The organism is Acidaminococcus nyctereutis (genome assembly GCF_052216985.1).
GTDB lineage: Bacteria > Bacillota > Negativicutes > Acidaminococcales > Acidaminococcaceae > Acidaminococcus > Acidaminococcus fermentans_A.
In genome coordinates this window covers 1-53,294 of sequence record NZ_JBQOUY010000016.1, presented here as the reverse complement: position 1 = coordinate 53,294, position 53,294 = coordinate 1, and the positions used below count along the sequence as shown (strand labels likewise).

At 56.3% G+C, this 53,294-nt stretch carries 50 protein-coding genes and 1 pseudogene; 5 read left to right on the top strand and 46 right to left on the bottom strand.

Annotated features, from left to right (window positions below; genetic code table 11):
• Positions 1–148 precede the first annotated feature (148 nt).
• The 16 genes and pseudogenes from ttdB to ACTUHY_RS08680 form a co-directional block, all read right to left on the bottom strand.
• Positions 149–769 carry a L(+)-tartrate dehydratase subunit beta gene (ttdB, locus tag ACTUHY_RS08755; RefSeq protein ID WP_022487833.1) on the bottom strand — a complete coding sequence of 207 codons (621 nt, stop codon included), beginning with the start codon at positions 767–769 and terminating at the stop codon, positions 149–151.
• Complete coding sequence (gene ttdA, locus ACTUHY_RS08750) at positions 769–1,668, bottom strand: L(+)-tartrate dehydratase subunit alpha (protein ID WP_012938694.1); 900 nt, start codon at positions 1,666–1,668, stop codon at positions 769–771. Before ttdA ends, ttdB begins: the two co-directional genes overlap by 1 nt.
• A gap of 60 nt (positions 1,669–1,728) precedes the next feature.
• A complete protein-coding gene (locus ACTUHY_RS08745; RefSeq protein ID WP_278674458.1) occupies positions 1,729–2,997 on the bottom strand; it encodes an SLC13 family permease in 1,269 nt (422 codons plus the stop codon).
• Between the two features lie 442 nt (positions 2,998–3,439).
• Positions 3,440–4,129: a GntR family transcriptional regulator gene (locus ACTUHY_RS08740; protein WP_442827433.1), complete on the bottom strand. Its 690-nt coding sequence runs from the start codon at positions 4,127–4,129 to the stop codon at positions 3,440–3,442.
• A gap of 123 nt (positions 4,130–4,252) precedes the next feature.
• Positions 4,253–4,438: pseudogene (locus ACTUHY_RS08735) on the bottom strand (GntR family transcriptional regulator); the annotation flags it as partial.
• A gap of 20 nt (positions 4,439–4,458) precedes the next feature.
• The gene (gene lepA / locus ACTUHY_RS08730; protein ID WP_442827431.1) at positions 4,459–6,264 is read right to left on the bottom strand and encodes a translation elongation factor 4; all 1,806 of its coding nucleotides are present in this window, start codon (positions 6,262–6,264) and stop codon (positions 4,459–4,461) included.
• A gap of 141 nt (positions 6,265–6,405) precedes the next feature.
• Complete coding sequence (gene rpsT, locus ACTUHY_RS08725; RefSeq protein ID WP_012938698.1) at positions 6,406–6,669, bottom strand: 30S ribosomal protein S20; 264 nt, start codon at positions 6,667–6,669, stop codon at positions 6,406–6,408.
• A 75-nt stretch (positions 6,670–6,744) separates the two neighbouring features.
• A complete protein-coding gene (gene ribF, locus ACTUHY_RS08720; RefSeq protein ID WP_442827430.1) occupies positions 6,745–7,701 on the bottom strand; it encodes a riboflavin biosynthesis protein RibF in 957 nt (318 codons plus the stop codon).
• The gene (truB, locus tag ACTUHY_RS08715) at positions 7,698–8,591 is read right to left on the bottom strand and encodes a tRNA pseudouridine(55) synthase TruB (RefSeq protein ID WP_442827429.1); all 894 of its coding nucleotides are present in this window, start codon (positions 8,589–8,591) and stop codon (positions 7,698–7,700) included. Before truB ends, ribF begins: the two co-directional genes overlap by 4 nt.
• On the bottom strand, positions 8,591–9,547 hold the full coding sequence (locus ACTUHY_RS08710; RefSeq protein ID WP_442827428.1) for a DHH family phosphoesterase: 957 nt from the start codon (positions 9,545–9,547) through the stop codon (positions 8,591–8,593). Before ACTUHY_RS08710 ends, truB begins: the two co-directional genes overlap by 1 nt.
• Positions 9,540–9,896: a 30S ribosome-binding factor RbfA gene (rbfA, locus tag ACTUHY_RS08705; RefSeq protein WP_278674875.1), complete on the bottom strand. Its 357-nt coding sequence runs from the start codon at positions 9,894–9,896 to the stop codon at positions 9,540–9,542. The genes ACTUHY_RS08710 and rbfA overlap by 8 nt, the downstream gene beginning before the upstream one ends.
• Positions 9,897–9,905: 9 nt before the next feature.
• The gene (gene infB, locus ACTUHY_RS08700; protein WP_442827427.1) at positions 9,906–12,494 is read right to left on the bottom strand and encodes a translation initiation factor IF-2; all 2,589 of its coding nucleotides are present in this window, start codon (positions 12,492–12,494) and stop codon (positions 9,906–9,908) included.
• 16 nt (positions 12,495–12,510) lie between these two features.
• Complete coding sequence (locus ACTUHY_RS08695; RefSeq protein WP_278674873.1) at positions 12,511–12,807, bottom strand: L7Ae/L30e/S12e/Gadd45 family ribosomal protein; 297 nt, start codon at positions 12,805–12,807, stop codon at positions 12,511–12,513.
• Complete coding sequence (gene rnpM, locus ACTUHY_RS08690; protein WP_442827426.1) at positions 12,794–13,066, bottom strand: RNase P modulator RnpM; 273 nt, start codon at positions 13,064–13,066, stop codon at positions 12,794–12,796. The genes ACTUHY_RS08695 and rnpM overlap by 14 nt, the downstream gene beginning before the upstream one ends.
• Positions 13,063–14,145, bottom strand: a complete 1,083-nt coding sequence (gene nusA / locus ACTUHY_RS08685) for a transcription termination factor NusA (RefSeq protein WP_442827425.1) — start codon at positions 14,143–14,145, stop codon at positions 13,063–13,065. The genes rnpM and nusA overlap by 4 nt, the downstream gene beginning before the upstream one ends.
• A 33-nt stretch (positions 14,146–14,178) precedes the next feature.
• Positions 14,179–14,640, bottom strand: a complete 462-nt coding sequence (locus ACTUHY_RS08680; protein ID WP_442827424.1) for a ribosome maturation factor RimP — start codon at positions 14,638–14,640, stop codon at positions 14,179–14,181.
• Positions 14,641–14,898: 258 nt separating this feature from the next.
• Between ACTUHY_RS08680 and ACTUHY_RS08675 the strand changes: the two genes are divergently transcribed.
• Entirely contained in the window at positions 14,899–16,953 is a 2,055-nt protein-coding gene (locus ACTUHY_RS08675; protein ID WP_442827423.1) for a transglycosylase domain-containing protein, read from the top strand.
• 185 nt (positions 16,954–17,138) lie between these two features.
• On the opposite strand, the gene ACTUHY_RS08670 is transcribed toward ACTUHY_RS08675, so the two are convergent.
• The 23 genes from ACTUHY_RS08670 to ACTUHY_RS08560 form a co-directional block, all read right to left on the bottom strand.
• Complete coding sequence (locus ACTUHY_RS08670; protein ID WP_442827422.1) at positions 17,139–18,515, bottom strand: pyruvate carboxylase subunit B; 1,377 nt, start codon at positions 18,513–18,515, stop codon at positions 17,139–17,141.
• Between the two features lie 144 nt (positions 18,516–18,659).
• Positions 18,660–19,229 carry a hypothetical protein gene (locus ACTUHY_RS08665; protein ID WP_442827421.1) on the bottom strand — a complete coding sequence of 190 codons (570 nt, stop codon included), beginning with the start codon at positions 19,227–19,229 and terminating at the stop codon, positions 18,660–18,662.
• Complete coding sequence (gene mmuM / locus ACTUHY_RS08660; protein WP_442827420.1) at positions 19,219–20,181, bottom strand: homocysteine S-methyltransferase; 963 nt, start codon at positions 20,179–20,181, stop codon at positions 19,219–19,221. The genes ACTUHY_RS08665 and mmuM overlap by 11 nt, the downstream gene beginning before the upstream one ends.
• Before the next feature lie 62 nt (positions 20,182–20,243).
• Complete coding sequence (locus ACTUHY_RS08655) at positions 20,244–21,620, bottom strand: alanine/glycine:cation symporter family protein (protein ID WP_442827432.1); 1,377 nt, start codon at positions 21,618–21,620, stop codon at positions 20,244–20,246.
• 206 nt (positions 21,621–21,826) lie between these two features.
• Positions 21,827–23,017, bottom strand: coding sequence for a Zn-dependent hydrolase (locus ACTUHY_RS08650; protein ID WP_442827419.1), 1,191 nt, complete (start codon positions 23,015–23,017; stop codon positions 21,827–21,829).
• Between the two features lie 88 nt (positions 23,018–23,105).
• Positions 23,106–24,590 (bottom strand): DUF2828 family protein, encoded by a 1,485-nt coding sequence (locus tag ACTUHY_RS08645; RefSeq protein ID WP_442827418.1) that lies wholly within the window; start codon positions 24,588–24,590, stop codon positions 23,106–23,108.
• Positions 24,591–24,661: 71 nt separating this feature from the next.
• Entirely contained in the window at positions 24,662–24,904 is a 243-nt protein-coding gene (locus ACTUHY_RS08640) for a hypothetical protein (RefSeq protein ID WP_442827417.1), read from the bottom strand.
• 26 nt (positions 24,905–24,930) lie between these two features.
• Positions 24,931–25,830, bottom strand: coding sequence for a WYL domain-containing protein (locus ACTUHY_RS08635; protein ID WP_442827416.1), 900 nt, complete (start codon positions 25,828–25,830; stop codon positions 24,931–24,933).
• Between the two features lie 2 nt (positions 25,831–25,832).
• Complete coding sequence (locus tag ACTUHY_RS08630; RefSeq protein ID WP_442827415.1) at positions 25,833–27,068, bottom strand: WYL domain-containing protein; 1,236 nt, start codon at positions 27,066–27,068, stop codon at positions 25,833–25,835.
• Between the two features lie 27 nt (positions 27,069–27,095).
• Complete coding sequence (locus ACTUHY_RS08625; protein ID WP_442827414.1) at positions 27,096–28,460, bottom strand: MATE family efflux transporter; 1,365 nt, start codon at positions 28,458–28,460, stop codon at positions 27,096–27,098.
• Positions 28,461–28,732: 272 nt separating this feature from the next.
• Positions 28,733–30,736 (bottom strand): lysine--tRNA ligase, encoded by a 2,004-nt coding sequence (gene lysS, locus ACTUHY_RS08620; protein WP_442827413.1) that lies wholly within the window; start codon positions 30,734–30,736, stop codon positions 28,733–28,735.
• Positions 30,737–30,763: 27 nt separating this feature from the next.
• The gene (gene greA / locus ACTUHY_RS08615; RefSeq protein WP_442827412.1) at positions 30,764–31,282 is read right to left on the bottom strand and encodes a transcription elongation factor GreA; all 519 of its coding nucleotides are present in this window, start codon (positions 31,280–31,282) and stop codon (positions 30,764–30,766) included.
• 324 nt (positions 31,283–31,606) lie between these two features.
• Complete coding sequence (locus ACTUHY_RS08610; RefSeq protein WP_442827411.1) at positions 31,607–32,731, bottom strand: SLC13 family permease; 1,125 nt, start codon at positions 32,729–32,731, stop codon at positions 31,607–31,609.
• Between the two features lie 66 nt (positions 32,732–32,797).
• Positions 32,798–33,307 (bottom strand): thiol peroxidase, encoded by a 510-nt coding sequence (gene tpx / locus ACTUHY_RS08605; RefSeq protein WP_442827410.1) that lies wholly within the window; start codon positions 33,305–33,307, stop codon positions 32,798–32,800.
• 383 nt (positions 33,308–33,690) lie between these two features.
• Positions 33,691–35,322 (bottom strand): chaperonin GroEL, encoded by a 1,632-nt coding sequence (gene groL, locus ACTUHY_RS08600; RefSeq protein ID WP_278675583.1) that lies wholly within the window; start codon positions 35,320–35,322, stop codon positions 33,691–33,693.
• A gap of 73 nt (positions 35,323–35,395) precedes the next feature.
• A complete protein-coding gene (gene groES / locus ACTUHY_RS08595) occupies positions 35,396–35,686 on the bottom strand; it encodes a co-chaperone GroES (RefSeq protein WP_278675581.1) in 291 nt (96 codons plus the stop codon).
• Positions 35,687–35,810: 124 nt separating this feature from the next.
• Complete coding sequence (locus ACTUHY_RS08590; RefSeq protein ID WP_442827409.1) at positions 35,811–36,071, bottom strand: cysteine-rich small domain-containing protein; 261 nt, start codon at positions 36,069–36,071, stop codon at positions 35,811–35,813.
• Positions 36,068–36,922, bottom strand: coding sequence for a 16S rRNA (adenine(1518)-N(6)/adenine(1519)-N(6))-dimethyltransferase RsmA (gene rsmA, locus ACTUHY_RS08585; protein WP_442827408.1), 855 nt, complete (start codon positions 36,920–36,922; stop codon positions 36,068–36,070). Before rsmA ends, ACTUHY_RS08590 begins: the two co-directional genes overlap by 4 nt.
• A gap of 3 nt (positions 36,923–36,925) precedes the next feature.
• Complete coding sequence (gene rnmV / locus ACTUHY_RS08580; protein ID WP_442827407.1) at positions 36,926–37,471, bottom strand: ribonuclease M5; 546 nt, start codon at positions 37,469–37,471, stop codon at positions 36,926–36,928.
• A 16-nt stretch (positions 37,472–37,487) separates the two neighbouring features.
• Entirely contained in the window at positions 37,488–38,474 is a 987-nt protein-coding gene (locus tag ACTUHY_RS08575) for a 3D domain-containing protein (protein WP_442827406.1), read from the bottom strand.
• Positions 38,475–38,609: 135 nt separating this feature from the next.
• A complete protein-coding gene (locus tag ACTUHY_RS08570; RefSeq protein WP_442827405.1) occupies positions 38,610–39,395 on the bottom strand; it encodes a TatD family hydrolase in 786 nt (261 codons plus the stop codon).
• A gap of 1 nt (position 39,396) precedes the next feature.
• Entirely contained in the window at positions 39,397–41,349 is a 1,953-nt protein-coding gene (metG, locus tag ACTUHY_RS08565) for a methionine--tRNA ligase (protein ID WP_442827404.1), read from the bottom strand.
• A 111-nt stretch (positions 41,350–41,460) separates the two neighbouring features.
• Positions 41,461–42,480 carry a YeiH family protein gene (locus tag ACTUHY_RS08560; protein ID WP_442827403.1) on the bottom strand — a complete coding sequence of 340 codons (1,020 nt, stop codon included), beginning with the start codon at positions 42,478–42,480 and terminating at the stop codon, positions 41,461–41,463.
• 112 nt (positions 42,481–42,592) lie between these two features.
• On the opposite strand from ACTUHY_RS08560, the gene ACTUHY_RS08555 reads away from it, so the two are divergent.
• Entirely contained in the window at positions 42,593–43,468 is an 876-nt protein-coding gene (locus tag ACTUHY_RS08555; RefSeq protein WP_442827402.1) for a LysR substrate-binding domain-containing protein, read from the top strand.
• A 75-nt stretch (positions 43,469–43,543) separates the two neighbouring features.
• On the opposite strand, the gene rsmI is transcribed toward ACTUHY_RS08555, so the two are convergent.
• From rsmI to ACTUHY_RS08525, 6 genes are read right to left on the bottom strand one after another with little or no spacing between them, the layout of a single operon-like run.
• Positions 43,544–44,374: a 16S rRNA (cytidine(1402)-2'-O)-methyltransferase gene (gene rsmI, locus ACTUHY_RS08550; RefSeq protein ID WP_442827401.1), complete on the bottom strand. Its 831-nt coding sequence runs from the start codon at positions 44,372–44,374 to the stop codon at positions 43,544–43,546.
• Positions 44,364–45,098 carry a tRNA1(Val) (adenine(37)-N6)-methyltransferase gene (locus tag ACTUHY_RS08545; RefSeq protein WP_442827400.1) on the bottom strand — a complete coding sequence of 245 codons (735 nt, stop codon included), beginning with the start codon at positions 45,096–45,098 and terminating at the stop codon, positions 44,364–44,366. Before ACTUHY_RS08545 ends, rsmI begins: the two co-directional genes overlap by 11 nt.
• Positions 45,098–45,940: a PSP1 domain-containing protein gene (locus tag ACTUHY_RS08540; protein WP_347567798.1), complete on the bottom strand. Its 843-nt coding sequence runs from the start codon at positions 45,938–45,940 to the stop codon at positions 45,098–45,100. The genes ACTUHY_RS08545 and ACTUHY_RS08540 overlap by 1 nt, the downstream gene beginning before the upstream one ends.
• A 2-nt stretch (positions 45,941–45,942) precedes the next feature.
• Positions 45,943–46,989, bottom strand: a complete 1,047-nt coding sequence (locus tag ACTUHY_RS08535; RefSeq protein WP_442827399.1) for a DNA polymerase III subunit — start codon at positions 46,987–46,989, stop codon at positions 45,943–45,945.
• Positions 46,990–47,019: 30 nt separating this feature from the next.
• A complete protein-coding gene (tmk, locus tag ACTUHY_RS08530) occupies positions 47,020–47,643 on the bottom strand; it encodes a dTMP kinase (RefSeq protein WP_442827398.1) in 624 nt (207 codons plus the stop codon).
• On the bottom strand, positions 47,640–49,085 hold the full coding sequence (locus ACTUHY_RS08525) for an aminotransferase class I/II-fold pyridoxal phosphate-dependent enzyme (RefSeq protein ID WP_442827397.1): 1,446 nt from the start codon (positions 49,083–49,085) through the stop codon (positions 47,640–47,642). Before ACTUHY_RS08525 ends, tmk begins: the two co-directional genes overlap by 4 nt.
• A 240-nt stretch (positions 49,086–49,325) precedes the next feature.
• Here ACTUHY_RS08525 and ACTUHY_RS08520 point away from each other — a divergent pair, with 240 nt between their 5' ends.
• Positions 49,326–50,114 carry an HAD-IIA family hydrolase gene (locus ACTUHY_RS08520; protein ID WP_442827396.1) on the top strand — a complete coding sequence of 263 codons (789 nt, stop codon included), beginning with the start codon at positions 49,326–49,328 and terminating at the stop codon, positions 50,112–50,114.
• A gap of 517 nt (positions 50,115–50,631) precedes the next feature.
• Here the strand turns inward: ACTUHY_RS08520 and ACTUHY_RS08515 are convergent.
• A complete protein-coding gene (locus tag ACTUHY_RS08515) occupies positions 50,632–51,201 on the bottom strand; it encodes a recombinase family protein (RefSeq protein WP_442827395.1) in 570 nt (189 codons plus the stop codon).
• A 272-nt stretch (positions 51,202–51,473) separates the two neighbouring features.
• Here ACTUHY_RS08515 and ACTUHY_RS08510 point away from each other — a divergent pair, with 272 nt between their 5' ends.
• Complete coding sequence (locus tag ACTUHY_RS08510) at positions 51,474–52,058, top strand: hypothetical protein (RefSeq protein ID WP_442827394.1); 585 nt, start codon at positions 51,474–51,476, stop codon at positions 52,056–52,058.
• A gap of 151 nt (positions 52,059–52,209) precedes the next feature.
• On the top strand, positions 52,210–53,187 hold the full coding sequence (locus ACTUHY_RS08505; protein WP_442827393.1) for a DEAD/DEAH box helicase: 978 nt from the start codon (positions 52,210–52,212) through the stop codon (positions 53,185–53,187).
• Positions 53,188–53,294: the final 107 nt, after the last annotated feature.

The following is a 53,294-nucleotide window of genomic DNA, read 5'->3' as shown; positions in this document are numbered from 1 at the left end:
GTTTGGGAGTACCATAATACACAGTTAGGTTTTTCATAGCAGTTAAATTCTAACACGAAAAAGGACTTTCGATTCACAAGAATCGAAAGTCCCTTTCGTTTTCATGGAGCTATTATTTCACAGCCCCATTTTTTTCTTACATTTTTCCTTATTTAATGAACCGGACGTTGGGGATGATTTCCTCGTATACTTCTTCGGCCCGTTTCTTGTAGGTCTTCTTGTTTTCTTCGAACAGGTTGCCGCCTTTGGTGTCCACGGCCACGATCAGGGGCCCCAGTTCTTCCACTTCGCTGGTCCACAGGGTTTCCGGCATCCCCAGATCCTTCCACTGAGCATCGATGATCTTCTTGAAATGCACCGCGGAAACCACGGCACAGCCGGCAGGGAACACGCAGAAGATGGTCTTGTATTTCTGGCAGGCATCCATGGTGTCCTGGCCCATGCCCCCCTTGCCCACGATCAGCTTCACGCCGGTCTGGGGAATGAAATCCTTTTCGAATTTTTCCATCCGCATGGAGGTGGTAGGTCCGATGGAGACCATTTCATAGGCGTTTTCCTGGCCTTCGATGGGACGGACGATGGGGCCTGCATGGAAGATAGCGCCCCCTTCCAGGTCCACCGGCAGCTTCCGGCCTTCTTCGATGAGACGGCGGTGAGCCACGTCCCGGCAGGTGGTGATCTTGCCGGTCAGATAGACGATATCCCCGATTTTCAGGTTCTCGATGTCTTCGGATTTAATGGGTGTATGCAGCACAACTTTGTTAGCCATTATAATTCAGCCCCCTTATGAGAAGTGATGGTGTAATGCAGGTCTTTGTCGAAAATGATGTGGCCCCGGCGGTGGTTCCAGCAGCCGATGTTCACAGCCACCCCGATGGCGGACGGATGACGGGCGGTGTTCTCGATGTGGACGCCCAGGACGGAAGCACTGCCGGTCATGCCCTGGGGCCCCAGACCGATCTTGTTGATGCCTTCTTCCAGGAGTTTTTCCATTTCCGCAGCCCGGGGATTGGGATTGTGGGTCCCCAGGGGACGCATCAGAGCTTTTTTGGAGAGTACGGCGGCGGTTTCCACGGAGGTGGCCACCCCTACCCCCACCAGGAAGGGCGGGCAGGCGTTGGGTCCATAGGTGTACATCCGTTCCAGGACGAATTTGGTGACCCCTTCATACCCTTCCCCGGGCATCAGCACCATGGCATGGCCCGGCAGGGTGCAGCCGCCCCCGGCCATATAGGTGTCGATTTCGCAGGTATCGGAATCCGGTACGATTTCCCAGAACACGGTGGGAGTGCCTTTCCCCACGTTCTTGCCGGTGTTGTATTCATCGAAGGTTTCCACGCTGTTGTGGCGCAGGGGAGTGGCGAAGGTGGCCTGGACGGTGGCTTCCTTCAGCAGCCCTTCCAGTTCCCCGATCAGGGGGAAGTTGGTGCCGCATTTCACGAAATACTGGAGCACCCCGGTATCCTGGCAGGAAGGACGGTTCAGTTCCTTGGCCAGCTTCTGGTTTTTGGCATAGGTTTCATACAGCAGCTTGGCAATGGGCACGGTTTCCTTTTCGGCCAGTTCCTTCAGTTTGGCGGCCACGTCATCGGGCAGCACCTTGGCGGTGTATCCCACGAACTTGGCCATGATGTCGGTCATTTGTTTCACTTGGGCTTCTTTGGACATTTTCATTTCCTCCTTATACTTGAACACACAGGAATTTTTTATGTACAGGTTCCGGTTCCATCAGGGATAGAAAGGGAACAGGATGGGCAGCAGGATGAGAGAGACGATGTAGCCGATGATCACCATGGGAATGCCGGCCTTCACGTAATCGTTGAAGGTGTATCCCCCGGGGGCGAACACCATCATGTTGGCAGGCATGCCAATGGGGGTGGCAAAAGCCAGGGAAGCGCCGATGACCGTGGCTACGATCACCGCCTTGGGGTCCGCCCCCATGGCTTCGGAAATATTCACGGAAATGGGGATCAGCAGGGCCGCCGTACCGAAGTTGCTCATGAAGTTGGTCATGACGCAGCTGAGCAGCAGAATCACCGCCAAAAGCAGCAGCGGGGAAGCGTTGGATCCCAGGAGACCGATCACCCCGTCGGCCACCGCCTTGCCGGCGCCGGTTTTGGCCAGAGCCTTGGCCAGGGCCAGGGTGCCACCGTACACGAACAGGGTCTGGAGGTCGATGGACTGGTACGCCTGTTTTTCACTGATGACACCCAGGGTGACCAGCACAAGGGCACCGATGCAGCCGGACAGGTAGAATTTGATGCCGATCTGTTTTTCAAAGATCATGGCGATGATGGTGAGCACCATGACGATCAGGGAAACTTTCTGTTTCCAGGCGGGGACCTGGGAGAAATCCGGTGCCTTGTCGTAGATGCTTTCCCCGGTCTTCCCCTGCCGTTCCGGCAGGAACCGGTAACCTACCGTGGCGAAGAAGGCAGTGCCGATCAGCAGGATGGGAAAGCCCACGAAACCGTATTCAAAGAAGCTGAGGTCCTGGCCGATGGCTTCCAGGGCGCTTTTCCCCAGCAGGTTCCCGGGAGCCCCGATGATGGACAGGTTCCCGCCCATGGCGGCGGCGAAGATCAGGGGCAACAGGAGCCGGGACCGGGCAAAGCCGGATTTGGAAGCGATGCCGATGACCACCGGGATCAGGATGGCGGCAGTGCCCGTGTTGGACAGGATGCCGCTCATGATGCCGGTGACCAGCATCACTGCCACAATCAGCTGCCGTTCGGAGCTGGCGAACCGGGTAACGATGCCCCCCACCTTGTTGGCCATGCCCGTTTCAAAAAAGGCACCGCCGATGATGAACATGGCCACGAACAGGATCAGGTTGTTGTCCACAAAGCCGGCAAAGGCATCCTTGGGACTCAGCACGCCGGTGAGCACCAGCACCATCAGGGCCAGCATGGACGTGACGGCCAGGGGAAGTTTTTCGGTGACGAACAGGATAATGACACAGACCAGAAGGGTCAGAGTAATGGCAATGGGTGACATTATGGATTTCTCCTCCTTTGTTTTCATCAATCCCGCGCGCTTTTGGATTAATCTTTAATATTTGATAATGTATCCATTTGTTGGTTATACTATACCCCCATCGACAGAAAGAGTCAATGGGATTTATGAATTATCTGATTTTTGACTACAAATTGGATTGTTTATCATAAATACAAAGTGGCTGTTGCTTCGGCAACAGCCACTTTTGGGGTCTCGGGTCTCTGGTCTCGAGTCTCGAGCCGTTGGAAAGGACCCGTCCTGCGGCCAGGTCCTTTTGAAAATACAGAACCAGAGTCGTGCTGGATATCGAAGTAAATATCTTATCGTTAGCAGATCAGGGTTTGTCTATTCAAAAATTTGCCTGCAAATTTTAACATTCGGCTCGAGACCCGAGACTCGAGACCGAGCCGCTGTGCGGCTCTACTGCTAAGGGAGGGGGTGCTCACGCACCCCCTCCCTTCCCCACCTGTTCCCGGTAGTTGGTGAGGATGTTTTCCATGCTCCGCTTCATGTGTTCGTCCATGAGCTTCCGGGCCCGGTCCGGGTCGTGGGCCCGGAGGGCTTCCATCAGCTGCTCATGTTCGAAGAAAGATATCTTGGCATAATCAGTCTCCGTTACCAGAAAGCCTAGGGAAAGGCCGTTCCACAGGCTGGCCAGGATCTGGGTCAGCTTCGGGTTGTCCGCCGCTTCCCACAGGGCCATATGAAAACTTTCATTATAATGCTTGTAGTCCCCGTACCGGTGTTCTTCCAGGCATTTTTCCATCCCGGCGTACACCCGCTCCACTTCTGTCAGATCGCTGCCAGGCCGGGCGGCCAGGGCCGCGGCTTCTCCTTCCAAGATCTTCCGGACGGCAAAATGGTCCCGGATGGATTTTTCGTCCATCCCCAGCACCAAAGCCCCCTTATTGGGCCGCAGCTTCACCAGGCCCTGGCTGGCCAGCAGCTGGAGGGCTTCCCGGACGGGAGTGGCGGAGACCCCCATATGCCTGGCCGTCTCTTCCAGGGTCAGCACGCTGCCTTCCGGGATCTCCCGGCGGAGGATAGCCTTCCGCAGATAGGAGGCCACCTGTTCCCGGGCGGGCAGGAGATGGATCTTCCCCACGTTCTTGACCGGTATGTCCCCGGCCATCCGGTATACCGGAGCCTGGGACGCCGGTGGTTCTGGTTCCGCAGGATCCGGGTCCTGTCCGGCCTTCTGGTTCCGGAGCCGCTCTTGGGCCGAAGCGGCCACCACCATGTGCCGATTGCTGAGCCGGGTCACCAGTCCTTCCAGCTGCAAGCTCTGGAGGGCTTCCCGGATGGGCATCCGGGATACTCCGTAGGTCTTGGCCAGTTCCACCTGCTTCAGTTCCGTCCCCGGTTCCAGGTCGCCGGAAGCGATCCGGTCCCGCAGGGACTGGCAGATCAGTTCCTGGGTGGATTTCTGCAGGGTCACCATGGACCTTCCTCCTTTCCCTGTTATTTGTCGTCCATCTTCAAAATGGCCATGAAGGCTTCCTGGGGCAGTTCCACGCTTCCCACCTGCTTCATGCGCTTTTTCCCGGCCTTCTGCTTTTCCAGCAGCTTCCTTTTCCGGGTGATATCTCCCCCATAGCACTTGGCCAGCACATCCTTCCGCAGGGCACTGACATTTTCCCGAGCGATGATCTTGCTGCCGATGGCGGCCTGGATGGGAATCTCAAAGAGCTGACGGGGAATCAATTTCCGCAGCTTTTCCACCAGGGCACGGCCCCAGTACTGGGCCCGGTCCCGATGGACGATGGCACTGAGAGCATCCACCGGGTCCCCGTTCAGGAGGATATCCACCTTCACCATATCGGAAGCCCGGTAGCCGCTGAGCTCATAGTCCAAGGACGCATACCCTCGGGAAACGCTTTTCAGCCGATCGAAGTAATCGAAGATGATTTCCGACAAAGGCAGGGCGTAATGGATCATCACTCGGTTTTCGTCCAGGTAGGTCATATTCTGATACTCTCCCCGTTTTTCCTGGGACAGTTCCATGATGGGCCCTACGAAATCCTTGGGCACGATGATGGTGGCATTCACAAAAGGTTCTTCCACATGCTCGATCACTGTGGGATTGGGGAACTGGGAAGGATTGTCCACCATTTCGATTTCCCCATTGGTCTTCACCACTTCATAGATGACGTTGGGAGCGGTGGTGATCAGGGTCAGGTTGTATTCCCGTTCCAGCCGTTCCTTGATCACGTCCATATGGAGCAGCCCCAAAAAGCCGCAGCGGAATCCGAAGCCCAGGGCGGTGGAAGTTTCCGGTTCAAAGGTCAGGGAAGCGTCGTTGAGCTGGAGTTTTTCCAGGGCATCCCGGAGATTGTCATAATCAGAATTTTCCACAGGGTACAGGCCGCAGTACACCATGGGGGTGGCTTTCCGATAGCCAGGGAGAGGTTCCTTGGCCGGACGATTGTTGTCGGTGATGGTGTCCCCCACCCGAGCATCCTTCACGGTCTTGATGGAAGCAGCCAAAAAGCCCACCTGGCCTTCTCCCAGTTCCGGCACATTGACCATGGCCGGTTTAAAGACCCCCACTTCCGTCACTTCATAGACTTTGCCGGTGGCCATGAGCCGGATGGACATGCCTTTCTTCAGGCAGCCGTTCACCACCCGCACATACAGCATGACCCCTTTATAGGCGTCGAATTTGGAATCGAAGATCAGGGCCTGGAGAGGAGCTGCCGGATCCCCTTTGGGGGCCGGCACCCGGTTCACCACAGCTTCCAGCACTTCATCCACACCCAGGCCGGTCTTGGCGCTGCAGAGCACACAATCTTCCTTGTCAATCCCCAGTACATCCTCGATTTCCTTTTCCACCAGGGGCACATCGGCGCTGGGCAGATCGATCTTATTGATCACTGGGATGATCTCCAGGTCGTGGTCCATGGCCAGGTACACATTGGCCAGGGTCTGGGCCTCGATGCCCTGGGTGGCGTCGATGACCAGGAGGGCCCCTTCACAGGCCGCCAGAGCCCGGGACACTTCATAGGAAAAGTCCACATGCCCCGGTGTGTCGATCAGGTTCAGGATGTACTCGTTCCCGTCTTTGGCCTTGTAGTCCAGCTGGACGGCCTGATCCTTGATGGTGATGCCCCGTTCCCGCTCCAGACTCATGGAGTCCAGGATCTGGTCCTCCATTTCCCGTTTGGACAGGGTCCCGGTCATTTCGATGAGCCGGTCGGCCAGGGTGGATTTCCCGTGGTCGATATGGGCGATGATGGAAAAATTTCGAATATGATCACGTTTTGCCATGGAATCTTCTCGCTTTCTACCAAAGCCTGAAAAACAGGCAGTAATATTTCAATACTTTATTATATCATTTTCGGTCGGACCCTTCCACATACAACAAAAAAGGCCGGCAACCAGAGTTGTCAGCCTTCCTGCTGTTCAGCCTTATTTTACTGCGTTGACTTTCTTAGCTAAACGGGATTTCTTGCGAGCTGCGGCTTTTTTGTTCACCGTGCCCTTCCGAGCAGCTTTATCTAATAAGCTCGCTGCTACTTTCAAAGTGGCCTGGGCCTCTTCTTTGGATCCTGCAGCAGCAAAAGCTTCAACCTTGCGTGCGGTGCTGCGGATTTCAGCTTTCACCGGGCCATTGGCAGCGCGCCGTTCGGCATCAGTCTTGACACTACGAATGGAAGACTTAATATTCGGCATGTTCTCACCTCCACCAATAAGCTTTACCAAAATATAATATCATGGATGGTCCCTTTGTGCAAGGGATTTTTCCATTTATTTCTTTTCCTGCTCCATCCCGGTTCCCTGTCCCAGCAAAAGTCCCTGGGCCAGCCGGGCATCTTCCTTCAGCTGTTCCTGGAGCCTCTCCAGGGAAGGGAACTTTTTCTCGCCCCGCAGCCGCTGGAGCAGCTGTACCCGGAGCTCTTTTCCATACAGATTGCCCTGGAAATGGAAAAGATGGGCTTCCAGCCGGGTTTCCTGATGGGCAAAAGTAGGGTTGTCCCCCACATTCACCATGGCCCCGTACCAGGCCTTTTCCACCTGCACCCGTCCGACATAGACGCCGAAAGCCGGGATGGCGAAATGCTGCCCCAGGATACGGATATTGGCCGTGGGAAAGCCCAGCAGCCGCCCCCGCTGATCTCCCAGGACTACCTGGCCCCGGATCTCATAGGGACGGCCCAGCATCTGGGTGGCCCGTTCCACCTTCCCCTCCGCGATGGCTTTCCGGATGTTGGTACTGCTCACCACCAGTCCCTCCTGTTTCAGCAGGGGCCGGGACAGGATGGTGAGCCCGAACCGGGTATGCTCTGTCTTCAGCAGACGGACGTTCCCTTTGCCCCCGGCCCCGAAGCTGAAGTTGTCCCCGATGCCCACGGCTTTGACACCGCAGTCCACCAGCATCTGGAGGAAGTCATCGGCACTCATGGCTGCCAAATCCCGGGTAAAAGGGATGTTCACCAGGATATCCACGCCCAGGTCCACCATCAGCTTCACCTTGCTGCCATTGTCCAGCAGCCGGGGCGGTTCCAGTTCCGGTTTCAGGCTGGCCAGGGGATGGGTACTGAAGGTAAAGACCATCAGCTGCAGATTGTGCTGCCAGGCATAGGCCCGGGTGGTCCCGATGACTTCCTGATGTCCCAGATGGACTCCGTCAAAGGTCCCCAGCGCAGCTGCAGAAGGCAGGAGATGAGCCGTATGCAGTTCATCCAGTGAGGTAATCAGTTTCATGGTTGTCCTTCCGTCCTTGTTTCCACGTCCGGGATGTGGATGATCTTGTGGGCCCGGAGCCGGCCGTCCACGGCCTTGGCCAATCCTACCAGGAGACCTTCCCGGGTCCAGAGCTGGTAGAGGACACCCTCGGCGATGCCCGGCACAGTAGTAGCCACCCCCTGGGCGATCCGCCGCCCCTGGAGGGCGTTCACCGTAAGCCGGGGGAAAGCCACTAGGATCGGTTCCACGCCCTCACAGCAGGCCGCCGGGTCCGCCGCGATTTCCTGGAGGGTATGGGCGTCTTCCAGACGGAACACCCCGGCGCTCCGCCGGAGCAGGAAACTCATGGTCCCTTCCATGCCCAGTTTGGACGCTATGTCCTCACAGAGGGTCCGGATGAAGGTCCCCTTGGAACAGGTCACATCGAAGACCAGGGTATCCCCGGTGTAATCCACTTCTTCCAGTGTGAAAAGAGTGATGGGACGGGGTTTCCGTTCCACTTCGATGCCCTGCCGGGCCAGCTTATACAGCTTGGTCCCCTTGACGCTGATGGCAGAATACATAGGCGGGATCTGGGTCCCCTCTCCCCGGAAAGAAGCCAGGGCGGCTTCGATTTCCTCCTGGTCCAGGGGCCGTACCGGACTCCGGGCGATGATCTTCCCTTCCGTGTCCCCCGTATCCGTCCGGATCCCGAAAGTCAGCTCCGCCCGGTAGCTCTTCTCCTCGTGGGCCGCATACTCCAGGAACCGGGTCGCAGTCCCGGCAAACACCGGCAGGACCCCGGCTGCCAGAGGATCCAGGGTGCCCCCGTGGCCGATTTTCTTCATATTGAGGATTTTCCGCAGGGCCCCCACCACATCATGGCTGGTCATGCCCGGTGGTTTGAGTACGTTGAAAATCCCATCCATCACAATGCCTCCAGTGCCTTTTCCAGGGCCTCCAGGAGGGCCTTCTTGGCTTCTTCCAGAGACAGCCCGATGGTGCAGCCAGCGGCTTTGGGATGGCCGCCCCCGTTGAAGGACACAGCCACCTTGCTTACGTCCACCTGTTTGGACCGCATGCTCACCCGGGTCGCCTTGGGTTCCACCTGTTTGAAGAGCACTGCCACATCCACCCCGGCGATGTAGCGGGGATGGTAGATGAAGCTTTCTGTGGAAATGGTCTTGTCATACAGGGCGTAGGGTACTTCCAGTGTAGCGATCCGCCCCCCTGCATAAAAGCTCAAGCTGGGCAGCACCTTGGCCAGGAGCTCCACGGAATTCCGGGCCTTCAGTTCCAATTGGTCGGAGATCTCGTCAGGCTTCACGCCCAGGGCCACCAGGTCCGCCGCCACCCGCATGCACTGGGGGGTGGTATTGGCGTACTTGAAATAGCCGCAGTCCGTGACGATGGCCGTATACAAGTCCGTGGCCAGTTCCTGGTCCACCGGGATCCCGTTGGCCTCCAGCAGCCGGTACATGATCTCACCAGTGGCCGCTGCCTTATCATCCAGCAGCAGATAGTCCGCATACCGGGTATTGGAGATATGGTGGTCGATGTTCAGGATGGGGGCGGAAAGGCATTTCTCCGCCTCTCCCATCCGGTCTTTCGAGGAAGCATCCACCACCACCGTCAGGTCACAGGGGATCTTTTCGCCAGCTTGCGGCTTCTCATAGGCTTCCAGCCCGGGCAGGAACTGGTACGCCGCCGGCAGGATATCGTCCACCAGCAGCCGCACCTGTTTCCCCGCCTGCTGCAGAGCCCGGGCCAGGCCCAGGGTGGAGCCCAGGGTATCTCCGTCCGGCCCCACATGGCTCACCAGCGCCAGGCTCTGGGCCCCCATGAGCAGCTGCCAGGTCTCTTTCAGATCCACCGCTTTACTCATGGTTCTCTTCTTTCTTCAATTCATGGAGGATCGATTCGATATGGGCGCTGTATTCCATGGACGTATCCTTATGGAAACTGAGCATGGGAGCCACCCGCAGATCGATGCGCCGGGCGATTTCCCGCCGGAAGAAGCCCAGCCCGGACTGGAGGCCCTTCCAGGCCTGTGCCTGCTGTTCTTCGCTGCCATAGAGGCTCACATAGATCTTGGCGTAGCTCAGGTCGTTGCTGACTTCCACGCCGGTGATGGTCACGAACTTGACCCGGGGATCCTTCACATCCCGGATCAACATGCTGCTCATTTCCTGCTTGATCAGCGCCTGCAATTTTTCCGCACGAAGTTTCGACATAGTCTCTCCTTATTCAGCCGCCACTTCTTCCATCACATAGACTTCCAGCTGGTCGCCTTCCTTGATATCCCGGTAGTCGGCCAGGGTCAGCCCACATTCGAAGTTGGCCGCCACTTCCTTCACATCGTCCTTGAACCGGCGCAGGGAATCCAATTCCCCTTCGTGGATCACGATGCCGTCCCGGACCAGCCGCACCTTGGCGGACCGGGTGATCTTCCCGTCCTTCACATAGGCCCCGGCAATCAGGATCTTGTTGATGGGGATCACCTTCCGAATTTCTACATGGCCGATGATCTTTTCCTTGAATTTCGGTGCCAGCATCCCCTTGATGGCAGCTTCCACATCGTTCAGGGCATCGTAGATGACCCGGTAGGTGCGGATATCCACCTTTTCCGCTTCAGCGGTCTTCCGGGCATTGGCGTCCGGCCGCACGTTGAAGCCGATAATCAGGGCGTTGGCCGCCGAAGCCAGCATCACGTCGGATTCGTTGATGGCCCCGACCCCGGAATGGACGATGACCACTTTCACTTCATCGTTCTTGATCTTGGTGAGGGCCTGTTCCAGAGCCTGGATGGTGCCCTGGACGTCGGCTTTCACCACGATGTTCAGGTCTTTCAGTTCCCCTTCCTGGATCCGGTTGAAGATGTCGTCCAGAGAAACTTTGGCTTTCTTCTGCTCTTCCATCTTCTGCTTGGCCTGGCGTTTTTCCGCCACGGACCGGGCTACATGTTCCTCACAGGCATCCAGGATATCCCCGGCTTCCGGCACATCGTTGAGCCCCAGGACTTCCACAGGGGTGGAAGGCAGGGCCTTCTTCACCTTTTCACCCCGGTCGTTGACCATGGCCCGGACCTTGCCGTAGCAGGTGCCGGCCAGGATGGAATCCCCGATGTGCAGGGTGCCCCGGTCGATGAGCACGGAGGCCACAGGGCCTCTGCCCTTATCCAGTTTGGCTTCGATGATGGTGCCGTGGGCGGGCAGGTTGGGGTTAGCCTTCAGATCCTGCATTTCCGCCACCAAGAGGATCATTTCCAAGAGGTCGGAGATACCGGTCTTCTGCCGGGCAGAAACAGGGACCATGATGGTGTCCCCGCCCCAGGCTTCCGGGATCAGTCCATGTTCGGACAGCTGCTGCATCACGAAGTCCGGGTTGGCCCCTTCCTTGTCGATCTTGTTGATGGCCACGATCACCGGCACCTTGGCAGCCTTGGCATGGTTGATGGCTTCGATGGTCTGGGGCATCACCCCGTCGTCAGCGGCCACCACCAGCACGGCGATATCCGTCACCTGAGCCCCCCGGGCCCGCATAGCCGTGAAAGCTTCGTGGCCCGGCGTATCCAGGAACACGATGGGCTTGCCCTGGCACACTACCCGATAAGCCCCGATGTGCTGGGTGATCCCGCCGGCTTCCCGGGCGGTCACGTTGGTCTTCCGGATGGCGTCCAGCAGGGAGGTCTTGCCGTGGTCCACGTGGCCCATGACCGTCACCACAGGGGGACGGGGCACCCGCAGAGCCGGGTCGTCTTCCACTTCCGGCACTTCCGTAGGATCCGCTTCAGGAGGCGGTTCCTTGATTTCACAGTTGAAGTCCATGCCCACCAGTTCCGCGGTCTCATGGTCGATTTCCTGGTTGATGGTCACCATCTTGCCCAGCATGAACAGCTTCTTGATGACTTCATTCACATCCCGGCACAGGAGCTTGGCGAAATCCTTCACGCTGATGCTTTCGCCCACTTCGATGCTGCTGGGACGCACGACTTCCGCCTTTTTGGCCGGAGCCGTATGGGGATTGGTGTTGTTGTTCCGATGTTTGTGGTTCTTCATCATATGATCAGCACTGCGGGTAGGACGGTCCTCCCGGGTAGCATACGAGCCCTTGATTTTCTCCCTTTTTTCCTGATGATTGCGGCCGCCGCTGCGTTTGCCCATGTCCTTGCCGGCATGGGGGCTGTTGGCATTCACTGGAGCGGACGGTTTCCCTCCGCGCCCATTCTGGGGCTTATTCCGGTTGCTGCCGATGCGGCCATTCTGTCCGCTGCCGTTCCGGTCATTGTGACTGAACCGATTGTTGCCGCCATTCCCGTTCCGGTTGTTCTGTCCACCCTGGGGACGGTCGCCCCGCCGGCCGTTATCCCGGTTCTGGTTGTTCTGGGGACGGTCGCTGCGACGGCCATTATCCCGGTTCCGGTCGTTCCGATTCCGATTCCGGTCATTGCCCCGCTGTTCTCCCCGGCTGTCATTTTTCCGTTCGTTCCGGTTTTCCTGGGCAGCCCGTTCTCCGCCGCGGGCCTGTTCTTTCTGCTGGGCGTGATGGGCCTGGATGGCCGCCTTGCCCACTGCCACGTCGCTTTTCACTTGGGCCACTTTGTCCATCACAGGTTTCACCACCTGGGCTGCCTTATCCTGGGCCTTTTGGGCCACAGCCTTCACAGCTCCCTGGTTATTCTTCAGCCCTTTGACGATCATATCCCGCACGCTGGTCTCCACCGTGCTCATATGGTTCTTCACCGTGATCTTATGGTCAGCCAGAAAGCCCAGGACTTTCTTGTTATCCAGGTTCAGTTCTTTGGCGATTTCATAGATTCTATATTTTGTCATCCGCACACCTCCATAGTTACAAGCCCATCATCTTTCGAAAATTGTCGTCCAGGAGGATGACAGCAGCCCGGGGAGCTTTCCCAATAGCGGCCCCCATCCGTGCCCGATCCAACCGTTTTCCGTAAGGGACCTGGTTGGCGTCGCACCAGCGCTGGATCTTATCCACCGTGCGCTGGGAGGCATCTGCGGCAATCAGCACATAGCGGGCACGCCCATTTTTCAGCGTGTCCCATATGCCCTGATCGCCGGATGCCAGTTTTCCGGCTCTCTGTGCCAGGCCCAGGGCAAAGCAGAGTTCCTCATCGGTTTTCATGGGGCAGCTCCGCCAGCAATGCTTCCTTGGTTTCCGGGGCGATTTTCACCTGCAGGGCCCGTTCCAAGCTTTTGCTCTGGAAGGCCTTTTCGATACAGGCAGCCTTAGGGCACACATAGGCCCCCCGCCCTGGTTTCTTGCCAGACCGGTCCAGGCTCACTTCCCCTTCTGGGGAACGGACGATCCGGACCAGTTCTTTCTTATTGTGGATCTCCCCGCAGCCGATGCAGGTCCGCTGGGGGATCTTCTTCACTTTCATGCGTCCTCACCACTTTCCTCAGGAGCTTCCTGGGCTTCCTGAGCTTCAGCAGCCTGGGTTTCGCTCTTGATATCGATTTTCCAGCCGGTGAGCTTAGCCGCCAGCCGGGCATTCTGCCCTTCCTTGCCGATAGCCAGGGACAGCTGATAATCCGGCACCACTACCCGGCAGATTTTTTCTTCCTTGCTGGCCCGGGCAGAGACCACTTTGGAAGGAGACAAGGCATTGGCCACGTATTCTTCCGGATCCTCGCTGTATTTCACGATATCGATCTTTTCTCCCCGGAGTTCGTCCACGATGGCCCGGACCCGCATGCCCTTAGGCCCTACGCAGGCGCCTACCGGGTCCACACTGGGATTGGTGCTGTGGACGGCGATCTTGCTGCGCATCCCCGGTTCCCGGGCCACGCTGTCGATGATCACAGTGCCATCCTGGATTTCAGAGACTTCCAGCTCGAAGAGCCGTTTCAGGAGGCCAGGATGGGTCCGGGACAGGATGATCTGGGGTCCCTTGGTGGTCTTTTTCACTTCCACCACATAGCATTTCAGCCGCTGATGATAATCATAGGTTTCATGGGGGATCTGTTCATTGGGCAGCAGGAGGCCTTCCGCCGTCCCCAGGTCGATGAACACATTGCGTCCTTCGATCCGCTGGACAGTCCCAGTGACGATATCATTCTCCCGGTCGGAATACCGTTCGTACACCATGCCCCGTTCGGCTTCCCGGATCCGCTGGACGATTACCTGCTTGGCATTCTGGGCCGCGATCCGGCCAAAATTCTTGGGGGTCACTTCCGTTTCCAGGATATCCCCTGCCTGATAATGGGCATTGAGCTTCTGGGCATCTTCCAGGCTGATTTCCGTAGTGGGATCCGTGACTTCTTCTACAATATTCTTCCGGGCATAGACATGGATCTCCCCGGTCTCTTTATGCATGGAAACCCGCACATTCTGGGCAGAACCGTAATTTTTCTTGTACGCGGTGATCAGGGCTTCCTCCACTGCACTGTACAATACATCGGGAGAAATCCCCTTCTCCTTGGCCAAGAGCGCAATGGCTTTCACGAAATCCGCATTCACTTCAAAATTCCTCCTTAATCATATAGAAATCCATTAAAAATCGATATGAGGCCGGACAGAAGCCAGCAGCTTCCGTTCAATGGTCCGTTCCTGTCCTTTGCCATCTTCCACCACCAGATGATCGGCATCATGGGCTTTCAGCACGGCTGTCAGCTGTTTCTTCCCTTCGAAGGGGGCAAAGAAGGCCAGGTCCACCTTCGATCCATAGTGAGCCGTCAGGTCCTTGTCTTTTTTCAGGGGCCGGTCGATCCCCGGGGAAGAGACTTCCAGGTAATACTTCTCTTTGATGAAGTCTTCTTCATCCAGCTCCTTGGCCAGGGCATTGCTCACCGCCGAGCAGTCATCGATGTCGATACCGCCTTCCTTGTCGATGAATACCCGCAGGAACCAGTCCCGTTCCCGCACGTACTCCACATCCACCAGTTCCAGGCCCGCTGCTTCCACGATGGGAGACACCAGTTCTGTCACTCGTTCCGTGATTTTCTTTTTGTCCATACAGACACCTCTGCTTCTTCCTTCCTAGTAAACGAAAGAGCGGGTATAAAATACCCACTCTCTAAGGTCTGCCTCAGTTTTCTAAAATATTATACCACCCCAGGAAGAAAATGGCAACAGTCTGTCCTCTTTCCCTTCTCCGCCCGGCTCTTCCCTCTTCTAAACAGGGAGTTATACAACTAACAAGCCAAATGTGGTATAATATCCTGTAACTTATGGTCTCAATCTCTATTTCTATCTAGTATAGGAGCTGACGTGATGACAAGCAACAAAAACAAGAACTGGAGGATGCCCTTCGGTTCCCCTTCCCCCCACAAACGAAAGAAACTGGGAGGAACCATTTTTTCAGCGATCATGGCCCTGATCCTGGTAGGCTTCCTGTCGGTAGCCGCCTTCTTCGCCGTGGCCAAATTCACCACCGCCAAGATCCTCACCAAGGATATGGCCCCCATGGCTTCCTCGCAGTTCTTCGATGCCAAGGGCAACCTGATCACCACCGTGGACTCAGAAGAAGACCGGATCCCGGTGACCATCGACAAAGTGCCCAAGAATCTGCAGCACGCTTTCCTGGCAGCGGAAGATATCCGCTTCTATGAACACGGGGGCATCGATTTCCGGGGCATCGGCCGGGCCATCTACACCTACATCCGTTGGGGCGAAGTCCAGGGCGGGAGCACAATTACCCAGCAGCTAGCCAAGAACTACTTCCTGACCCAGGAACAGACCCTGAGCCGGAAGCTCCATGAAGCCTTCATCGCCCTGCAGATCGAGCAGAAGTACACCAAGAAGGAGATCCTGGAGATGTACATGAACCAGATCTACTTCGGTCAGGGAGCCTATGGGGTGGAAACCGCTGCCAACACCTATTTCGGCAAACACGTGGAAGACCTGGATCTGGCCCAGAGCGCCATGATCGCCGGGATCCCCAAGAGCCCCAACTACTACTCCCCCCTGTCCAATCCGAAAGCCGCCAAGGCCCGGCAGAAGACGGTGCTGGAGCAGATGACCAAATACGGGTTCATCACCAAGGAAGCAGCGGACAAGGCCTATGCCGAGCCCCTTACCTACAAGAGCCTCAATGAATCTCCCGGCTCCAAGAAATACTTCATCGATTACTGCATCCAGCTTCTGGTGGACAAATATGGTCCCGATGCCGTCTACAAGCAGGGCCTGAAAGTCTACACCACCCTGGATCCGGATATGCAGAAAGCGGCAGAAAAAGCCGCTGCCCTCACTCCCACCTACTACACCGACAGCAACAAGCTGAAACAGCCCCAGAGCGCCATCGTGGCCGTAGATCCCAAGACCGGCTACATCAAGGCTATGATCGGGGGCCGGGGGACCGACCAGTTCAACCGGGCCGTCATGGCGGAACGGCAGCCCGGTTCCTCCATGAAACCCTTTGTGTACCTGAACGCCCTGGAACAGGGTGCCACCCCTGGGGACACCGTACAGGATTCCGCGATCCCCGGGGAATGGAACCCCCAGAACTATGACCGGCGGTTCCACGGCACGGTCTCGTATCGGACTGCCCTCACCTATTCCTATAACGTACCTGCCATCAAGGTGGCCATGAAGTACGGAACGGAAAAGACCCTAAAGCTGGCCAAGCGCCTGGGCATCAGCACCCTGGTGGAGGATGACGACAATCCGGCCATGGCTGTAGGGGGCCTGACCCATGGGGTGACGCCTCTGGAGATGGCCGGTGCCTATGCGGGCATCGCCAATATGGGCAAATTCAATAAGCCCACCCCCATCATCAAGATCCTGGACCGGAACGGCAAGGTGCTCTATGAACACAAGACCAATCCCACCCAGGCTGTGAAACCGGAAAGCGCCTATATGATGATCTCCATGATGGAAGACGTCATGACCCGGGGCACCGGCCGTGGTGCCGCCATCAGCCGGCCCTGCGCCGGGAAATCCGGGACCACTGACAATTACCATGACGCCTGGTTCGTAGGCTTCACCCCCAACCTGGCCTGTGCTGTATGGATCGGGGATGACAACAACGAATCCCTGGGGGGCATGACCGGGGGCGGCCAGCCGGCTACCTTATGGCGGACCTTCATGAGCGGGGCCCTGGATGGGATCCCTGCCGAGGACTTCGAAAAGCCGGATGGCTTCAAGATGCCGGCGCCGAAATATGAAGCGCCCAAGCCCCAACCCAAGAAAGAGACCACCAAGAAACAGGATACCAAGAAAAAGGACAGCAAGAAGGAAGGCGCCCTGCCAGGAGGCGGGAACGTTCCCCAGCCGCCCCGGTCCGGCAAGAGCTCCACGCCCCCGCCGGTACGGCCGCCGAAACAGTGAGTATGTAAAAAATCCCTGCCGCAGTTGCGGCGGGGATTTTTTTATCAATGGTCAATGATTAGCTATTCTTCCCTGTTTCCCCGCACAAAGAAAAGAACCCGTCCCCAAAAGGGCGGGTTCTTTCCTTTGGTTCGAGACCCGAGACGCTGGGCCCGAAACCGGCTGCTGCCGCTGCAGCAGCCTTTTTACCGGTTGTTCTTGAAATAGGCCAGGGCCACTTCCGGGAACAGGGCATAAGACAGCACGTCTTCCACGGAGGCATTGGGATAGCCTTTGGCAGCCAGGTCGGCTTTCATCTTGTCCATTTGCGGCGGGATATCGTCGGCCGGTCTGTGGGTGATGGGTGCGATCATGGTCTTGCCGGTCTTCTTCACGATCCAGCGGCGCACCAGTTTCTTCAGGTCTTCGCTGATGGGGCCCGGAGTCTTGCCGTATTTGCCCATGACGATGTCTTGGATTTCGTTGGGGATCATCTTGTACCGTCCCATCATCACATTCATGGTAGCCATGGTGCCTACGATCTGGCTGGAAGGAGTCACCAGCGGAGGATATCCCAGGTCAGCCCGGACTCTGGGCACTTCCTTCAGCACTTCTTCATACTTATCAGCCATGCCCATTTCCGTCAGCTGGTTCAGCATGTTGGACAGCATGCCGCCAGGGATCTGGAAGCTCAGGACCTTGGGGTTGATGCTGATGTTGCTGGGCAGCTTGAAGGTCTTCACCAGGTCGGCCCGGACTTTCTTGAAGTGGTCCGCGATGGGCCCCAGCTTGTCCATGTCGATGCCGGTGTCTCTAGGAGTCCCCTGCAGGGTGTAGACCAGGGATTCGGTGCAGGGATGGCTGGTGGTTTCCGCGAAAGGAGACAGAGCCGTATCCACAATGTCCGCACCGGATTCCACAGCCTTCAGCAGGGTCATGGAAGCCATGCCGCTGGTGCAGTGGGAATGGACGTTCACAGGGATGCTGATTTCTTTTTTCAGAGCATCCACCAGGGAAGCGCAGGCATAAGGAGCCAAGAGGCCGGACATATCTTTGATGCAGATGGAGTCAGCCCCCATTTCCACCAATTCCTTGGCCAGCTTCAGGTAGTCGCTGTCTTTATGATACGGGCTAATGGTGTATACCAGGGTGCCCTGGGCATGGGCGCCGGCAGCCTTGGTGGCTTTCATAGCCGTTTCCAGGTTCCGGGTATCGTTGAAGGCATCGAAGATACGGATGATGTCGATACCGTTGTCCACGCTCCGTTTGACGAATTCAGTCACTACATCATCTGCATAATGGTTGTAGCCCAGGATGTTCTGGCCACGGAGCAGCATCTGCAGTTTGGTCTTTTTCACATGTTTCCGGATGGTACGCAGCCGTTCCCAGGGATCTTCGTTCAGGAAACGCAGGCAGGAATCGAAAGTGGCGCCGCCCCAAGCTTCAAGGGCATAGAAACCGCAGTCATCCAAGGCTTCCAGTACGGGCAGCATATCGCTGGTGCGCATACGGGTGGCACAGAGGGACTGATGGCCATCTCTCAGAACCGTTTCCACGATTTTAACGGGGTTCGGATTGTTCATTGCTCAACCTCCTAATAGTTAAGAACAGCCTAATGGTTTTATACAATATCCATTATAACATACAACTGTTCCAGGTGGTAATACATTGTGTTTTATTCTAATTATTAGAATGTTCTTATTGCCCTTCCAGCTGGGCTCCCGTCCTCAGAGGCTGTACTGCCGGTACCAGGCCAGGTATTCCTGCTCCACCTCTCCAAAAGGCCGCACCCGGTAATCCACCGGCCGAAGCAGGGTCCCTTCCTGGTCCCGGTTTTCCGGGTGGTCCATGAGATGGTGGAGGTCGCTGTACATCAGGGCCCGGTCGATCTGTTCCACTTCTGCCGCCTCTTCCGGGGTGAACGGTCCCCCTAGGAACCGTTCCAGCACCGCCTGGAGCAGCCGGTCTTCCAACTCCCGGTATTTAGGCATGTTCACCTTATAGGGATGAGGCACGTCGGACAGGTAGCATTCTGTGGCATCGTGGAGCAAGGCTCCTAGGATCACCCGCCGGGAATCGCCCCGGGCCGCCGCCTCTTTGGCCGCCGCCAGACAGTGCTGGCCCACAGAGTAAAAGGTCTTCACATGGCCGTTGCCCCGACACAGCAGGCTCAGGGCATGGGCGATATCCTGGATCCGGATGGTTTCCGGTACCGGGTCCAGCGGGTCGAACTGGAGACCGGTGTAGGTGGTGATGGTTCCCCCACCGGCTTTGTTTCCCTCCCGGTCACGCTCCATGATGGACTCCCAGGAACCGGTCCCGGGCTGTCGCCACCTGGCGGATATGGTCCGCCACCGTGGTGCAGCAGCCCCCTACGGCCACCGCCCCGGCCTCCATATAATCCAGGGCATAATCGCCGAACTTCCGGTCCGTCCCCACTCCGTGCCAGGTCTTGGTCACCGGGTCATATTCTTCTCCGCTGTTGGGATAGACGAAAACAGGCCGATCAGAAGCGGCCTTCAGTTCCCCGATCAGGTTCACCAGATATTCCGGTTTGGTGCAGTTCACCCCCAGAGCCTCCACTTCCGGGAACTGGCGGATCACTTCTGCCGCCGCTTCCCGGAGAAGTGTCCCTTCGCAGATGTGGAGCCCGTCCCGGCAGGAAAAGCTCACCCAGAAGGCAGCCCCCAATTCTTTGGCAATGGACGCTTCCACCAGAGCTTCTTCCAGGGAGGGTTGGGTCTCGAACAGCAGCACATCCGCCCCGGCCTGCCACAGGAGTTCCGCCCGGCGCCGGTGGAACTCCTCCAGGTTGGCCCGGGATACGCCGTAATGGCCCCGGTATTCGGATCCGTCCGCCAGATAGGCGCCGTAAGGCCCTACTCCGGCCAGGCACAAGGGCCAGGCACGTCCGGCGGCCTTTCCTTCCTGGTCCCACCATTCCTGCCGGGCTTCCTGGAAAATGGTCACAGAGCGGGTGATCAGGTCTTCTGCCTCCTGTTCCGTAAAGCCGTTGGCCATGAGCCCCGGGATGGAAGCCTGATAGCTGCAGGTGATCCCTGCATCGGCTCCGGCCCGGAAATACTCCAGATGGACCTGTTTCACCAGTTCCGGCCGGTCGGCCAGCACCCGGGCGGTCCACAGGCTGTTGTTCAGATCGGCTCCCAGGTTCTCCAGGGCCGTGCCCATGGAGCCGTCAATGACCAGGATCTTGTCCTGGTCCAGGATATTCTTCAGTGTCTGTCTCATGGTATCTCTCCTTTTATTCGATATGCCTGCAGCAGGATCTCCGCCGGCCTTCTCTTCCCTCTTCACTGTCCCTCATCTTCCACTGTCCCGTAGGAGACCACGGGAGGATTCTCTCCCCGGGCTTTGGCCGGCAGGAACCGGAACCAGAAATCGTTGAACAGCCGGAAGATCTCCTTCTGCTGGGTGACGATGAACAGGATGGTGATCATCACATAGATGGCGGACAGGATGTCCGTCATGGCCCACAGGGCATCGGCCTGGGCATGGTAGAGCACCACACAGGGGATCATGTAGTAGAATATGTAGAGCCGGGTGCCGATCCGGTTCCTGTGGGTATCTCCGAAAGCGTAGTTGACGGATTTCTCACAGCTGTAATACATGCCGATGATGGTGGTCCAGGCAAAGACCGTAATGGCCAGGGCCAGGAACCAGGCCCCCGGTTCCCCGAAAGAGACCCGGAAAGCGGCAGTAGTGAGCCGGGCACTGTCCAGGCCGGGAAAATCCGTGTAGGCGTGGGTCAGGATCAGGGACAGGGCAGTGACGGAACACACCACGATGGTGTCCAGGAACACTTCTCCCCATCCCCAGGAGGCCTGGCGTACCGGATGGTCCGTCCGGGCCGAAGCATGGGCGATGATCCCGTAGCCAGTGCCCGCATCGTTGGAATAGAGGCCTCGGGCGATGCCGTAGCGCATGGCATCCTTCATGGTGGCCCCCGCAAAGCCCCCGGCGGCGGCCACCGGGCTGAAGGCGCTGCGGATGATCAGGGCCAGGGCCCCGGGCACCTCCTGCCAGTGTTGGAGCAAAATGGCCAGGCCCCCCAGGATGTAGAGCAGGGCCATGAAGGGCACCACCCGTTCCATCACCCGGGAGATCCGTTGGAGTCCCCCGAAGATGGTGGCAAAACAGGTGATTCCCAGGAAAGCCGCAGCGTACACCGGCGGGATCCCGAAGGCTTCCTTCAGGGCCCCCACCACCGATTCGGTCTGGACGCTGCAGGTCCAGGGCCCCAGGGTAAAGCAGGCCACGGACAGGAGCAGGGCCCCCCGTTTCCAGCCCAGGGCGTTTTTCATCACAAAGGACCGGTCGCACATGTATTCATCCATGGACTGGGAATACTTCACCCGGAACCGCTGGCCCAAAATAATCTCACAGGCCTTGGTGGACATGCCCAGACAGCCGGACACCCACATCCAGAACACCGCCCCGGGGCCCCCGGACACGATGGCCGTAGCCACCCCGCCGATGTTCCCCACTCCGATGGTGTTGGCCATGGCGGTGCAGGCGGCGGCAAATCCGGAGACCGTCCCTTTCCCTTCCCCTTTCTGGAACATCTTGCCGAAGGTGTTCCGGAAATGGAACCCCCAGTGGCGGAAATTGTAATAAAAGCGGAACCGAAGGCTCAGATACAGCCCCATGCCCACCAGGACCACCGTCATCGGTGTCCCCCACAATGCATCTGCAGCTCCCTGCAGAAAAATCAGCAGCAATCCCTTCAACTCCTTATGGAAAATGTATATCTTATCTTATCAGTTGGTTTGACGGGAGTCAATAAAAAGAGACTGCCGCCCATGCAGCAGTCCCTTTTGGGGGTCTCGAGTCTCGAGACCAGGGGCTGCACAGAACGTGCAGCCCCCTTCCCTCTTTATCCGACCATCCCGTCCAGCTCCACCAAGGTCCGGTATAGCACTTCCCCGCCCCGCTCCACGTCTTCTGGAGCCGTATATTCTTTGCCGCTGTGGCTGATGCCCAGGTGGCTGGGGATGAACAGCATCCCTACCGGAATCCGGTGGGCGATGGAATCCGCATCGTGGCCGGCGCCGCTGGGCATCACCTGCCAGGTGGCCCCCAAGCTGTCCGCCGCCCTTTCAAAGGCTTCCATCAGCAGGGGATCGCACAGGGCGCTGTCCTTGTGGATCAGCTGCCGGATGGTGAAACGGGCGTCCGGGATCCGTTCCACAGCAGCCCGGATTTCCCGGATCAATCCGTCAGTGTACTGCCGGTCCACATTGCGCATCTCAAAGGTGCAGGTGACCTTTCCAGGGACCACATTGGCCGCATTGGGCCGGCACTGGATTTTCCCGGCGGTGAACACCAGGCTGTGGCCGATCTTCCGGCAGGCCGCGTCTGCAAAGACAATGAGCTTAGCCATGGCCACCATGGCATCCTGCCGGTCCTCCATGGGAGTGGTACCCCCATGGTTGCTCTGGCCTTCCGCTGTCACCAGGTAGCGGACGATGTTGGAAATCCCGCTGACGATGCCTAACTGGATACCTTCCTTTTCCAGCCGGCCCCCCTGCTCGATGTGGGTCTCCAGGTAGCAGGCCGCATCGGAAAAGTCACGGCGGCAGGCCAGGATTTCTTCCACCGAATGACCGAAACCCTCCAGGGTCTCCCGGAGAAGGGGCTGGTCCGGATCCGTAAGCCCGGCCAGGGCCCGGCTGCCGAAAGTCCCCCCCAGGGGACTGGCTTCTTCCCCGTTGAAAGCGTACACCTCCACCGTGTGCCGCAGCTTCCGCCCTTCTTCCCGGAGCCGCTGGACACAGCCGATGGCCGCCGCCACCCCGTAGGCCCCGTCGAACAGGCCCCCGGATGGCACCGTATCCAGATGGGACCCCAGGAGGATGTGCTTTGCCCCCGGGTCCTTGCCGGGCAGCATGGCCCGCAGGTTCCCCGCCGCATCCCGGCTGGTGGTGAGCCCTGCCTGTTGGAGCAGCCCTTCCGCCGCCTCCAGGGCCTGGAAGAATTCCGGGCTGTACAGCCGGCGGGTGTAGGACCCATCCGGGTTCTTTCCAAAATGGGCAATGGTTTCCAGTATATCCATGATCCGTCCCATGGAAAGACCTCCTTCACGTATATTTCTTCCATTAAACCATAAATGGGGGAAATAGGAAAGGGGGTGTTGCGCGGGCAACACCCCCTTTTCACGCCCGCACCGGCCGGTATCGTTCCTGCCCAAGAACTTCCAGCATGAAGGCCATAGGATCCAGGTTCCCTTCCCGAAGCATCTGGAAGATCTGGGGACTGCATCCGGAAACCAGCACCGCTCCCTGCTGGTTCTGAGTCACCGGCTGCTGGCGGGTCCGGCTGTCCACATTCCAGAAAACCACCTGGGGCAGTCCGTATCCCTGGGCCCGGAATTTTTCCCGGGCCCACTGGAAGTTAGTCAGCTCCCCCCTGCTGCAGGCCGCATCGAATTCCATATCCGAAATCACATACAGCCTCCGGGGCAGCTCTTCCTGGGGCATCCGTTTCCGGACGGCTTCCCGGAGGATCAGATCGAACACCGCCTGGAGATCGGTGTTGGCCACTTCATTGAAAGACATGGTGTACCGGATCTTTTCGGCGATATCCCATCCCTTGATTTCCACCAGACGAGGATGTTCACTGAAAGTGATGAAACGATTCCGGAAGGGTCCTCGGTTCCGCTCAGCAAAATACACAGCCAGGGACTGGGCCACCGCTGCTGGCATGGGATGGGACCCGTTGTACATGGAACCGGATCCGTCCGCCACCACCAGTGCGTCCTCGCCCCGAGTGAAATCTTCCTGGGCCTTCCAGGTCACATCCAGGGACCGCCGCTGTTCTTCCGTAAGAGACTGGGCCGGCCGTCCCCAGTATCCATTGTTTTCCACCAAAGGAGCTACGATGTCATAGGGAGCCAGGGTACCGGTGTGGAGCTTCTTCTCTCCCTGTTCCACCTGGTCCAGGAAGGTTTGGTACCGTTCGCCGTCATTCCGCCAGAAAGCCGCCCTGTATTTGAACAGGGCTTTGGAAGGCTGCTGGTCATAGGCAAAGGTATAGTCCCGATTCCGGAGATGGTTCTCCAGGAGATGGATCTCCCGCCGCAGCCCGGTGAGACGCTGCCGGTACTCCCGTTCCGTCAGATGGAACTGCCGGGCCAGGTGGCGGGCCTTATTCACCGTACAGGTGCAGGAAGCATTCACCGAAGGCAGCCATTTGGCCAAAAGAGAAACCGGCAGGCCTTCTTTCACGGCTTTTTCGTCTGCTTCCAACTGCTGCCGGAAGAATGAAACCACCTGTTTTTCACAAGGGGTACCCAAAAGTTCCAGCAAATCATCATACCGGCCATAGTCCGGAACTAGGGACAGATTTTTCTCGACTGTTCCCGGGGCAAAAAGGGCCAGCCAATGGAAGATGATCCGGAACACCCGCCGTTCTCCCAAGCCTCCCCGGATATCCCGGGCAAAGAACAGGATTTTCAAGGCCAGGTCCCGGTTTTCCCCATAGGCCGCCTGGAACCGCCGGAGAATCTCCCTTTTGGTATTGTGGCGCAGGGCCCCGATCGAAGCAAACAGATCCAAGCACTGAGATCCTGTACTGGTATAAGTCAGGGCACCGTTTTCTGTACGGGTCCATTTGGTTCCTTCCTGCAGCAGTCCTGCCATGATGATTCTCCTTTCCATCCCTGCCAAGGTACCCTTCCACCTGTGGGGAACAGCTGCCGGAGCAGCTCTCCTCACCGGGCAGGATTTCGGCTTTCACAGCTTCTGAAATATAGAAAAACGCTGTAGGTACCTTTCAAGACACGTATTCCATAATGATCTTGGAAATGTTGGCTGTCCGTGTCTTCCAAAGCATCAAAGGTTTCGGGATCCCTCCCGCAGACACTTGCAAAAGTGCCCCATACCATTTTCATACTTGTTTTTGCTGTAGATGCTTTCGATGGCTCCATTTTACCCGGAAAGATGATTTCCATCATGGAAAAAAAGGTACGAACGATGTTCGCTACCGTTCGTACCTTTGCTGTCTCTCCAGCCGCTCTTTGATTTTCTGTACCAGTCCGGGAGGATCCACCACCTTCAGGAAAGGACCGAAGGCCAGGATCCGGATCAGCAGTTCTGTTTCATCCGGTTTGTAGTAAAAAAGGGTCAGACGGTAGTGGTCCTCATCCAGCTGCACAGTCTCCTTTTCCAGATCGGAAAAGTGCAGCAGCGCTCGTTCCAGGGCTTTCCGCCGATCCACCAGTTCCAGCACAGTCCGTGCTTTCCAGCGTTTTCGGTCCCGCTGGCAGGCTGAACCCGCCTCCTTCAGCTGGAGGTCCCGGAGGGAAGAGACCCGGAGGGTGTACAGGGTCCCCCGGTCAGAATGGGCCAGGAGACGGAACTTGTCATCCAAGCCGGAATATTCCAGTCCGTCCGGATGGACTTCCAGGGATTGGATCCCTTTCCGGCCCTGGAACTGGACCTGGATCTTCCGTTTCTCCCGGAGCGCCATCAGCAGCTGGCGGAAATGATCCCGATAGACCGGGTCCCCATAGGGATCCCCATCCTGATACCGGTCATAATAGACGAAGAAATCCCGGGAAAACAGCGGTTCCCCCAAAGGAAATGGCAGAACTGGCGGATGGAACAGCTGCATCCGGGGATCCTGGAGGACGGCAGCCAGCCAGCGTCTCTCCAGGATGGTCAGGGGACAGTCCGGGACACTGGCCAGGGGCGTCTTCCCCTCCCGGGTCAGAAGATGGCTTTCGGCCAGGATCCGGGGCAGTTCCAGGGTGCTTTCCCCGAAGGATCCGTCCTGGATCAATCCATAGAGCTTTTTCCGGGTCAGCGTTCCCCGGCAGGCTTCCCGGAGGACCTTTTCCAGCACCTGATAATACCGGCCGTAGATTTCGTGGAACAGCATGCTCACTCCTCCTCATACATGGCCCGGAGTCGGTCCAGGTCCCTCCAGAAACGCCGGGTCACCTGGGGATTAGAGCATTCCAGGCGCAGGATCCGGCCCATGAACGTGCGGAGCCAGGGCAGCATTTCCCGGGCATCGTACACATCGATGGAAAAGCGCCACACCGTGGAGCTTACCTGGATCACCTTTCCCTGCCGTTTTTCCCGCCGGAGCCGTTCAGGGATATAAGGCTCCTCCAGACCTGCATAGAGATCCAGTTCCACATGGTCCAGTCGGGATTTTTTCCCGGAGCCAGCTCCAATGCCCCACAGATACCGGACAAACTGCCGGCCTGATCGTTCCAGTTCCGCCCATTCCGGTTCCTGTCCGGCCTGTTCTGCTTTTTCCAATCGGTCCAACCGAAAGAACTGGGGTCGTTTCCCCTTTTCCCGGCCGGCCAGCAGATAGGTCCGTCCCGTGGCCGTGCTGCAGTAGGCTTTCAGAGGATATACTTCCTGGGTCTCCCCAGCTTTCCCGTCCTTTTTCCGGAATTCCAGCCGGACCTTCCGTTTGGCCTCATGGGCAGCGGCCAGCTGGTACAGGATCTCCTGATCCAGGGCTCCGGAAAGATAATGGTGCTTGAAAGAAAGGGAAGTGTCCTGCTCCGGGCACCGGTCCAGGAGATAGGCCCCTACGATACCCAGGGGCAGAGCCTCCGAGGCAAAACACAGGGCAGCGGCCCAGTCGGCCGGATCCCAGGGGGCATCTGCCAGTTTGTAATACAGGCTCTTCCCCACTTTCCGGCTGCAGAAGAGGCCCAGTGCCTCCCCTTCCTTCAGTTTGTTCCGGATGGTGGAAGCATCGGGCAGCGGACAGTCCGGGTCCACCTGGAGCAGAGCGGCACAGACCTGGTCCACCGCCTCTCCAAAGGAAAGTTCTCCCTGCCGGTGGAAAATGTCCAGCAGCAGGAAATGGAGAGCCGCATCCCAAGGTGTGAAGCTTTTGGCCCGGAAAGCCTCGTACAGAGGATTGTGCCGGACGGTCCGGCAGTCCACGGTCAGGAACACCACTTTCCCTTCCGGTTCCTGTCGGAAAGCCATGGCGTCCCGGAGCCAGCTTTCCACCCGGCGCCGTTCATTGTCGTAGCTCCGGAGGCTCTTCAGCCGGAAATCCCGCCGAGTATGGAAGCCCTGGACATAGAAATCCCGAAGCACGGAACGAGTGGTGTTGAAATCTTTGATCAGTTCCTGATAGGCCATGGTACGTTCTTACCTCCCTGTCCCTCTTCACTCTTGCCTCTCTGCTCTGCCCTGTTTCCGTTCCAGATCCTTCATCACCCACTGCCAGGCGCAAAAGCCGAAGATGCCGGCCACCAGCCAGGCCATAGGGTCGCAAGCGGCGGAGATGGCGTAACTGTGAGTCTCCATGCCCACCAGGGCAGTGAGCCCCCGGGCCATGAGCTCGAACACCCCGCACAGGGTGGGCGCCAGGGCGTACCCCACTCCCTGCATGGCATTCCGATAGATGAAGATCATGCTGAGGGGCAGATAGAACCACATGGCGATGTCCCCGTAGGTCTGGGCCCAGGGCAGCAGGGCCGCCGCATCCACGTCCCCGGAGAAGAAGAACCCTGTCAGGAAGGGCAGCAGGTAATGGAGTACCACCGCCGACAGCACCGAATACAGGACCATCATCTGGAGGGCTTTCTTCACTCCCTCCCGAATCCGTCCCAGGTCCCCTTTCCCGAAGTTCTGGCCCGCATAGGTAGCCATGGTCTGGCCCATGGACAGACACCCCTGGGTCAGCAGCATGGAGACCTTGGAGGCTGCCGTATAGGCCGCTGCTGCCGTGGACCCGAACAGGTTGATGGCCGCCTGGGCGATCATGATCCCAGAGGCAGTGATGGAGAATTGGAGGGCCATGGGCACCCCCATCCGCAGCTGTTCCCGGGTCTCATGGACGTACAGCTTCCAGTCTTCCCGCCAGGGCACCAGCACCGGCACCTTCTGCACAATATAGAGGATGCACAGCAGCACAGAGATCCCCTGGCTCACCACCGTAGCCAGGGCCGCCCCGGCCACCCCCATGCCGAATTGGATGATGCAGAGAAGATCCAGCCCCACATTGAGACAGGCGGAAAATACCAGGAAGAACAGCGGAGCCTTGCTGTTCCCCACGGACCGGAGGAACACGGATGCCATGTTGTAGAACACGTTGGTGAAGAGCCCCTGGAAGATGATGGTGATGTAGGTCCGGGCATCGTCCATGATGTCCGCGGGAGTGTTCAAAAGTTCCAGGAGCCAGGGCACAGCAGCGATGCTCAAAAGGGTCATGGCAGCGGACAGCAGCAGGGCCAGCAGTGTCCCGTTGGCCACGCTCCGCCGGACTCCCGCTTCATCTTTGGCCCCGAACCGCTGGGAGGTGAGGATGCCGAAGCCGGCAGTGATCCCCAAGGCAAAGCCCAGCACCAGGAACATCAGGGTGCCGGTAGAGCCCACCGCCGCCAGGGCCCCGGCTCCCACATACCGGCCCACAATGATCATGTCCGCCATGTTGTACAGCTGCTGGAACACATTGCCCACGAACATGGGGAACAAAAAATGGAGGATGATGGGAACGATGGGTCCCCGGGTCATATCTTTTTGCATCATTCACCTTCTTTCAGAAGAAAAGAGACTGTTGCCTTCGCAACAGCCTCTTTTAAGGTCTCGAGTCTCGAGTCTCGGGCCTCTGGACAGAACCTGCCCCTTTGGGTCAGTTTCTCTTGAATATACAGAACCAGGACTGTGCCGAATATAGAAACGAGTATCCTATCGTCAACGAATCAGGTTTTATATATTCATAAAATTTGCCTGCAAATTTTTCCTCCGGCCCGAGACTCACGACTCGAGACCCTAGACCGGATGCGGCTATGCCGCACCCTTTAGCACAATTTCGCGCCGGCTGGGATGTGGGGATCCAGCATCAGGAGATGGAGTTTCCGTTCTTCCCCTTCCATATGTTCCGCGCTGAGCAGCATCCCACAGGATTCGATGCCCATCATCTTCCGGGGCGGCAGGTTGACAATGGCCACGCAGGTCTTGCCGATCAGCTCTTCCGGATCGTAGTAGGCCTTTATCCCGCTGAGAATGGTCCTGTCGGTGCCGGTGCCGTCGTCCAGGGTGAACTGGAGCAGCTTCTTGCTCTTAGGCACGGCGAAGCAGTCCTTCACCTTCACCACCCGGAAATCGCAGTCCGCAAACTTGTCGAAGTCCACATAGTCGGTGAAGAGAGGTTCGATGGTCACGTTGGAGAAGTCGATCTTCTCCGGGGCCACCGTTTCAAAAACCGGTGCAGCCACAGCCGTTTCTGCAGCTGCAGGAGCAGCAGCGGCAGCAGGAGCAGCGGTCTTAGAGGCTTCGTTCTTCCCGCCGTCCAGGGGCTTCATGGTGGGGAACAGCAGCACGTCACGGATGGAGACGGCCCCGGTGAGGAACATCACCAAACGGTCGATGCCGATGCCCAGGCCCCCTGTGGGAGGCAGGCCGTGCATCAGGGCGTTGATGAAGTCTTCGTCCATCATACCTGCTTCGTCATCCCCGGCGTTCCGTTCTTCCACCTGTTTTTCGAACCGTTCCTTCTGGTCCAGGGGATCATTCAATTCGGTAAAGCCATTGCACAGTTCCCGGCCGAAGATATATCCTTCGAAACGGTCTGTGATTTCCGGATCCGCCGCACTGCTCTTTGCCAGGGGGGAGATTTCCTTGGGATGACCGGTGATGAAGATGGGCTGGATCAGGTTCTTTTCCACGAATTCATCGAAGAAGGCGTTGATGATCTTGCCCACGCCCCAGGCGGGTTCCACTGCCACGCTGGCTTCTTTGGCCATCTGCCGGGCCACTTCCACGTCCTTCACCCCGGTGAAGTCCTTGCCGCTGTATTTTTTCACAGCGTCGATCATGGTCATCCGGGGCCAGGGACCGGTCAAGTCGATCTCCGTGCCTTCATACTGGATTTTCAGGGTCCCCAGGACCTTTTCCGCACAGGTGGTGACGATCTTTTCCGTCAAGTCCATCATGGTGTTGAAGTCCCCGAAGGCTTCATAGCATTCCAGGGTGGTGAATTCCGGGTTGTGTTTGATGTCCATCCCTTCGTTCCGGAACACCCGGCCCAGTTCGTACACCCGTTCCAGGCCCCCTACCACCAGACGCTTCAGGTTCAGTTCCGTGGCGATCCGCAGGTACAGATCGATGTCCAGGGCATTATGATGGGTGATGAAGGGCCGTGCAGTGGCGCCCCCGGAGATGGTGTTCAGCACAGGTGTCTCCACTTCCAGGTAGCCCTGGTCATCCAGCACCTGCCGGATGCATTTGATAATCTGGGTCCGTTTCACGAATACGTCCCGGACTTCCGGGTTCACGATCAGGTCCACATACCGCTGGCGGTAGCGGATTTCCTTATCCTTCAGCCCGTGCCATTTTTCCGGCAGGGGTTTCAGGGCCTTGGAGAGGAATTCCAGTTTCTGGACCCGGATGGAAGGTTCCCCCATATGGGTCTTGAACACGGTACCTTCCACCCCCACGATATCCCCGATATCCAGCAGCTTCACCACGCTGTAGGCATCTTCGCCCATTTCGTCCTTCCGGACGTACAGCTGGATCTTGCCGGTCTTGTCCTGGAGATCCATGAAACAGGTCTTGCCGTGGCCACGGATGGCCAGGAGACGGCCAGCCACTTTCACCACAGTGCCTGCAGCTTCCATGGCTTCTACCTGGTCGTGGACCTCTTTGGTGTGGTGGGTCCACTGGTAGGCATGGCCGAAAGGCCGGATGCCCTTTTCTTCTAATTTATGCATCTTGTCCAGACGGACTTGCATCTGCTCACTGACGTCTTCGTCCGCCAGGGCTTCCTTCTCTACGTCCGGTTGGTTCTTCTTTTCGTCGGACATGAAATACCTCCTGCTCTGATTCCGGAATTATTTTGCGGCCTTGTCGGCGGTTTTCTTCTTGGCGCCAGGACGGCTGACGGCCACGATCTTATAATCCAGTTCACCGATGGGGGTGGTGACCTTCACCACAGCGCCCACCTTCTGGCCCAGGATGGCTTTGCCCACCGGAGATTCATTGGAAATCCGAGGCGGTTCGGCCATGGGGTCGGCTTCGGTGGTCCCTACTACGGTATATTCTTCCTGGTCATGGGTTTCCAGATCTTCGATTTTCACCTTGCAGCCCAGGGAAACCACGTTTTTGGTGATGTCCGTATCCTTGATGATCTTGGCATTGCGGATCATGTTTTCCAGGGTCAGGATCCGGCCTTCCACAAAGGCCTGTTCATTCTTGGCATCGTCATATTCGGAGTTTTCGCTGATGTCCCCGTAAGAAATGGCGACTTTCAGCCGTTCGGCAACCTGCTGCCGTTTTTCAGAACGGAGATAATCCAGTTCGTCTTCTAATTTTTTGAGACCTTCTTCGGTCAGGATTGTTTGCTCAGCCATCTTTCACGACTCCTTTATAGGCTTTTTGGCTACTGCCATATCTTGTAAATTATAGAGTTTTTCCCGGGGGTTGTCAATGGGAAGGGAGGTGCATGGGCATCCCCCTGTCTCGCGTCTCGAGCCAAATGAGAAATTTATAGGCAAATTTTTGAACGGGTAAAACCGGATTCTCTGACGATAAGATATTTGAGCCTATATCCGCCACGATTCTGGTCCTACACCTTCAAAAGGACCTGACTAAAGGGCAGGTCCTGTCCAGCGGCCCGAAACTCACGACTCGAGACTCGAGACCAAAGAAAGGCTGCTATATGCGCAGCAGCCCCGTCAGGGGCCAATGGCCGCCATCCCGGCCAGGACCGCCAGGAACACCAGATTGGCCAGGGTGAAGATTTTCAGATAATAGCCCTGGAGCCAGGGATACCGGCGGACGTAGAAGCCGTAGGAGATCAAGCTGGCCATGGAGGCGATCAGGGTCCCCAGGCCCCCGATGTCCGTACCCAGCACCAGGGCCCTGCCGTTATCTGTGAACCCAGACAGCAGCACTGCCGCCGGTACGTTGCTGATCACCTGGCTGGCCAAGAGGGCCGTGAGGAATTCCCGTCCCGCCAGGAACTGGACCAGCAGCTGCCGGAAGGCCGGGACCTGGCCCAGGTTCCCGATCAGCACGAAGAAGGCTACGAAGGTGGCCAGCAACTGGGCATCCACCCAACGGAACCACCGGGGCCGGTACAGCAGGATAGTCAATGTCACCACCCCCAGGGTGAGCCACCAGTCCGCCACCCGGGCCACGGTGAGGAGGCACAGGAGAAACAGGGCCCCCAAGACCCGTTCTTCTCTCACGGGCCGTGGTTTTCCCTCCGGGCCGACTTTTCCCGGTTCTCCTTTCTCCAAAGGACGGCAGGGGATCCACAGGACCACCCCCAGCACCAGCAGGACCAGGGAGGCCAGGGTGTAGGGCAGCAGCAGGTCCAGGAATCCCCCCAGGTCCATATGGTACCGGAAGTACAGGTACAGGTTCTGAGGGTTCCCCACCGGGGTCACCATGCTCCCCAAGTTAGCGGCCAGGGTCTGGAGGACGATGACCTTAGCCGCCTGTTTTTCCGTCACCTGTCCTTCCAGGGACAGCAGGGCAAAAGGGACGAAGGTAAGCAGAGCCACATCGTTGGTGACCCACATGCTGCCGAAGAAGCAGGCAAAGACCAGCACCGCCCCCAGCTGCCGGATGTCCTGGAGACGGCCCAGGAGCCGGTCCAGGAGACAGTCAAAAAAGCCCGTATCCCGCAGGCCACCGATCACCCCCATCAGGCAGAACAGGACGGCCAGTACCGGGAGATTCAAGGACTCCAGAAGGGCCCCAGAAGGAGGCACCGCCAGAAAAGACAGCAAAGCTCCCACAGAAGCCAGGAAAAGGACGGGATTGGAGCAGAGGAAATGGAACAAGGATGGCATGGGAAACTCCTTTTTTCGTGAAAAGAGAGGGTGCTGCACGTTCTGCGCAGCACCCCCTTTTTATCCTTACAGCAGCCCCTTCACCGCTGCCAGCACGCCGTCGAAGTCGATGGCGTGGGTCACTTCGGGGACGTATTCCACGTAGGTCACCTTGTCGTTTTTGTCCACAACCACCACGCCACGGGCTTCCAGCCGCAGGCCATCCATGAGGAAGCCATAGTTCTTCCCGAAATCAGCGTCCCGGTGATCGGACAGAGTCACCACGTTTTCCACACCGGCGGCACCGCACCACCGGGCCTGGGCAAAGGGCAGGTCCATGGAAACGGTCAGCACCACCACTTCAGGGGACAAGCCGGTCACGTCCTTATTGAACCAGCGGGTCTGGGCATCGCACACCCCGGTATCCAGGGAGGGCACCACGGAGATCACCTTGATCTTCCCTTCATAATCTTTCAGGGTCTTTTCCCCCAGTTTGTTGTCCAGCAGTTTGAAAGCAGGAGCCTGCTGCCCCACTTTCACTTCCGGCCCCACCAGGGCCACAGGATTGCCGGCAAAAGTCACAGTCCGTTTTTCCATTGTATATTCCTCCTCATTTCGTACGGATAAAGTCTTGTTGATAGGTATAGTATAACATTTTAATAATTATTCGTAAATAGGATTTTTGCGCAAAAATAGGGCGGCATTGCACGTTCTGTGCAATATCCCGGTCTCGAGTCTCGAGTCTCGATCCGAACGAAAAATTTGCAGGCAAATTTTAGAATATATAAAATCAGTTTCGACAACGATAAGGGAATCGTTTCTTTATCCAGTACGGTTCTGGTTCTGTACTTTCAATAGAACCTGGCCGCAGGACGGGTTCTTTCCAACGGCCCGAGACTCACGACTCGAGACTTGAGACCACAAAAAGGGGTTGTTGCACGTTACGTGCAACAACCCCTTTACCGCCTTGCGGCTTATCCTCACATCATCCCCGGCATCCCAGCGCCCATGGCAGGAGCAGCTGCGGCGCCCTTTTCAGCCGGTTTGTCGGCTACGACGGCTTCCGTGGTCAGGATCATGGAAGCGATGGAAGCGGCGTTCTGGAGAGCAGAACGGGTCACTTTGCAGGGATCCACGATACCAGCTTTGATCATGTCCACATATTCTTCGGTAGCAGCGTTGAAGCCGGTGCCTTTGGCAGCCTTCTTCACAGCTTCCACGATGACAGCGCCTTCCAGGCCGGCGTTGTTGGCGATTTGCCGTACCGGTGCTTCGATGGCCCGTCTCACAATATCGATACCAGTCTTTTCGTCCCCGTCAGCCTTAGCTTCCAGTTCGTCCAGTACCGGCTGTACCTGCAACAGGGCAGTGCCGCCGCCAGCTACGATACCTTCTGCCACAGCCGCACGGGTGGCGTTCAAGGCATCTTCGATACGCAGTTTCTTATCTTTCAGTTCGGTTTCGGTAGCAGCACCTACTTTGATGACAGCTACGCCGCCGGACAGTTTAGCCAGGCGTTCCTGGAGTTTTTCTTTGTCGAACTGAGAAGTGGTTTCAGGGATCTGGGCCCGGATGGAAGCAATCCGATCAGCCACAGCCTGTTTGTCACCGCCGCCGTCCACGATAGTGGTCAGGTCTTTGGTCACCCGTACCTGGCCGGCAGTACCCAGGTCAGCCAGGGTAGCGCTATCCAGTTTCCGGCCCACTTCTTCACTGATCACGGTAGCGCCGGTCAGAGTGGCGATATCCTGCAGCATGGCCTTCCGGCGATCACCGAAGCCAGGAGCCTTCACAGCCACAGCCTTGAAAGTGCCACGCAGACGGTTCACCACCAGGGTAGCCAGGGCTTCGCCTTCCACGTCTTCCGCGATGATCAACAGTTCACGGCCCTGTTGTACCACTTTTTCCAGCACAGGCATAATGTCATTGATCAGGGTGATCTTCCGGTCCGTAATGAATACGTACGGATTGCTCATGACGGCTTCCATCTTATCCGGATCCGTTACCATGTAGGGGGAGATGTACCCACGGTCGAACTGCATGCCTTTCACAGTTTCCAGGGAAGTATCCATGGTCTTGGATTCTTCTACGGTGATGACGCCGTCGTTGCCGACTTTTTCCATAGCGTCAGCGATCAGGCCGCCGATTTCTTCATCCCCAGCAGAAATGGAAGCAACCTGTGCCTTTTCTTCCTTGGTGCTGACGGTCTTGGCGCTCTTCTGGAGTTCGTCCACCAGGGCATCCGTAGCTTTCTTGATCCCTTTCTTCAGGACCATGGGGTTGGCACCGGCTACCACGTTCTTCATCCCTTCATGAACGATGGACTGAGCCAGGACCGTAGCAGTGGTGGTGCCGTCGCCGGCGATATCGTTGGTCTTGGTGGCTACTTCACGGACCAGGGCAGCGCCCATGTTTTCGAACGGATCTTCCAGTTCGATGTCCTTGGCGATGGTCACACCATCATTGGTGATGGTAGGAGAACCGAATTTCTTTTCCAGGACCACATTGCGGCCTTTGGGCCCCAGAGTTACCTTTACGGCATCAGCCAGGGCATTGACACCGCGTTCCAGGCCGCGGCGAGCGTCTTCATCAAATTTAATCAGTTTAGCCATTCTAATCGACTCCTTAATTCCAGATAATATACGGTGTGGTATTCTCTACCAAAAACGGGACGGAAGAAAGCTTTCAGTCTTCTACAACAGCCAGGATATCGCTGTCTCTCAGGATGATGTAATCTTTCCCATCCAGGGTCACATCACTGCCGGAGTATTTGGCGAACACAACTACATCCCCTGCCTTCACTTCGGAAGGGACCCGGGTGCCGTTATCTAGCAGACGGCCGGTACCTACAGCAACGACCTTCCCCGTCTGGGGTTTGTCCTTATGGGCCGTATCCGGCAGGTAAATCCCGCTGCTGGTCTTTTCTTCTTGCACAATCGGTTCAACTACAACATGGTCATCCAAAGGTTTTAACATTTTACGTATCCCCTTTCATTCTATGAGCAATGGGTTATTTTTGTTTTTATTAGCACTCATTTCACTGGAGTGCTAACTACAGTATCTATAATAGCATGTTTCCAAAAAAAATCAAGCCTTTTGACTATTTTTTGTCAAAAGGCCTGAAAACTTTTTTCTGTAAGGTCCGAATCACCCGGTCATAACTGTCCGGATCATGGGGCCAGAGGCACCGGCTGCAGTCCTTGTTCCCATCTGCCATAGGTGTGAAATCTCCGCCGCAGTCCGGGACCAGGTACAGGGGACAGAAACAGAAGAGGCAGCTGAACCGATCCGGGTCCGCCCCTTTGTGACAGGGAAAGAATTCACACTGCCGGTGGGCAAAGGACTTGTACCGGCTGCTCATGGTTCCCTGAGTTCCTGGTATGCCCGGGCCAAGTTCCCGAATTCTTCCATGGTCAGGGATTCTCCCCTGCGCTTCCCGTCGATACCCGCCGCCTCCAGCAGCTTCTGCACCTGGTCACTGGAGATCCCCAGGGTCTTCAGGCAGTTGTTGAGCATTTTCCGCCGTTGGCAAAAGGCCGCCTTCACCACCTGGAAGAACAGTTTTGCAGGTACGTCCACCGCTGGGTGTTCCCGTTTGTCGCAGACCACCACCATGGAATCCACCTTGGGAGCGGGCATGAAATCCCGGGCGGGCACCGGGATGGCCAGCCGGGGCTGGGAATAATACTGGAGGGCCAGAGAGAGGGGACCGTAGTCCTTCCCCCCCGGGGAAGCAATCATCCGCTCTGCTACTTCCTTCTGGACCATCACCACCAGCCGCTGGAGAGGCAGATCCTCTTCCAAGAGGGCAAAGATGATGGGAGTGGTGATGTAGTAGGGCAGGTTGGCGGCCACGGTGAAGGGCCGGTGTTCCGTCACTTCCCCCAGGTCCACCTTCAGCACGTCCCCAGGGACGATTTCCACATTGTCATACCCTTCCAGGGTCTTGGCCAGCACCGGCAACAAGGTCCGGTCGATCTCCACGCTCTTCACCTGGGCGCCAGTTTCCGCCAGGGCCTGGGTTAGGGTGCCGATCCCCGGGCCAATTTCCAGCACCAGGTCCCCAGACCCCACCTGAGCTTCCCGGGCGATGCCCCGGACCACCTGCTCATTGATGAGGAAATTCTGGCCGAATTTTTTCTTGGCCCGGAGGCCGAACGTATCAAGGATGTACCGGGTCACGTCCCGGCTGGCGATCACTGGATGCAGCATACCTTATTTCCCTTCCCTGTGGATCTCTGCCAGAGCGGCCTGGAATTCCTCCCGGGTCACTCCGTAATTGTTCAGCCGGGTCACCATCTGTTTGGCATTGCCGTAGCCGATGCCCAAAATGGCTCCCAGCCTGTCCCGCCGGGCCACCGCTTCCGGGGACCCGGACAGCCCGGAAACAAATAAGTCCCGAGAGGAAAATTCCTTTCGGGGCTCCATTTCCTGGAAACGGACCTTGGACAGGGCTTTCCGGATGGCCTCGGGCTGGGCCTGTTCGATGCCCACGTCATGATGGGCCAGGGCCTCCGCCTTGGGCACAAAAGCCTGTCCGGCCCGGGGAAAGCGCTCCGTCAAGAACTTGCGGATCCTCTCCCCTGCACCGTCGGGATCGGTCATGATGATGATCCCCCGTTTCCTGTAGGCTGCTTCAATCAGGGCCAGGGTATGGGGCGCCAGGGTGAACCCGCCGGTCTCGATGGTTTCAGCATCCACTGCCTTCTTCACCGCCACGGTATCCATCTTGCCTTCTACTACCAGCACTTCTTTCAGCACGATTTTCTCCTGTCTGTCATTCCAAGAAATAAATGGTCACGTCCCGCCGACCCCAGGAAATGGCATCCCCATAGTCTTCCATATAAAGATCGATAGTATTGCCATTGATGGCGCCACCGCAGTCCGCTGCCACCGCAAAGCCGTAGCCAGGGATATACATCCGGGTCCCGTAGGGGATCACATCCGGATCCACGGCCACCACCCCATGATAGGGGACCACGCCCGTAGAAGTAAGCCCTGTGCCGCTGCCTTCTGCCAGGGTATAGGCGGATGCTTCCACCGTCCTGGCAGAGCGGTAACGGACGAAACCACGGGAGGTTTCGATCATATTCAGGTTGTTCCCCGTACCTACTTCCACGATCTCCGAAACAGGCTCCGTGACGACCTCCGTATGGAGTTCCTGTCTCACAGTCTCACTGCCCACTTTTACTTCCCGGTAGGTGACTTTCTCTACCCCGTTTTGGCCGGCAGAGATCACATTCTGTCTGCCCCGGGGCAGGTTGTCATTGTTCCGCATTTCCACTTCATAGGGGATCTCCCGGGTTTCCGTGGCCAGCTTGTTGGTGGGAGAAATGATATGGATGGTCATATCGGGGGTCACTTCCGTGTCCAGCCCGGGATAGACTTGGAATCCACTGTAATCCACTCCCACAGCATTCAATACGTCTCGCACAGTTTTGCGTCCGATGGTATATTCGGTGGTCCTTCCAGCCTTCCACACCTTCACAGGCATGGCCCGCACCACTTCGATGGTGGCACCGTCACTGAATCTATCATCGCCGAGGACATCATAGCCGTCAGCTTTCTGAAGAACGACACCGGCTTCTTCCAGGGCACCCTGGACCGTCAGGGCTCTGGTTTTCAGGTTGATCGTCTGTCCGTCCACTTTAATGCTTACGGTCTTCGGCTGGGATGCAAAGCCCAGGAAGTTCACGCTGGCAGCCAGCAGCAGAGAAACGACGATCCACTTATAGGGACGCTTAAAAGGTTGTGATTTTCGCAAAGTTTCGCCTCCTTAAAGTGCTTGCATCATACCATAAGGAGGCGTTTCCTGTCAAAAATAAATTAGTACCAGATACTAATTCTAAACATTTTATACGGACAAAATTGTGAAGTTTTTGTAGACTATACACCTGTTTTACGCGGTTTTGACCCGGAAAAACAGCTTTTTCGCATTATTTGTTGAACTTTCCATGATTTTTTCCGGCGTGGTACCCCTAAGTTCCGCCGCCCGTTCCGCCACAATGGCCGTATAGAGAGGATTGTTCCGCTTGCCCCGGTAGGGTACCGGCGCCATATAGGGGGAATCGGTCTCGAAGAGGATCCGGTCTTCTGGCACCTGGGCCAGGATGGCCCGCACCCCCCGGTCGTTCTTGAAGGTACTGGTGCCCCCGAACCCCAGGTACCAGCCCAAGGACAGGGCTTCTTCCGCCATGGCCCAGTCCCCGGAAAAGCAGTGGAGCACCCCCCGGACCCCTTTCCCTTCTTCCCGGATGATCCGGAGCACGTCCTCATGGGACTCCCGGTCGTGGATGATCACCGGCAGGCCGGTCTTCCGAGCCAGGTCAAGCTGGCGGATCAAAAATTCCTGCTGCCGGTCATGGGGCGAGTGTTCATCATTGTAGTAATCCAGGCCGATTTCTCCAATGGCCACCACCCTGGAATCGGCGCACCAGGCTTCGATCTGGTCCAGGTCCTCCAGGCTGCTGTGGCTGATCTCTTCCGGATGGATCCCCACCGCCGCCCACACAAAGGGGTACTGGTGGGCCAGGCTGAGGGCCATTTTTGAGCTGGGAATATCACAGCCGGGATCGATGATCCCGGCCATGGTCTCTCCGATTGCCCGGAGCAGCGCTTCCCTATCAGCGTCGAAATTCTCCACATCCAGATGGGCATGGGTATCGAACAAAGGAAGTCTTTTCATATTATTTCACCTTGCTGCCGGAGGCGATCCCCGGCACTTCCGCCAGTTTCAGGTTCCCTTGCCCGTCGGAGGCGGCCAAGAGCATCCCCTTGGATTCCACCCCCCGGAGCTTGGCCGGCTTCAGGTTAGCGATGACGATCACGTTCTTGCCGGTGAGTTCCTCTTCCTTATAGTAGGGAGCGATGCCGGACACGATAGTGCGGGTCTCATCCCCCACCTGCACCTGGATCTTCAGCAGCTTGTCCGCGTTGGGCATCTTTTCCGCGCTGAGGATGGTGCCCACCCGCAGGTCCAGCTTGCCGAAATCTTCAATGGTGCACTGGTCCGGGGTCACCACGCCGGCGGTTTTTTTGTCAGCTTTCTTTTCCTTTTTGGCCGGTTTGGCTTCCTTTTTGGCTTCTGCCGGCTTGTCTTCCTCTTCTTCCTCGATCCGGGGGAAGATGGGCTGGCCCTTGGCCACTTTGGTGCCGTCGGGGAAATTGCCCCAAGCCACCTCGTTCAGGTCGAACTGTTCCGGTACGATGAGGCCCAGCTGTTCAAAGATCTTGGGAGCGGTGAAGGGCATCATGGAGGAAATCAGGATGGCGATGTTCCGGACCGCATCGGCCAGGTTGTACATCACCGCTTCCAGCCGTTTGGCCTGGGCCGGATCCTTGGCCAGGATCCAGGGAGTAGTTTCGTCGATGTACTTGTTGGCGGCGCCCACATAGGCCCAGATAGCCTTGATCCCATCGTTCAGGGCATATTTGTCCATGGCAGCCCGGTAGTTCTGCAGGGTTTCTGCGGCCAGGCTGCGGAATTTCTCATCGGTTGCATTGTCCACCACCGTCTTGTGGACGATGCCCCCATGGTATTTGTCGATCATGGAAACGGTCCGGTACTGGAGATTCCCCAGGTCGTTGGCCAAATCGGAGTTGAACCGCTTGATCAGGCCCTTCCGAGAGTAATTCCCGTCACTACCCAGGTTGATTTCCCGGAGCAGGAAATAGCGGACGGCGTCAGCCCCGAATTCCTGGATGGGCTGCACCGGATCCACCACATTGCCCTTGGATTTGGACATCTTGTCCCCGTCCACCACCAGCCAGCCGTGGCCGTATACTTCTTTGGGCAGGTCGAAGCCCATGGCCATCAGCATAGCCGGCCAGATGATGGTATGGAACCGGACGATTTCCTTCCCCACCAGGTGCAGGTCCGCCGGCCAGAACCGGTTGAACTTGTCCATATCCTGGCCGAAGCCGATGCCGGTGAAATAGGCCAAAAGGGCATCGAACCACACATACACCACGTGTTTGGGATCAAAAGGCACCTGGATGCCCCAGTCGAAGCTGCTCCGGCTGATGCACAGGTCTTCCAACCCCTGTTTGATGAAGTTGATCATTTCATTCCGGCGGGATACGGGTTGGATGAAATCCGGATGGGTCTCGATGTATTCCAGGATCCGGTCCGCATATTTGGACATCCGGAAGAAATAGCTGCTTTCCTTCATCTTTTCCACAGGACGGCCGCAGTCCGGGCACACGCCCCCGGCTTCCTCCACCTGGTGTTCGGTCCAGAAGGATTCGCAGGGCACGCAGTACAGGCCTTCATAGTCCTTTTTGTAGATGTCCCCCTGTTCCCAGACTTTCTGGAGCAGGGTCTGGACGGTCTTTTCGTGTTCCGGGCTGGAAGTGCGGACGAAGGAGGTATAGCTGACCCCCAGCATCTCCCACAGTTTCTTGAAGTCCGCCACGATCTTGTCGGTGTATTCGATGGGCTTCACCCCGAAGGATTCCGCTTTCCGCTGGATCTTCAGGCCGTGTTCGTCGCTGCCGGTGATGAACTGGACATCAAAGCCGTTGGCCCGTTTGTACCGGGCGATGGTGTCGGCGATGGTGGTGCAGTAGGCATGTCCGATATGCAGGTCGGCGCTGGGATAGTAAATGGGCGTCGTAATATAAAAAGCAGGTTTCGTCATGGTCATTCCCCTTTAACAAAAAATAATTCACTGACTATCTATGATATCACAAAAAAGCCAGAGATGCACGGAAAAAGGGGGTGTTGCACGTTCGGTGCAATACCCCCTTTTTCACCACAACCCCAGCACCTTCTGCAGGGCCAGGCTCACTGCCGTGATCCCGATCCAGCAGCAGCCTCCCAGCAGGATGGGTTTGCCGCCAGTACGGATCAGCTTCACGATATTGCTGTTCAGTCCGATGGCGGCCATAGCCATGACGATCAGGAACTTGCTCAGTGTCTTCAAAGGCGCAAAGACACCGGCGCTCACGCCCATCTGGAGGGCCAGGGTGGTCACCAGGGAAGCCAGGATGAAATACAGCACAAAGACCGGGACGGCTTTCTTCACCTGGAATTTTTGGCCCGCTGCTGTACCTTTCTTTCCATAATACACAGACAGGCCCAAGGTGATGGGGATGATGGCCAAGGTCCGGGTCAGTTTCACCGTCACCGCTTTATCCAGCGTAGCTGTACCCAGGTTCCACATGCTGTCCCAGGTAGCAGCGGCTGCCGTCACGGAAGAAGTATCATTGACCGCCGTCCCAGCAAAGATCCCGAAGCCTTCCCCGCTGACGGTGCTGAACCCCAGGGCCGTCCCCAAGAGGGGAAACAGGATGGCAGCCAGTACGTTGAAGAAAAAGATCACGGAAATGGCCTGGGCCACTTCTTCATCGTCCGCCTGGATGGCCGGAGCAGCCGCTGCGATAGCGGATCCTCCGCAGATGGAAGACCCTACGCCCACCAAAGTGGAAATCTTCGTAGGGATCACCAGGAGACGGTGCAGTACATAGGAAAGCACCAGAGAAGTGGTGATGGTGGAAAGGATGATGGGCAGTGACTGCTTTCCCGTGGCAGCCACTGCGTGGAGGTCCAGTCCGAAGCCCAGGAACACCACCGCAGCCTGGAGCACCACTTTGCTGGTCCACTGGATCCCCGGCCCGGCAGCTCCTTTTTCCTTCCAGAACAGGGTGATGACCATCCCCATCAGGATGGCGATGACGGCACCCCCGATCACCGGGAACAATTTTCCGAAGAACCAGGCCGGCACCGCAATGGCCAGGCAGGCCAGGATTCCTTTTCCTCTTTGATACATGGCAGATTTCCCCTTTCATCATTTGGTCGCTTCCTGTATTATAAAGAAATCGGTCAAAAAGATGAAATTATGGTTTATAATGGAATAATAAAATATCGTTATGGAGGAAATGATGGATACCCAGCTACGTACCTTTCTCTGTGTCTGCCAGACCATGAACTTCACCCAGGCCGCCCGGCAGCTCTTCCTGACCCAGCCAGCCGTCTCCCAGCACATCCATGCCCTGGAAAAACGCTACGGCCTGCCCCTGTTCACCCATCAGGGCAAAACCCTGGCCCTGACCCCCGCCGGAAAGACCCTGGCCGCCTATGCCCGGCTCCTGCAGAATGACGAGACCCTGCTGGCCCGGAAGATGGAAGCTTGTCAGAAAGGGATCCGCCGAGTCACTTTCGGCGTCACCATGACCATCGGAGAATACGGCATCGCCCAGCCGGCAGCCTGTTACCTGAAGGCCCATCCGGATGTGGAACTGACCCTTATTTTCGGGAATACCCAGGATCTGCTCCACCGTCTAGACCAGGGGGAACTGGATTTCGCCCTGATAGAAGGCTATTATCCCCCGGGTTCCTATGACCATCTCCTTTTCCGGCTGGAACCTTTTGTCCCAGTGGCTGCAGCTTCCCACGCTTTCGTCCGGGAACCGGAACTCTGCCGGGATCTTCTGGGAGAACGGCTGCTGGTGCGGGAACCGGGCTCCGGGACCCGGAACATCCTGGAGCGGAACCTGGCTCTCCAGGGTCTTACCCTGGACCAGTTTGCCCACCGGATCCAGATTGGGAACATGCACGCCCTGATCCAGCTGCTGGAAGAAGACTGCGGGATCACCTTCCTGTATCGGATCGCTGTAGAAAAAGAAATCGCAGACGGACGGATCCGCCTGCTTCCTTTGAAAGATTTTTCCATGGTGCATCCCTTCGATTTCATCTGGCCCAAAGACAGCATCTTTGCGCCAGAGTTCCAAGAAATCTGCCGGGAGCTGAAGGGGTGAAAAAGGGCAGCAAAAGCTGGCTTCCTTTGGCCTATGACGTATGACAGGGCTATTGCTCATGCAACAGCCCCTTTATCATTCCCTCACCAATCGATTGTACAATTCCCGTTTAGGTACTTTATACGCCTTGGCCACCTGGGCCAGGGCTTCTTTTTTGTCCATACCCTCTTCCAGCAGGGCTTTCACCGCATCCAGGGGATCCCCTTGGGGCTCCTGTTTTTCCACTTTTCCCTGTTCCACCACCAGGACGAATTCCCCCCGGGGCATTTTTTCCAGCAGGTGCTGCCGGCAGGTGGAAATGGTCCCTCGGAAGAATTCTTCATGGAGCTTGGTCAGCTCCCGGCCCAGGGTCATCTTCCGATCCCCCCACACTTCTTCCATGTCCTGGAGCACGTCCAGGATCCGATGGGGCGCTTCGTAGAGGACCAGTGTGGCCGGGATGTCCTTCCATTCTTCCAGTTTTTCCTTCCGGTTCTTCCGGCTCTTGGGCAGGAAGGCTCCAAAGAAGAAGGGCGTGCTGGGAAGGCCCGAAGCCACCAGGGCTGTGAGACAGGCATTGGCCCCTGGTACCGGCACCACCGGGAAACCGGCGGCGATGGCCTGTTGGGCGATCAATTCCCCTGGGTCCGAGATCCCCGGAAATCCCGCATCCGTCACAAGGGCGATGTTTTTCCCTGCGGCCAGGGCCTCCAGCAGCACCGGTCCCTGTTTTTCCTTATTGTGTTCATGGTAGCTGAGCAGCTGGCCGTGGATCCCGAAATGGGTCAGCAGCTGCCGGGTGTGCCGGGTATCTTCGGCCGCGATCAGGTCCGCTTCCTGGAGCACCCGCACCGCCCGGGGCGTCATATCTTCCAGGTTCCCGATAGGCGTAGCGCACAGATACAGGGTCCCTTTTTCATTTTCCATGGGCTGTATCCCCTTTCAACGCATAATATTTCAATGTCTGCCGGCTGAAGGAGCCGTCTTTTTCGTACATACACAGAGGCGGCAGCACCTCCAGTCCCGGCTTCCCTCCTTTGACGAATTCCGCCAGGAAGATCCAGGCCGGCCGGTCCACATAGGCGTGGACCCATTGGAGCCGTTTCAGTTCCAGATGGTATTGGAGCCCCAGTTTCACCGCATCGGTGAACCGCTCCGGCAGCTGGACCAGAGCGAACCGGCCCCGGGTCTTCAGGGCAAAAGAGGCGGCAGCAAAGAAATCTTCCAAGGAGGTCCCCACTTCATGGCAGGCTGCCTGTCCGATCTGCCGTTTCCTTCCTCCGATCCGATAGGGCGGATTGGCAGCTACCAAATCCATGGCATCACAGGGCAGTGCCTGTCGATAGTCCCGCAGGTCTGCCACACGGGCTTCCACCCGTCCTTCCAATCCATTGTCCCGGATGCTCCGCCGGAACAGGTCCACCACATGGGGGTTGATATCCACTCCCAGGACCTGTTCCGCCCCCCTGTTGGCCAAAAGAAGGCTCACTGCCCCGGTCCCACAGCCCAGTTCCAGTACGCAGGCCTTCCGTACCAAATGGGGGAAAGCGGCCAGGAACACCGCATCTGTGGTGAAACAGAATTCCCGGGAATCCTGCCAGATCTTCGTGACCCCATCCGGCAGGCAATCCAGCCGTTCCGTTCCTTCCATTATTTCTCCGTCCGGGCGGATTCCACGATTTCATCCCAGGAAACCACCACCCGGTTCCCAGGGGACAATTCCACAGTCACCGTCTGTTCCCGCCGGCTGATGTTCATAACCATCCCTTCTCCGCTGGGAGTCACCACTTTCATGCCAGGACGGGGCACCAAGTTCTGTTCCTTTTTCTTTTCCCGTTTCTTGCAGCATTTGCCGCAATACAGGTCGCTTTCGTATTTCAGGCAGCACAGGAGCCGTCCGCAGATCCCCGAAATCTTGGTGGGATTCAGGGACAGGTTCTGTTCCTTGGCCATTTTGATGGAAACCGGCTCGAAATCCCCCAGGAAAGTGGCACAGCACAGGGGCCGTCCACAGCACCCGATGCCCCCCAGCATCTTGGCTTCATCCCGCACCCCGATCTGCCGCAGTTCGATCCGGGTACGGAAGACAGCTGCCAGGTCCTTCACCAGTTCCCGGAAATCGATCCGTCCGTCCGCCGTGAAGTAGAAGATGATCTTTCCTACATCAAAGGTATATTCCACATTCACCAGATGCATATCCAGCTTCCGGGCGGCGATTTTCTTTTCGCAGATGGCAAAAGCCTCTTTTTCCTTCCGGTGGTTCTCTTCCACCTTCCGGGCATCGGCCTCCGTGGCCTTGCGGATCACGGTCTTCAGGGGGGAGACGATTTTCCCCTCCTCCACTTCCTGCCGGGGGATCACCACTTCCCCGTATTCGATGCCCCGGGCCGTTTCCACGATGGCATGGTCGCCCTTAGCCAAATCGTACTCCCCGGGAGAGAAATAATAGATTTTTCCAGCTCGCTTGAACCGGATTCCAACGATGGTAACCAATTTCATATCTCCTTATCCAGTTGATGGATTCCCAAAAATAAAGCTTCTATCGCCATCCGGCAGACCACAAAAGAATAGATGGCCCGCCGGCATTTTTCTGTTTCTTCCATAGCCTGCCGGAGCTTTTTTTCCGTCCAGTCGGCGAAGCAGAGACCCAGCCGGGACCGCAGGTCTTCATTGTACAGAGGCTGGGGCAGCCGTTTCTGGAGGATCAGCCCATCCCGCAGCAGCAGGAAGAGCAGTTCCATCATCACCAGGCCTTCCTGCCGTTGATTCCGGTTGAGCCAGGGCAGCCCGGCGGTATAGACCAGGAAATCATCCCGGCCGGAATTTTCCAAAAGGTCCAGGATTTCTTCCCGCAACTCCAGGGCATCCAGCCGGAACCAAGCCAGGGCTTTCCCCGCCGACCCGCCTGCCAGATGGGCCAGCACCGGCAGTTCCCGCCGCCATTTAGCTTCCACCTGGGAAAGATCCACTTCGGTCAGGCTTTCCGGCCGATCCTTTTCCCCCAACTGGATGGAGGCCAGCACCTGTTCCGTTTCCCTCTCAGTCAGGGGATCGAACCGCAGGCCGATGACTCGGGACCGGATGGTGGGCAGCAGCTGTTCGGCCTGATCGGCCACCAGGAGGAACAACCAGTAATCCGGAGGTTCCTCCAGGAGCTTTAGCAGGCTGTTCTGGGCTTCTTCCCGGAGGGTGTGAGCCTCGTCGATGAGACAGACCTTATAGGGGGACAGCACCGGCCCGAAAGCGGCTTTGGCAATCAGTTCGTGGATGGCGTCCACCCCGATGGTCCGGCTTTTCCCGCCAGGTCTCACTTCGATAAAATCCGGATGGCTGTCATTTTCCATAGCCCGGCAGCTCCGGCAGGCACAGGGCACCAGGGGATTTTCCAGGCACAGGAAGCTCTGGGCAAAGGCCCGGGCCATTTTCTGTTTCCCGATCCCCTCCGGTCCATAAAAGAGCAGGGAGGGCGTCTTCCGCGGGCCAGTCAGCATATTCCGCAAAAAGACCTTCTCCCCCTTATGTCCGATGATGGTTTCCCACATTTCCCGTCCTCCTGCTGTCCTGCTTCCAATTTACATCCATTTTTCCAGTTTCTTGATGATCTCTTCCGTGACCACTTCCGGTTCCTGGAGGGCATCCACCACCAGGATCCGTTCCGGTTCCGCCTGGGCCAACTGCAGGTATCCCGCCCGGACCCGGTCCTGGAAGGTCAGTCCCTGGAGTTCGAATTTGTCAACGATGCCCCGTTCGTTCCGCCGTTTCACCAGTTCCCGGGGATCTCCGTCTAACAGCAGGGTCACTGCAGGACGCAGGCCCCGGGTGGCAAAATCGTTGAGTTTCCGCAGTTGGTCCAGGTCCATATCCCGGAGGATGCCCTGATAGACCAAGGTGGAATCGCTGAACCGGTCGCAGAGGACCACTTTCCCTGCCTCCAGGGCCGGGCGGATCACCTGGCTCACATGGTCGGCCCGGGCTGCCAGCTGCAGCAGGCTCTCAGTTTCCGGGGACAGATGCAGCCCCGGATCCAGCACCAGTTCCCGGATGCTCTCCGCAGTCGCCGTCCCCCCCGGTTCCCGGGTGATCAGCACCTCCCGGCCATAGAGCCGGAACCAGCGGGCCAGCTGCTGGGTCTGGGTGGTCTTGCCGCCCCCATCCGGCCCTTCCAGGGTGATGAATAAACCTTCTTTTTCCTTCATATCAGTACCTCGATCTGCTGGAGCGTGCTGTCCTGGGGACCGCTGACCAGCAGTTTCTTTCTCTGCATTTCCCGGCAGTACCGGATCAGTCCTTCCGTGAGCCGCTCTCCCGGCATCACAAGAGGGATTCCCGGAGGGTAGAAGCTGATGGTTTCCCCGCAGATTTTCCCGGCTGCGGTTTCGAAAACAGCTGGCCGGTGTCTGGCGAAGAACGCCTCCCGCGGGGACAGCACCCTTTCCGGCAGCTCCGCCAGGGGAGGCACCGGACCCAAGACCCGTCCGGGCCTGCGGATGGATTCCAGCACCTGGCAAAGTATCTCTCCCACTTTTTCCAGTTCCGGTCCTTCATCCGCGTAAGTCACCAGCAGGAGCACATGGTCCTCATCCACCAGTTCCACGGAGATTCCCGCCTGCCGCAGGGCAGCGGCGGCTTCCGGTCCGGTAACGCCCAGGGAACTCACCTGGAGGGTGATTTTTCCTGGGTCCAGGGCCGTCACACCGCCCTTGCCCACCAGTTCCTGTTCCAGGACGGGCAGCCCCGGCACCTGATGGAGGGCCCGGCGCAGGGTCCCTGCAGCCCGCAGGGAGGCTTCCGCCATGGCTTTGCCCCGCTCTGCCAGCTGAGCCTGGGCCGCATCCAGGGCCCCCATCAAAAGGTAATTGGGACTGGTGGTGGTCACCAGGCTCATGGCCGCTTCCATGGCTTCCGGACAGATCCGGCCATAGCGCACCTGGAGCAGGCTGCACTGGGTCATGGCACCCAGGATCTTGTGGGTACTCTGGGCTGCCGCATCGGCTCCGGAAGCCATGGCACTGGGCGGCAGCCGGTCCGAAAACCCCAGGTGGGGGCCGTGGGCCTCATCCACCAGCAACAGGGCCCCGTGGGCATGGGCGATTTCTGCGATCTTCCGGGTATCCGCCACCAGCCCGAAATAGTTGGGGGTAGTCAGGAATACAGCCCGGATCTCCGGATCTTTGTCCAGGGCCTGTGCCACCTGTTCCGGACTCATCTGCAAAGTCAGGCGCCAATGGGGATCGTATGCCGGCTGCACGTACACCGGATCCAATCCCCCCAGGATCAGCCCTCCCAGGACGCTCCGGTGGCTGTTCCGAGGCACCAGGATCTTCTCTCCCGGGCGCAGAGCCCCCAGCAGCATGCCGTGGATCACGCCCGTGGTCCCGTTGACTCCCAAGAAACAGCGGTCCGCCCCGTAAAGCCGGGCTGCCAGCTCTTCCGTTTCCCGGATGCAGCCCTCCGGATGGTGGATATCGTCCAGTTCGGCCATGAGAGACACATCGCTCTCCAAAGCCACATCCCCCACCAGATGGCGCAGGGCCGGATCCGCCCCCCGGCCTCCTTTATGGCCAGGGGTATGCAGGGGATAGATATGGCAGCGGCGGTACGTTTCTACCGCCGTCAGTAAAGGTCGTTTTGCAGTCACTTCAGTTCCTCCTTAGTAACATCTTATTGTACCATACGGATAGGGGGTGTGGAAAGAGACGAAGCCCCTATCCCACCCGGTCTCTCGGAAGCAGGGACCGGCTGGATCAGGTGTACCGGGGCCGATCCAGCAAATTTTACTGAATTTTAACAGGTTCTTTGCAAAGGGATATTGTATTTTGAGGAGCGCCGGGGCATAATTGGGACATAGGATCTTAATCTGGCAACAAGGAGGAATCGTATGCGTGATTTGAATATTATCCGTGCGAAAAAAGGGTTCATCAGTGATATGGATGGCGTCATCTACCATGGCAGCACCCTGCTGCCCGGAGTGAAGGAGTTCGTAGCCTGGCTCCAGAAAGAAAAGAAACAGTTCCTGTTCCTGACCAACTCCAGCGAACGCTCTCCCCTGGAACTGCGGAAGAAGCTCCAGGCCATGGGGCTGGATATCGAAGAGAACCATTTCTATACCAGCGCCCTGGCTACGGCCCATTTTCTGAAGACCCAGGCGCCCGGCTGTTCGGCCTATATCATCGGGGCCCATGGGCTGATGAACGCCCTGTATGATGCTGGAATCACCTACAATGATGTGAATCCGGAATACGTTGTAGTCGGGGAAACCACGGGCTACAATTATGAAATGATCATCAAAGCCACGGAGCTGATCCACAAAGGGGCCAAACTCATCGGCACCAACAGCGACATGACCGGCCCCAGCGACCGGGGGATCATTCCTGCCTGCCGAGCCCTGATCGCCCCCATCGAGCTGGCCACCGGAAAAAAAGCCTACTTCATCGGCAAGCCCAATCCCCTGATGATGCGGACCGGCCTGAAGCGGCTGGGCGTCCATTCGGAAGACGCAGTGATGATCGGGGACCGGATGGATACGGACGTGATCGGCGGGGTGGAATCCGGCATGGAAACCGTACTAGTGCTCACCGGTGTCTCCAACCGAGAAAACATCAAACGTTTCTCCTATCAGCCCCATTACATCCTGAACGGGATCGGAGATCTGGTGCCGGAAAAATAAGGGGGTTGTTGCACGCGTGAAACCCACACACGTGCAACAACCCTTTTCTTTACACAAAAAAACCTGCCCCCAGGCAGGTTTTGTTTTTGAATGGCGGAGTGGGAGAGATTCGAACTCTCGAAAGTAAAAACCTACCCACTAGTACAGAACACTAAGTAAGAAAAAGTGTAGAGTAGAAGCCACTTTTTAGCCCTTTTAAAGTACATACAGTAGCAATTAGACACTACTTGTATCCCAGAATCTTCCTAACTCTTCTATGAGGACAGCATAGCATAATTAGAGCTCCTATTGCAAGACCCATTTTTGTGTAGAAATTTTTGTGAGCCCTATTGAGTCTGCTTGAATTTCCTTCATTCCCCCTCTAGTCCCTTCTCTATATAGTGAATCATATCGTTTTACTATTTCTTTATGAAGAGCTACAGGGAACACCAGAAAGAAGCCTATCAAGGTGGATAAAAAAAGAAGAGGGAACTAATCTAATGGCTCCCTCCTCTATTGTATTGGTTTCTATTTGGTTCTATCTTCCTTCATACTCTTTTACTCTTCTATACCATGTATTCGGTTTCATCCCTGCTTTGGTCATTGCCTGAACTGCTGTCATATTCCCTGCTTTCCATTCCTTATAGGCCTCTTTAAATGTATCATCAATAAGCACCTTTGGTCTGCCATAGGGCCTATGTTCTGCAAGACAAAGGTCAATTCCTTCTCTCTGTCTCTGTCTTATGGTCTCCCTTTCCAGTTCAGACAGAGAAGCAAATATGTGAAGAATAAACCTTCCCTGTGGTGTGGTGGTATCAATCTGTTCCTTAAGGCTGATAAGGTTTACCTTTTTCTTTGTGAGTTCGTCCACAATGTTAAGAAAGTCTAAAGTATTTCTTGCCAGTCTGCTGATACTTTCGAGATATACTGTATCTCCCTCTCTCACATATTCCATCATTGCTTTTAACTGTGGTCTTTGTCTGTCCTTCCCACTTATCTTCTCTTCATAGGTCTTATCAATCTTGATTCCTTTGTCAGTAAAGCAGGCGTGTTGTCTCCCTGTGTTTTGGTCTTTGGTGGATACTCTGATATAACACACATTAGCCATTGTCTTTCACTCCCTTTGTTTTCATTTCTTGTGATGATTTAATTCTAATTCGTATATTTCAAAATGTCAATCTTATTTTTGATATATTTCAATACTCTTTATATAACTTTTAGACACGTAAAAACACCTCTAAATTCTCTCTGTCTAAAAGTAAACTTTTGAAACATTAATTTAATTGGCACACTATATAGAGATATACCATAAGGTATACCTACAGACAATCTTAAGCAAACAGCCAAAGAAAACAATGAAAAGGAAGGAGACAAAGAATCATGAACACCACAAACACCGACAATGAGAAGTACAGCACTATCAAGAAGATTAACAGAGGTAGAATAGTCACACCTGTAGGAAAAGCCTATTGGGCCTATCTGGATAAGCCAGAGGAATTTAATGGACAGCCCACAAACAACTATTCTATTCAGGTAGAGTTTACCAAAGAAGGGACTCAGGCTCTAAAAAGTGAATTATTGAGAGTCCTTGAAGAAGCTAAACAGGCTCCTAAGTTCTCAGGGAAACCATGGAAAAAAGAACCCAATATTTCTTTGAAAGAAGGCAAAGATAATTCTGTACGGTTTAAATTTGCTTCTAAGGTATCTTATATAGACCATACAACTCATGAGGAAAAGCCCATTAATATTCAATTGTTCAACTCAAAGGGAGATAGATTAAAGCCCTCTGATACTCCTATTCCTGTAGGTAGTAAAGTCCGAATTTGCTTTAAGCCTGTCCCCTATCATATCAACAGGAATAACAATGGGATTAGATTACAGCTTGAAGCATTATTGTTACTAGAGGAGACAACAAATGAAGATACTAATTATCCTTCTGCTTCTTCTTATGGTCTGACTGATTAACTCTGACAACTGAATATAGTAAGTAGTTTGTTTCTCTCCTTTTTAAATTTCTTTAGGAGTGTCTCTCATTAGCTCCCTATTTATGTATCTCTAATAGATAGTCCTAAGGAAATCTCATCAGGAGTTATTTTTTTAATTAGGAGAAAACACAATGGATAATAAAATAATAACAATCAGAGTTGTGGATGCACCCACAGGAGAGGGAAAGACTACAGCCCTAATAAACCACCTAGAGACTGCCTATAACAACCCCTTTACAGCACCCCTAGAGGGGGGAAAGAGATTTATTGTTATGGTTCCTTTAGTGACTGAATGTGAAAGAATCTATAATGCTCTGAAAGAGGGCGGTATAGATGTCTATATGGCACCTATTGAAGGACGGAAAAATAGAGATACCCTTGATGCTATTGAAAGAGGAGAAAATATTATCACTACTCATAGATTCTATGAAATGGAAACCAATGAACTATTTAAGACACTGAAGGAATCTTCTACTAAAGGGAAATACTCCTATAGTCTTTTCATTGATGAAGAACCCGCTATAGAGATAGATATAAAAGATTCTCCTTTAGAGAAATTACCTTCTTTAACCCCTTCTGACATTGAGGAAATGAAGGGACGAAATATTATTGCTATAGATTCTGACAGTAATAGAATTCATTGGACAGCTCCTGAAGATTTATCGGTTATCTATAGGCACTATAGGGAATTTTTCACTGGTTATACTGTTTACCTTTCAAAAGAAGCCTATCAGGGTGGAAAAGAAAACCCCTTTATAATTCTCATGAATCCTGAACTATGGTCTATGTTTGAGTCCGTTACGGTATTGAGTTATAGAGTCCGTTACTCCCTCTTTCATGCCTACTGTGAGCTCTTTCAGTTCCCTATAGAGTATTATCATATTGATAGAAACCCTATTATTAATGATTCCCCCTTTAAAAGGGGCTACATAGACAAGAAGCCCAAAGGATATAAACGCTTGAATATCTGTAAGGAGCATTTATTGGAGACCTCTGATAGAGAGTATAAAGAGATTCCTTCTAAGGGGCTATCCTATAGTTGGTATACCAATAAGGCCAAACCAAAACAGCTTAAGAAAATAAAGTCCTTGGTGCTAGCATATAAATAGGACAAGTCAAACTGAGGTTTTCCATAAAGTGATACAATAAAAGTATATATAGGGGGCCTTAGTATGACGAAGTTCGACAAACAATTCAAAATGGATGCTGTCCAATA

Excerpts from the sequence above, each read along its gene's own strand:
- ttdB (WP_022487833.1), bottom strand. The coding sequence starts at position 769 with ATGGCTAACAAAGTTGTGCTGCATACACCCATTAAATCCGAAGACATC.
- ttdA (WP_012938694.1), bottom strand. The coding sequence starts at position 1,668 with ATGTCCAAAGAAGCCCAAGTGAAACAAATGACCGACATCATGGCCAAG.
- ACTUHY_RS08745 (WP_278674458.1), bottom strand. The coding sequence starts at position 2,997 with ATGTCACCCATTGCCATTACTCTGACCCTTCTGGTCTGTGTCATTATC.
- ACTUHY_RS08740 (WP_442827433.1), bottom strand. The coding sequence starts at position 4,129 with ATGGCCGGGGACATACCGGTCAAGAACGTGGGGAAGATCCATCTCCTG.
- lepA (WP_442827431.1), bottom strand. The coding sequence starts at position 6,264 with ATGGCAAAACGTGATCATATTCGAAATTTTTCCATCATCGCCCATATC.
- rpsT (WP_012938698.1), bottom strand. The coding sequence starts at position 6,669 with ATGCCGAATATTAAGTCTTCCATTCGTAGTGTCAAGACTGATGCCGAA.
- ribF (WP_442827430.1), bottom strand. The coding sequence starts at position 7,701 with ATGAAACTGATTACCTCACTGGATGAACTGCATACGGCTCATCTCCTG.
- truB (WP_442827429.1), bottom strand. The coding sequence starts at position 8,591 with ATGGATGGGATTTTCAACGTACTCAAACCACCGGGCATGACCAGCCAT.
- ACTUHY_RS08710 (WP_442827428.1), bottom strand. The coding sequence starts at position 9,547 with ATGAGTAAAGCGGTGGATCTGAAAGAGACCTGGCAGCTGCTCATGGGG.
- rbfA (WP_278674875.1), bottom strand. The coding sequence starts at position 9,896 with ATGTCGAAACTTCGTGCGGAAAAATTGCAGGCGCTGATCAAGCAGGAA.
- infB (WP_442827427.1), bottom strand. The coding sequence starts at position 12,494 with ATGACAAAATATAGAATCTATGAAATCGCCAAAGAACTGAACCTGGAT.
- ACTUHY_RS08695 (WP_278674873.1), bottom strand. The coding sequence starts at position 12,807 with ATGAAAACCGATGAGGAACTCTGCTTTGCCCTGGGCCTGGCACAGAGA.
- rnpM (WP_442827426.1), bottom strand. The coding sequence starts at position 13,066 with ATGAAAGTGAAGAAGATCCCCCAGCGGACCTGCATCGGCTGCGGGGAG.
- ACTUHY_RS08680 (WP_442827424.1), bottom strand. The coding sequence starts at position 14,640 with ATGGACAAAAAGAAAATCACGGAACGAGTGACAGAACTGGTGTCTCCC.
- ACTUHY_RS08675 (WP_442827423.1), top strand. The coding sequence starts at position 14,899 with ATGACAAGCAACAAAAACAAGAACTGGAGGATGCCCTTCGGTTCCCCT.
- ACTUHY_RS08670 (WP_442827422.1), bottom strand. The coding sequence starts at position 18,515 with ATGAACAATCCGAACCCCGTTAAAATCGTGGAAACGGTTCTGAGAGAT.
- ACTUHY_RS08665 (WP_442827421.1), bottom strand. The coding sequence starts at position 19,229 with ATGGAGCGTGACCGGGAGGGAAACAAAGCCGGTGGGGGAACCATCACC.
- mmuM (WP_442827420.1), bottom strand. The coding sequence starts at position 20,181 with ATGAGACAGACACTGAAGAATATCCTGGACCAGGACAAGATCCTGGTC.
- ACTUHY_RS08655 (WP_442827432.1), bottom strand. The coding sequence starts at position 21,620 with ATGACGGTGGTCCTGGTGGGCATGGGGCTGTATCTGAGCCTTCGGTTC.
- ACTUHY_RS08650 (WP_442827419.1), bottom strand. The coding sequence starts at position 23,017 with ATGGGACGGATCATGGATATACTGGAAACCATTGCCCATTTTGGAAAG.
- ACTUHY_RS08645 (WP_442827418.1), bottom strand. The coding sequence starts at position 24,590 with ATGGCAGGACTGCTGCAGGAAGGAACCAAATGGACCCGTACAGAAAAC.
- ACTUHY_RS08640 (WP_442827417.1), bottom strand. The coding sequence starts at position 24,904 with ATGATGGAAATCATCTTTCCGGGTAAAATGGAGCCATCGAAAGCATCT.
- ACTUHY_RS08635 (WP_442827416.1), bottom strand. The coding sequence starts at position 25,830 with ATGCTGTTCCACGAAATCTACGGCCGGTATTATCAGGTGCTGGAAAAG.
- ACTUHY_RS08630 (WP_442827415.1), bottom strand. The coding sequence starts at position 27,068 with ATGGCCTATCAGGAACTGATCAAAGATTTCAACACCACTCGTTCCGTG.
- ACTUHY_RS08625 (WP_442827414.1), bottom strand. The coding sequence starts at position 28,460 with ATGATGCAAAAAGATATGACCCGGGGACCCATCGTTCCCATCATCCTC.
- lysS (WP_442827413.1), bottom strand. The coding sequence starts at position 30,736 with ATGTCCGACGAAAAGAAGAACCAACCGGACGTAGAGAAGGAAGCCCTG.
- greA (WP_442827412.1), bottom strand. The coding sequence starts at position 31,282 with ATGGCTGAGCAAACAATCCTGACCGAAGAAGGTCTCAAAAAATTAGAA.
- ACTUHY_RS08610 (WP_442827411.1), bottom strand. The coding sequence starts at position 32,731 with ATGCCATCCTTGTTCCATTTCCTCTGCTCCAATCCCGTCCTTTTCCTG.
- tpx (WP_442827410.1), bottom strand. The coding sequence starts at position 33,307 with ATGGAAAAACGGACTGTGACTTTTGCCGGCAATCCTGTGGCCCTGGTG.
- groL (WP_278675583.1), bottom strand. The coding sequence starts at position 35,322 with ATGGCTAAACTGATTAAATTTGATGAAGACGCTCGCCGCGGCCTGGAA.
- groES (WP_278675581.1), bottom strand. The coding sequence starts at position 35,686 with ATGTTAAAACCTTTGGATGACCATGTTGTAGTTGAACCGATTGTGCAA.
- ACTUHY_RS08590 (WP_442827409.1), bottom strand. The coding sequence starts at position 36,071 with ATGAGCAGCCGGTACAAGTCCTTTGCCCACCGGCAGTGTGAATTCTTT.
- rsmA (WP_442827408.1), bottom strand. The coding sequence starts at position 36,922 with ATGCTGCATCCAGTGATCGCCAGCCGGGACGTGACCCGGTACATCCTT.
- ACTUHY_RS08570 (WP_442827405.1), bottom strand. The coding sequence starts at position 39,395 with ATGAAAAGACTTCCTTTGTTCGATACCCATGCCCATCTGGATGTGGAG.
- metG (WP_442827404.1), bottom strand. The coding sequence starts at position 41,349 with ATGACGAAACCTGCTTTTTATATTACGACGCCCATTTACTATCCCAGC.
- ACTUHY_RS08560 (WP_442827403.1), bottom strand. The coding sequence starts at position 42,480 with ATGTATCAAAGAGGAAAAGGAATCCTGGCCTGCCTGGCCATTGCGGTG.
- ACTUHY_RS08555 (WP_442827402.1), top strand. The coding sequence starts at position 42,593 with ATGGATACCCAGCTACGTACCTTTCTCTGTGTCTGCCAGACCATGAAC.
- rsmI (WP_442827401.1), bottom strand. The coding sequence starts at position 44,374 with ATGGAAAATGAAAAAGGGACCCTGTATCTGTGCGCTACGCCTATCGGG.
- ACTUHY_RS08545 (WP_442827400.1), bottom strand. The coding sequence starts at position 45,098 with ATGGAAGGAACGGAACGGCTGGATTGCCTGCCGGATGGGGTCACGAAG.
- ACTUHY_RS08535 (WP_442827399.1), bottom strand. The coding sequence starts at position 46,989 with ATGTGGGAAACCATCATCGGACATAAGGGGGAGAAGGTCTTTTTGCGG.
- tmk (WP_442827398.1), bottom strand. The coding sequence starts at position 47,643 with ATGAAGGAAAAAGAAGGTTTATTCATCACCCTGGAAGGGCCGGATGGG.
- ACTUHY_RS08520 (WP_442827396.1), top strand. The coding sequence starts at position 49,326 with ATGCGTGATTTGAATATTATCCGTGCGAAAAAAGGGTTCATCAGTGAT.
- ACTUHY_RS08515 (WP_442827395.1), bottom strand. The coding sequence starts at position 51,201 with ATGGCTAATGTGTGTTATATCAGAGTATCCACCAAAGACCAAAACACA.
- ACTUHY_RS08510 (WP_442827394.1), top strand. The coding sequence starts at position 51,474 with ATGAACACCACAAACACCGACAATGAGAAGTACAGCACTATCAAGAAG.
- ACTUHY_RS08505 (WP_442827393.1), top strand. The coding sequence starts at position 52,210 with ATGGATAATAAAATAATAACAATCAGAGTTGTGGATGCACCCACAGGA.